We start from the raw sequence: 51298 nt of genomic DNA on the forward strand, positions 1-51298 counted from the left end.
CCCCCCCCAGCTGCAGGAATTCGTCGAACAGCGCGGCGAACTGCAACGGCGTGTATTTGTAGCGCCCCGGGTGCGCGATGACGGCGATGCCGCCCGCGCCGCGGATCCAGCCCACCGCCTCGGCCAGCGTGGCCCATTGCATCGGCACGTGGCCGGGCCGGTCGTCGCCCAGGTGCTTGGTGAAGACCGTCTGCACGTCGGGGCAGTAGCCGGCCTCGACCAGATAACGCGCGAAGTGCGTGCGGCTGATCAATTCCGGATTGCCGGCGAACGGCAGCGCGCCCTCATAGGCGCCGGGCATGCCCATCTCGGCCAGGCGTTCGCCGATGCGACGGGCGCGGTCGGCGCGGCCCGAGCGCGTCTTGCGCAGGCCTTCGACCAGCGCGGTGTTGGACGGGTCGAAACGCAGGCCGACGATGTGCACCGTCAGGCCGGCCCAGGTCACCGAGATCTCGACGCCGGTGGCAAAGCGCATGCCCAGTTCATCGGCCATGGCCGCGGCCTCGGCCAGACCGCCGACTTCGTCGTGGTCGGTCAGGGCCCAGACATCGACGCCGTTGGCGTGCGCGCGCTGCGCCACGTCGCGCGGCGCCAGGGCGCCGTCCGAGACCGTGGAATGGCAATGCAGATCGATGTTGAGCGCGGAAGGTTTCATGCAGCCTATTGTAGAGAAGCCCCGTCCCCCTGGGTAGCGGCGCCGGCCGGCGGCGTCCCCAATATGGCGGACGCGGAGGCGAACGGGCCGCCGCGAGCGGACGCCCGACAGGAACCACGCACGGCGCCCCGCGCGCCGCTTGCGGCCGTCAAGCCAGCAGGAAGTCCGCCACCGCCTTGATCTGGTCATCGGCCATCAGCGTCGGCGCATGGCCGACGCCGGCCACCTCGACCGCCTGGGCGCGCGGATTGCGCTGGCGCATTTCATCGACGGTCGCGCGCGTCAGCAGATCCGACTGCTCGCCGCGCACGATCAGGATCGGGCAGTCCACCGCGTCATACGAGCGCCACAGGATCTGCTCGCCGGCCGCCAGTTCGTCGCCGGTCTGCAGCGCCATCGGCTGCGCCAGCGCCAGGTCGTAGTGCTTGACCCATTGCCCGCCCTGCTCGGGATAGACGAAGCGCGCCAGGTGCTCCCACTGCGCGTCGGTATGCGGCCCGAAGGTCTCGGAATTGGCGCGCATGGCCGCCACCGCCTCGGCGAACGAACCGAACGCGCCCGGCTCGCCCACATACTGCCCGATGCGGCCCAGCGCGCCGGTCTCCAGGCGCGGGCCGACGTCGTTGAGCACCAGCTTCGACAGCCGGATGCCGTCCTGCGGCGGCAACATGCCGGCATGCGGGCGCAGCGGCAGCATGGCCCGCGCGAACGCGGCGGCGCCGGCCAGCCCCAGGCCGATCAACCCGCCCATCGAGGTGCCGACCCACGCCAGCGTGGCGGGCCGCAGCCGCGCCACCAGGGTGGCCATGTCGGACACGTACTGCGGCACGGTATAGAACGCCGGGTTGACCAGCCAGTCCGAGCGGCCGCGGCCGACCACGTCGGGGCACATCACCCGGAACTGCCCCGCCAGGCGCCGGGCCAGCGTATCGAAATCGCGCCCGCTGCGGGTCAGGCCGTGGACGCAGACCAGCACCCGGTCATTGGCCGGATCGCCCCATTCCCAGTAAGCCATGCGGTGCAGGCCCGCCGGGCTGGCGCAGGTGACGAATTCCAAACGGGGTTCCAGGCTCGCATCCAACATCGTTGTGCTCCGAAAAACCGGCGCGCGGCCGCGATGGCGGCGCCGTGCATGGCCGGTATCTTATCGGAAGCGCGCGCCGGCGCCAGGACGCAAGCGCGCCGCGACGCCGGGACGCAAGCGTGCACCGAGCCAGGACGCAGTCACTGGCCTGCGCCGCCGGCAGGCGGCGCCGCTAGGGATGCCGCCGCGCTGCCGGCGCGTCCGCGGGCAGCGCGGCCAGCACCTGGTCCGCCAGGTCCGCCACGCTGGCGCGGGTGTCCAGCGTCAGCACCGGACAGTGCAATTCTCGGATCCATTGCCGGTGCCGCTCGGGCGTGCGGGTGCCTTCGGCGCCGCTGTCGTAGCCGGCCGCCCATTCCAGGAACCGCCGGCTCTTCTCCCGGGCCGCAAGGTCGGTGTCGAGCGCCGCGCCGTAGCGTTCGGCCTCGCGCCGCCGCAGCCGGGCCATGCGCTCGGCCGCCGGCAGCCGCAGGAACACCACCAGCGTGAATTCGGGCACCAGCCCTTCGCCCCAGTTGTAGACCGAGCCGCCGCTGAGCACCCAGTCGTCATGCCCCCGCAGCCGTTCGCGGATGCGGCGCCAGCGTTCCTCCTTGGGATGCTTGTCGGTGAAGGGAGGATCGGTCGGCACCCAGTAGTAGTCGTCCGCTTCCAGGTGGGGCACGTCCAGGCGCTCGCCCAGGACCGCGCCCAGCGTGGTGGCGCCGCAGCCGGATGCGCCGAAAAGATGAATGCGCGTGGCCATGGGGCTCCCCTTGAAACGGACGCGACACGGCGGACCGCGGCCCGCCGACAACAGGCAACCAGTGTAGCGGCGTTCCCGCCGCCCGCGACGCGCCCGCAACGCCTTTCGATGGCGGCTGACTGGCCTAGAATGGCGCGTCGCCTCACGGCTTCGGGAACCCCACGCGCCATGCCCGGTGGATACATGCTCAATGGCGGCTACGTCGCCGCCGCCCTGCTCTTCATCGCCGCCCTGTTCGGCGTGCTGATCATCGGCCTGGCCGTCGGCGCGCGGGCCGGCCGCGGCAGCCGCCCGCAACTGGTGCTGGCCTGGCTGCTGGCGCTGCTGCTGGTGCCGCCCTGGCTGCTGACGCTGACCGCCAGCGGCGACATCTTCGGAGTGGTCCTGATTTCCCGCTACGCGCTGGCCCTGCCGGCGCTCGCCGCGCTATGGTGGCTGCGGCGCAGCATCCGCGCCTTCACCGGCCAGCGGCCGGGGCTGGAACGGCTGCCGCGCACACCCTGGCTACTGCTGCTGGCCGCGGTGCTGCTGTACAGCCTCCTGGGTTATTGGTCAGGTCATCGTTACGATTATTCGTTCGATATCAACGACACCATTACTTCCATGGTCTTTATCGTCGCCACGGGCCTGTTGGTGGCAGGATGCACCTGGGCCTTGCGCAGCAGCATACGTTGGTTAAGATTGGCGGGTCCCGGTTCAGTGGCCGAGGTATCCCGGCGCTGACGGCCCGCTGAAATTAGATTGCCTATCGGCCCGATTCAATCATTAAATTGGATTCCATCCGCCGGTCCGGGCGAGAGTTATGCGCTTCGAGCATTGCCAGATCAGTCAGTCCAGAATTGATATGGAGCCACTATGCACCAAAGCAGTCCGACTACTCAGCTAACGCCCTCCCGCCCGGAGGCCGCCCCGCCGCCCGAACCGCCCAAGGTCCTGCAGGACGTACTGGCGCGCGCCGACGTCCAGATCAACGGTTCGCGCCCCTGGGACATCCAGGTTCATGACAAGCACATGTACGAACGCGTCTTCGCCAGCTGGTCGCTGGGGTTGGGCGAGTCCTACATGGACGGCGAATGGGATTGCGAGCAGCTCGACGAACTCTTCACCCGCCTGCTGCGCGCCGACATGGGCTCGGCCGCCCTGGGCTTGGCGCGCGTCAAGCTGATCGCCGAACACCTGCGCCACAAGCTGTTCAACCTGCAATCGCGCAGCCGCGCCTTCGAGGTCGGCGAACAGCACTACGACGCCGGCAACGACGTGTTCGAGGCCATGCTCGACAGCCGCATGATCTACTCCTGCGCCTTCTGGGAACAGGCCGACACGCTGGAAGCCGCGCAGGAAGCCAAGCTCGACATGATCTGCCGCAAGCTGCAGCTCAAGCCCGGCGAGACCCTGCTGGACATCGGCTGCGGCTGGGGCGGACTGGCCAAGTTCGCCGCCGAACGCTACGGCGCCAGGGTCACCGGCGTCACCGTCTCCAAGGAACAGCTGGCGCTGGCCCAGGAACGCGTGCGCGGCCTGCCGGTGGAACTGCTGCTGCAGGACTACCGCGACCTGCAGGGCAGCTTCGACAAGGTGGTGTCGGTCGGCATGTTCGAACACGTCGGCCCCAAGAACTACGACACTTACTTCACCAACGTGCAGCGCCTGATGGCGCCTGGCGGCATCTTCCTGCTGCACACCATCGGCATCGCCTCGACCAGCCAGAGCACCGATCCCTGGATCGACCGCTACGTCTTCCCCAACGGCAAGCTGCCCTCGGCGCGCGAGATCAGCACCGCGGTCGAAGGCCGCTTCATCATCGAGGACTGGCACAACTTCGGCGCCGACTACGACCGCACGCTGATGGCCTGGTGGGACAACTTCCAGCGCGCCTGGCCACGGCTGCAGGAACGCTACGGCACGCGCTTCTACCGCATGTGGCAGTACTACCTGATGTGTTGCGCCGGCTTCTTCCGCTCGCGCGAAGGGCAGCTGTGGCAGGTGATCCTGACGCATCCGCAGCGCCAGGAGATGTACCGCTCGCTGCGTTGACGAGGATATCGGCCGCTGCGCCTCCAACTGGAGCAGCGGCCGATAGCGGGTCAGCAGGGTGAATGAGTCGCGCGCAGTCTTGCCCGCCTCATCGCGGGCGCCCCCATCACGCTCCCATCACGCCACCAGCTCGGCCGCCCGCGCCTCGGCGCCGACGCCCGCCGCATCCTCCAGGATCATCTGCGCCGCCCGCTCCGCGATCATGATGGTCGGTGAATTGGTGTTGCCCGACGTGATCGTCGGCATGATCGACGCATCGGCCACGCGCAGGCCTTGCAGGCCATGCACGCGCAGCCGCGCATCGACCACCGCGCCGTCATCGGCGCGGCGGCCCATGGCGCAGGTGCCGACCGGGTGGAAGATGGTGGTGCCGATCTTGCCGGCCGCCTCGCGCAGCTCGGCCTCGCTCTGGTAGGCCGGGCCCGGCAGCCATTCCTCGGGCTGGTAGCGCTGCAGCGCCGGCGCCGCGCTGATGCGCCGCACCAGCCGGATCGCGTCCGCCGCCACCTTCAGGTCCTGTTCCTCGCGCAGATAGTTCGGCGTGATGACCGGCGGCAACGAGCCGTCCACGCCCTGCGCGTGCACGCTGCCGCGCGATGCCGGCCGCAGGTTGCAGACGCTGGCGGTGAACGCGTCAAAGCCATGCAGCGGCTCGCCGAACGCGCCCAGCGACAAGGGCTGCACATGGAATTCCAGGTTGGCGCGCGCCTGGCCCGGATCGGACTTGGCGAAGGCGCCCAGTTGCGACGGCGCCATGCTCATCGGCCCGCTGCGGTTGAGCAGGTATTCCAGCCCGATGCCGGCCTTGCCCCACCAGGTCGAGGCGATGCGATTCAGCGTCTTCACGCCGCGCACCTTCAGGATGACGCGCAGTTGCAGATGGTCCTGCAGGTTCTCGCCCACGCCCGGCAAGGCATGGCGCAGCGCAATGCCGCTTTCGCGCAGGCGCGCCGGCTCGCCGATCCCCGACAGTTCCAGCAATTGCGGCGTGTTGACGGCGCCGGCCGCCAGCACCACTTCGCGCGCGGCGCGGACGCCGACGGACTGGCCTTCGCGCCGCACCTGCACGCCGACGCAGCGCGTGCCCTCGAACAGCAGGCGCTCGGCGTGCGAGCCCGTCATCACGTGCAGGTTGCTGCGCTCGCGCACCGGCCGCAGGAACGCCTTGGCGGTATTCCAGCGCCAGCCGCGGCGCTGGTTCACGTCGAAATAGCCGACCCCGAAGTTGTCGCCCCGGTTGAAATCCTGCACCCGCGGAATGCCTTCCTGCGCGGCCGCATCGGCGAAGGCGTCGAGGATGTCCCAGCGCAGCCGCTGCGCCTCGACCCGCCATTCGCCGCCGGCGCCGTGGAATTCGTCGCCCCCCGCGGTAATGGTCCTCGCTGCGCTTGAACACCGGCAGCACCTGGTCCCAGCTCCACGCCGGATCGCCGGCGATCCCGGCCCATTCGTCATAGTCCTGGCGCTGGCCGCGCATGTAGATCATGCCGTTGATCGATGAGCAGCCGCCCAGCACGCGACCGCGCGGATAGATCAGCGAGCGTCCGCCCAGGCCCGGCTCGGCGCCGGTGCGGTACATCCAGTCGGTGCGGGGATTGCCGATGCAATACAGGTAGCCGACCGGGATGTGGATCCAGTGGTAGTTGTCGCGCCCGCCCGCCTCCAGCAGCAGCACGCGCACCGCGGGATCGCGGCTCAGGCGGTTGGCCAGCACGCAGCCCGCCGACCCCGCGCCCACGATGATGTAGTCGTATGTCTCCATTTGCGCTTCTTCTTTTAAGTCTCAAGTGGCCGTGCCACTGTCGCGCAGCCGGCCGGCCCTGTCCAATGAATTGTTGAAAAGCGCTTTATAAGTCTCTTTAATAATGGGTATCGCCCTTTACGCGGGAAACGAGCCATGGACCTCAAGCACATCCGCACCTTTGCCGCCGTCGCGCGCGTCGGCAACCTGACGCGCGCGGCCGAGCACCTGCACCTGACGCAGCCGGCGCTCAGCCTGCAGCTCAAGAGCTTCCAGGAGGCCCTGGACCTGCCGCTGTTCACCCGCACCGCCCAGGGCCTGGCGCCCAATGCCGACGGCCGCGCCCTGCTGCCCTCGGCCCAGCGCGTGCTGGACGCGCTGGAAGACTTCGAGCGCGCCATCGGCGCGCTGCGCGTCACGGTGCAGGGGGAACTGCGCCTGGGCACCATCCTCGACCCCGAATTCCTGCGGCTGGGCGCCACCCTGCAATACCTGGTGCAGCACTACCCCAAGATCCGCCCCACCCTGCGCCACGGCATGTCCGGCTCGGTCGCCCGCCTGGTGCGCAACGGCGAGCTGGATGTCGGCTTCTCGCTCGGCCCGCGCGGCCCGGGGCACGGCCAGCCGGCGCTGCACGCCCTGCCGCTGGCGGCGTTCTCGTACTACGTGGTGGCGCCCAAGGGCTGGGGGCCACAACTGGCCGGCCGCGGCTGGCACGAAATCGCCGGCCTGCCCTGGATCTGGACGCCGCCCGACTCGGTCCATCACCGCCTGCTCGCGGCGAAATTCAGCGAACTGGGCGTCGCCCCCAACGCGGTCGCCGAGGTCGACCAGGAGGCCTCGATGCTGGACCTGGTGCGCTCCGGCGTCGGCCTGACCCTGGCGCGCGACTCCATCGCCCTGCGCGAATCGCAGGCGCACGGGCTGGCGCTGGCGCCGGGGCTGTCGATCGAGGCGGAACTGGCCTTCATCACGCTGGCCTCGCGGCGCGAGGAACCCATGATCGCGGCCGCCTTCGACGCGGTGCGCGCCGCCTTCGGCTGACCAGGAGAGACTCCCCCATGCGCTCACGCTTGCTCGCTATCGGCCTGGCCCTTGCCCTGGCCTGCGCCGCCGTCCCCGTCATGGCCGCCGCCCCCGGCAACGAAGCCGAATGGACCCGGGCCGTGCAACGCCGCCTGATCAGCCGCCTGGATTATCCGAAAGAGGCGCACCGCCTCAGCGGTCCGATCAGCCTGTCCCTGAAGATCACGGCGCTGCGCAACGGCGCCATCTACGACGTCGTGGTGAGCCGGTCCTCCGGCGACGCCGCCGTCGACCAGGCCGCCGTCGCCATGGTGCGGCGCGCCGGCCCGCTGCCGGCCTTTCCGGACGCCATGACCCAGGAAAAGACCGAGCTCATGCTGCCGCTGCGCTTCCAGCAGGAAGACGACACGGCGCCCGCCACCGACCGGGGTCCGCCCGCCGACATTCCGCCGCGCCGCTACGTCGATGCCGCCACCGGCTTCGGCGTCACCGTGCCCTCGCCGATGCGCGTCGGCCCCGCCTCCGCCCGCGGCCGATACGATGCCTTGATCGAGGTGTCCAGCCCCGACGGCTTTCCGCCTCCGGCGCCGGACGCCAAGTACCTCTGCCGCATCGGTTTCCTCGCCACGCCCGCGGGCGCCAAGCCGTCGGCCGCGCCCACGCTGCGCGCCCAGGTCGCCGCGGCCGAACGCCGGCAACGCAACCTGCGCGGATCCATCGAGCTATACGACCGGTTCACCCTCGGCGGTGTGCAAGGCCTGGACTACATCGCGGCGCCGGGCCCCGGCCGCGCGGACACGCTGTACTACTACGCCGACGTCGTTCTGCCACAGGGCAGCGTCCACATGGCCTGCGCCACCCTGCGCGACGCCATGCCGGCCGCGATGACGATGTTCCGCCAGGTGCGCGACGGCATCGCCGCCAGGCCGCGCTGACCCGTGGGCCGGACCGCGCGCGTCAAAGCGGCGGCAGATTGCCGGGCACCAGCCGTTCGGCCATGGTGAAGCCGTCGATATAGTCGCGAAAGTGCTTGAGGAAGGCGGCCTCGGCCGGACTGCGTTGCACATCCCGATGCCACAACAGGTGCAGATCGACCGAGCACACGCCTTCGCCAGGCGGCAGCCGCCACAACCGGCCCTCGGCCAGGTCGCGCCGCACGCTGTGCTCGGGCAGGCAGCCGATGCCGAAACCGGCGATGAGCAGCCGCTTGACCTCGTCATGCTGCGTGGATGTCGCCACCACCCGCCCTGAAAAGCCGCGCTGGTCGCGAAAGATCGTCAACGGCGACAGGCTGTCGCCCAGGGCATCGCTGGCGAAAGAGACGAAGTTCTCGCCCATCAGGTCTTCGATGCGCAGATCCTGCCGCCCGAACAGCGCATGGTTGCGTCCACAGAACAGCGCGTAGCGCTGATGCAGGAAAACCTTGTTCTCGAGCCGCTTGGGCATCTGCCGGCACAACGCGATACCCGCCGTGCCCACGCGCTGCTGCATCAGCGTGACGATCTCGCTGCTGGGCAGCACATCCATCTGCACGTCGATACGCGGCCAGGCCTTGTGGAACGCCGCCCAGAAATCGTCGTAGACCTGTGAATGGATGCGGCTGGCGACCAGCAGATGGATGCGGCCGGTCGCCTCGACCTCCGTCTGCGAGACATCGGCCAGCAGCTGCGACACGTTGCCGTAGATCGCCTCGGCCGCGCGGCATACCTCTTCACCGGCATTGGTAACGGTGAACGCCTGGTTGTGCCGTTCGATCAGGCGCCGGTCCAGCTGTTCCTCCAGCCGCTTGAGCGCCTGGCTGACCGCCGATTGCGTCAGGTGCAGCTTGGCGGCCGCGCCGCTGATGCTGCGCTCCTGCACGATGACCAGGAAGGTGCGCAGCAGGTTCCAGTCGAGGCGATCGCCGCTGCGGGGGTCGGCGGGGTGAGCGCGCGTCATCGGGGGTCCTTGCGGGAAATCAGAAGACATCAATTTTACTTAAGTAAAAAATTAAAAATCATAAATTGACGTTATATCGGCGCGAGAGCGATAAACACGCCTTCGAACAACGACAAACTCCCAAGAGGAAAACCATGACCGCTCCCGCCCATGCGCCGGCGGCGCGCCAGCCCGTCCGGGCCGCAACCGCCGCATTCGTCGGCACCACCATCGAGTGGTACGACTTTTATATCTATGCCACCGCCGCCGCGCTGGTTTTCGGCAAAGTCTTCTTCCCCACGGCCGATCCATTCGTCAGCACCATGGCGTCATTCGGCACCTTCGCCGCCGGCTTCCTGGCGCGGCCGCTCGGCGGCGTCATCTTCGGCCATCTCGGCGACCGCGTCGGCCGCAAGAACGCGCTGATGGCGACCCTGGTCATCATGGGCCTGGCCACGGTCGGCATCGGCCTGCTGCCGAGCTACGCCAGCGCCGGCTTGTGGGCGCCCGCGCTGTTGCTGCTGCTGCGCCTGGCGCAGGGCCTGGCCGTCGGCGGCGAATGGGGCGGCGCCGTGTTGATGGCCGGCGAACATGCCTCGCAACGCCGCCGCACCTTCGCCGCCTCGTTCGCCCAATTGGGCAGCCCGGCCGGCCTGATCCTCTCGCTGCTCGCCTTCCGCTTGCTGACGACCCTGGACGAAGCCGATTTCGTCAGCTGGGGCTGGCGCGTGCCCTTCCTGATCAGCGCGGTGCTGTTGCTGGTCGGCTACTTCATCCGGGTCGGCGTCAATGAATCGCCCGACTTCGCCAAGGTGCTCGAACGCCAGGAGCGCGCCGAGATCCCGGCCAAGGAAGTGCTGCGCACCGCCTGGCGCACCGTGCTGCTGTGCATGGGCGTGTGCACCGTGGCGATCGGCGGCATCTACTTCACCAACACCTTCATGCTGTCGTACACCACCCAGACGATGGGCCTGAGCCGCACGTTGATCCTCGACTGCCTGTTCGTGGTCGCCATCATCCAGTTCTTCGTGCAGCCGCTGGCGGCCTGGCTGGCCGACGCCCTCGGTCCCACCCGGGTGCTCATCACGGCTGCCTTCTGCTCGGTGCTGGCGCCCTATCCCATGTTCATGCTCGTGTCGCAGGGCACGCCGTACAGCATCATCGGCGGCATCGCCATCGTGCTGGTCTTCATGGCCGCGATCTATTCCGCGATGGCCGGCTACATCAGCTCGGCGTTCCCCACCCACGTGCGCTACTCCGGCATCTCGCTGTCGTACCAGCTGTGCGGCGCGGTCGCCGGCGGCATGACGCCGCTGGTCGGCACCTGGTTGACCTATCACTACCCCGGACAGTGGCTGCCGCTCGCGTTCTTCTACTCGATGCTTTCAGCGATCACGCTGGTGTCGATCTGGGCGCTGGCCGGCCACAAGCGCCGCCTCGCGCTGGACGCGCCGGGCATCACCCCCGCCCCTGCCGCCTGACTCGCCGCTCTTCCCTTCTTTCAGGAACCCCCATGACACAGACCACCACCCCGCCCGCCCTCTCCGAGGAGCAGACCCGCCGGATCCTGCAGGCCGTCGACGCGCATTTCGACGCCCAGCTGGCCTTCACCCAGGATCTCGTGCGCTTTCCTTCGCTGCGGGAACAGGAACATACCGCGCAGGACTTCCTCTACGAGGCGATGCGCGCGCGCGGCTTCGCGATGGACCGCTGGAAGATCGACGTCAAGGACATCGAGGCCCACCCCGGCTTCGGCCCGGTGACCGTCTCGTACGAAAACGCCTTCAATGTCGTCGGCACCTATCGTCCCGCGCAGCAGCAGGGCCGTTCGCTCATCCTGAACGGGCATATCGACGTGGTGCCCACCGGCCCCGTGGACATGTGGACCCGCTCGCCGTGGGATCCGGCGATCATCGACGGCTGGATGTATGGCCGCGGCGCGGCCGACATGAAGGCGGGCCTGGCCGCCAACCTGTATGCCTACGACGCCGTGCGCGCCGCCGGCTATGAACCCGCCGCCCCGATCTACTTCCAGTCGGTGGTCGAAGAGGAATGCTCCGGCAACGGCGCCCTGGCCGCCTTGCTGCGCGGCTACCAGGCCGACGCCGTGATCATTCCGGAGCCGGAAGAAAACATGCTGGTCCGAGCCAACGTCGGCGTCCTGTGGTTCAAGGTCCGCGTGCAGGGTCATCCCACGCATACCCGCGAGATGGCCAACGGCTTCAACGCCATCGACGCCGCCTACGCCGCCATCGAAGCGCTGCGCGGGATCGAGGCGAAATGGAACGCGGAACACCACTGCCACCGTCATTTCGAACACCTCGACCATCCGATCAACTTCAATATCGGCAAGATCGAGGGCGGCGACTGGCCGTCGACGGTACCGCCCTGGTGTGAATTCGACGTGCGCGCGGCGATCTATCCGGGCACCACCGCGGATGAGGCCCGCGCGCAGATCGACGCCTGCCTGCGCGACGCCGTCGCCGACCCGCGGCTTGGCGGCACGCCGCCCCAGGTCACCTACACCGGCTTCTATGCCGAGGGCTACGTGCTCGAAGAAGGCAGCGATGCCGAAAACACGCTGCGCGAATGCCACCAGCAGGCCTTCAAGAGCGACCTCGAAAGCTTCACGACTCCGGGCTATCTCGACGCCCGCGTCTTCGTGATCTATGGCGACATGCCGACACTGGTCTATGGTCCGAAGTCGCTCGACATCCATGGCTTTGACGAACGCGTCCATCTCGAATCGCTGCGGCTGATCACCAAGACCATCGCGCTTTTCATTGCCCAATGGTGCGGCATCAGCGCAACGCAGGCCAAGGCCGGCTGAGTCAGGGGCCGGCCGGTTCAACGCCCCTGCCAGTAGCGCCGCTGCCGCACGCGCTGCGCCCACACCGACAGGCCGCCGGCGCGCGACTCGGCCAGCACCGCCCCATCGCGGTCGCTGCGCCAGAAGGCCGCGCCGGCGCGAAGCCAGCGCCGCTCCACCGCCGGCGCCGGATGTCCGAAACGGTTCAAGTAGCCGCACTGCGCAATCGCGTGGCCGGCGTGCGAGGCCGCCACCAGTTCCCGCCCGGATGACCACGCCGACCCGTGATGCGGCGCCAGCACGATATCGGTCGGCGGCAGGCCCAGCGCGGCCAGCTCGCGCTCCTGCGCCACGCCGATGTCGCCCGTCAGCAGCAGCGAATGGGCGCGGCCCTCGATGCGCAGCACGCAGCTGTTGGCATTGCGGTCGCCCCCGCGCACCTCGGCGCCCGGCGCGGGATGCAGAAAGGTGAAGGTCACGCCGTCGACGCGCCAGCTGTCGCCGCGCTCGCAGCGCAGCATCCGCGCAGGCGGGACATAGACCGTCCCCGCGTCCGGCGCACGATCCGCCGCCACGTCCGCCCCCCCGTCCGCGGGCCGTCCGGCGCCGGTCGCCACACCCGCGCGCGGCTCGGGCCACGACCGGGCATCGCGCCGCAGCCATTGCGCCACATCGAACGACGCATAGCTGCGCGCCACCGGCACCGCCGCCAGCACCGAGCGCGTGCCGCCCACGTGATCCAGGTCCGCGTGCGACAGCACCAGCACATCCAGCTTACCGATGCCGCGCGCCAGCAACTGCGGCGCGATCACCCGCTCGCCGGCATCGCCGCCGCCGAAGTGGCGCGGCCCCGCATCGAACAACAGGGTCTGGCTCGCGGTTTCCACCAGGATCGCGCTGCCCTGCCCGATATCCATCGCGCTCATGCGCCAGTCGCCCGGCTCGGGCCGCGCCGGCCGCCAGCACAACAGCGGCAGCATGCACAGCCAGCCCAGCCGCCGCGCCGGCCAGCCTTGCGCCTGCAAGGCCCACACCATGCCGGCCAGCGCCCACAGCAGCCATGGCCACGGCGCCGCCGCCACCGTGAAGCTAGCCCACTCCGCATTGCCCACCCAGGCCACCACCGTCATCGCCAGGTCGAACACCCACGCGCCCGCCTGCCCCGCCACCGCGGCCACGCCGGCCGTGGCCGGCGCCACGGAGAACATGGCGCACAGCAGCGCCAGCGGCGTGACCAGGAACGTCACCGCCGGAATCGCCACCGCGTTGGCCAGCGGCGACCCAAGCGACACCTGGTGCACCAGGAACGCCAGCAACGGCGTCAAGCCCAGCGTCACCGTCAGCTGCAAGCGCACGGCCTGCGACAGCGTCGCGCGCCAGCGCTGCCCCCATCCGGCATCCGCGTCGCGCGGCGCCTGCGCCACGCGCAGCAGGATCGCCGCCGCGCCGAACGACAGCCAGAAGCCCGCCGCCATCGGCGCCCACGGATCCAGCATCACCACTGCCGCGGCGGCAAACGCCAGCACCCGGCCCGCCGATACCCGCAGGCGCGACCAGCCTGCCGCCAACACCACCAGCAACATGAAGAACGTGCGCCGCGACGGCACGCCCCAACCCGCCAATAGGCAATACGCCAGCCCCACCGCCATCGCCGCGGCGCCGCCGACGATGCGCGCCGGCACCCGCTCGGCCAGCCCGCCGCCGCGCCAGCGCGCGCGCCGCCACATCGACGCCAGCAGCCAGCCCGCCAGGCCCGCGATCGACGTCACATGCATGCCGCTGATGGACACCAGATGCGTGATGCCGCTGCGATTGAACAGGCGCCAGTCGTCGCGCGCCACGCCAGCCTGGTCGCCGATCGCCAGCGCGATCAGCACCGGCGCGTAGCGATGTCCGCCCAGGGCGCGCCGCATGCCTGCGCGCACCCGATACCGGGCCCGCTCGATGGCGACACCGGCTGACGCCCAGGGCTGGTCTTCCAGCAAGCGGGGCTGCCCCCGCACCGTGCCCGTGGCGCGCAGGCCACGCGCGAACAGGCGCGCCTCGCCATCCGGCGCGTCGGGATTGAGCGGCGCATGCGGCCGGCGCAGCACCAGCGCCATGCGCCACACCTGGCCCGGCGCCACCGCCGGCAGCCCCGGCTGCGCGCCGGGCGGCGCCAACCACGACACCAGGATGCGCCGCGGAATGCCGGAACGCGGCGGCCCGACCTGCTCGCCGACGAAACGCACGCCGCCCGCCTCATCGTCGGGCAGCTCGGCCACACGCAACGCCAGCCGCGCGACGGCGTTCTGGTGCAGGTCGGCCAAGGCGTCGTCCAGCCGCCATTGCGCCTGTATCGCGGCGTTGACGGCGCCCGCCAGCAGTCCCGCGGCCAGGCAGGCCAGCATCCCCGCCAGCCGGCCGCGCCAACGCCGCACAGCCAGCGGCAACAGGGCGCAGGCCGCCCCGGCCGACAGATAGAACCCCGCCCCGGGCAGCGCCGCCAGTGTCTGCACCGCTCCCGCGCCCGCCACGATGGCCAGGCAGAATATGCGCCCCTTGATATCCGTCTCCCGAGAAACGGATCAGCGTAGGGCCGCAGGCGCTCGGACGGGTCGGGGTGTGAAGGGATTTGCCCACCTCGGGAAACCGCCGGTGTCCCATCCAGCCATCACCCCCCTCTTGCCGCCGCCCCCAACCCTCGCACTTCCGCCAGCGCCGCCGCCACCCCGCCCGCCGCCAGCACCTCGACCAGCCGGGTCCCCACCGCCACCAGATCCGCATGGCGCCCGACCGCCTTCAATTGTTCGGCGGTCCGCACGCCGAAGCCCGCGGCAATCGGCAGGGAGGTCTTCGCCCGGATCCGTTCCAGCGCACCGGCGATTACGGCGTCCGAAGGCAGCGCCGCGCCCGTCGTCCCCGCCAGCATCACGTGGTACACGAACCCGCTGGCGCCTTCCAGCACCCTGTCCAGGCGTTCCGCCGTGGTCGTTGGCGCGGTCATCTTGATGATGGCGATGCCGTGCCGCCGCGCCAGCCGTTCAATGCCGGCGGCATGCTCGGGCGACAGGTCCACCACGATGAGCCCGTCGACGCCGGCCCAGGCCGCGTCGGCCATGAAGCTGGCCGCTTCATAGCGCAGCAGCGGGTTCAGATAGCCCATCAGCACGACCGGCGTGCGCTCGTCCTCCTCGCGGAAGGCGGCGACCAGGTCGAGCGTGCGGCGCAAGGTCTGCCCCGCCTTCAGTGCGCGCGCATTGGCCTGTTGCAGCACGGGCCCGTCGGCGATCGGGTCGCTGAACGGCATGCCCAGTTCGATCAGGTCGGCCCCCGCTTCGGGCAGGCCTTTCAGCAAGGCGAGACAGTGATCGTAGGACGGGTCTCCCGCCGTGAAATAGGCGGCCAGGCCCGGCCGGCCGGCGGCGCGCAACGCCGCCAAAGTCTGTTCGATACGGCTCATGCGGCGTCTCCGGTGAATTGCAGGACCGAATTCAAGTCCTTGTCGCCGCGCCCGCTCAGGCAGACCACCAGCGCCTGCTCGCGGTCCATGCGCGGCGCGAGTTGCCTGGCGTAGGCCAGGGCATGGGCGCTTTCCAGCGCGGGGATGATGCCCTGCCGGCGCGTCAGCCACAGAAAGGCGTCGACCGCCTCGGCATCGGTGACCGATTCGTAGACGACCCGCCCGGTATCGTGCAGCAGCGCGTGTTCCGGGCCGACGCCCGGGTAGTCGAGACCGGCCGAGATCGAATGCGCGTTCTGGATCTGGCCGTCCGCGTCCTGCAGGAAGTAGCTGCGGCAGCCATGCAGAACGCCGGGGGATCCCTCGCCGATGCTGGCCGCGTGCTCGGCGGTCTGCGTGCCGCGCCCGGCCGCCTCGATGCCGAACAGCCGCACGCCGGCGTCGTTCAGGAACGGATAGAAGAAGCCGATGGCGTTGGAGCCGCCGCCCACGCAGGCGACCATCGCGTCCGGCAGCCGTCCGGTCTTCGCGAGGATCTGCGCGCGCGTTTCCTCGCCGATGACTTTCTGCAGTTCGCGCACCAGCCAGGGATAGGGATGCGGCCCGGCTCCGGTGCCCAGCAGGTAATAGGTGTCGTCCGGATGCGCGATCCAGTCGCGGATGGCGGCGTTCATCGCGTCCTTCAGCGTGGCGCTGCCGTCCGGCACCGGCCGGACCTGGGCGCCCAGCATCTCCATGCGCGCCACGTTGGAGGACTGCCGCGCCACGTCGACGGCGCCCATGTAGACGACGCATTCCAGGCCGAACAAGGCGCACACCGTGGCGGTGGCCACCCCGTGCTGCCCGGCGCCGGTCTCGGCGATGACGCGGCGCTTGCCCATGCGCCGCGCCAGCAACGCCTGGCCCAGGCAATTGTTGATCTTGTGGGCGCCGGTGTGATTCAGGTCCTCGCGCTTGAGGAAGATGCGCGCGCCGCCCAGCTCCTCGCTGAGCGCCTGGGCATGCAGCAGCGGGCTCGGGCGTCCCACGTAGTCGGCCAGCATGGCGCGGTATTCGGCCCAGAAGGCGGGGTCCTCGCGCACCGCGCGGAAGGTGTGTTCCAGCGCATCGAGCGCGGGCGCCAGCGTCTCGGGCATGTAGCGGCCGCCATAACGGCCGAACTGCCCGGCGGCATCGGGGTATTCAGGATGGGGGATAAAAGACATGGTTTCAGGCCTTCGGGAACATGACAACCATGGTATCCAGACAAAACATCCAGATAAATCATAGATTTCTTGCTCATCGGTATCAGATTTTCTAATATCAACGGCATGAGAAACCTGCCTCCCATGAACTCGCTGCGCGTCTTCGACAGCGCCGCCCGCCACCTGAACCTGTCGCTCGCGGCGCAAGAGCTGGGCGTGTCGCACAGCGCGGTCAGCCAGCAGGTCCGGCAGCTCGAGACCTGGCTCGGCGGCAAGCTGTTCGAGCGGCATTCGGAGGGCGTGCGGCTGACCGCGGCGGGCCAGGATCTGCACCGCGTCTGCCTGCCGGCGTTCGACATGCTCGAACAGCGCCTGGCCGAATTGCTCGGCCGCTCGGCATCGACCGAGGTGGTGATCGGCGCGCCGGCCAGCCTGTTGTCCAACTGGATCATTCCGCGGCTCGAGCACTTCGAGCGCGCCCATCCCGGCGTCCAGGTGCGCCTGCAGACGGCGGCCGACATCGCGTTGCTGGAGCGGCGCGTGGTCGATGTGCTGATCGTGGCCGACGAGCACCGTTCGCCGGACATCGAGGCGGTGCCGCTGTTCCAGGAAAGCATCGGGCCGGTCTGCGCGCCGGCGCTGGCCGGGCGGATCCGGCGGCCGGCCGACGTGCTGGGCTCGCCATTGCTGCATGCCGCGGCGCGCCCCGCCGCCTGGGAACACTGGGCGCAGGCCAGCGGCGTGACGCTCGGCGCGCAGCAGCCCAGGCGCCAGTTCGACCAGCTCGGTCACATGCTCGAAGCCGCCGTGGCGGGCCTGGGCATCGGCATCGCGCCCCGCGAACTGGCGCAGGCCGATATCCGGGCCGGCCGGCTGGCCGCCCCCCTCGGCTTCCAGGACACGGGCGGCCGGTTCAGCCTCTATGCGCGCACCGATGCCAGGGAAGTCGTGGACGATTTCAAGCGCTGGTTGAAGGCGCAGGCGCAGCCCGATGCCGCGCGGGTCGGATAGGGCATGGACCCGTCATCGTCCAGGCGCCGCGGACGCCAGGGGCCTGACTGGCGGCTGCGCATGTTGCAAGGCCTGTCACAGATCGTAATTCGCCTGCATCGCCACCCATGCCTGCGCGGTACCCGCCCCGGCTTGCTCCAGCCGGACAGCGAGGTCCGGGCTGATGCCCGCCTTGCCATTGAGCACCCGGGACAGGGCCACCCGTGACATCGCCAGCCGATCGGCGGCTTCCGTCACGGACAGCCCCAAGGCGGCGATGACATCTTCCCGAAGGACTTCGCCCGGATGCGGAGGGTTATGCATCATGATCCCCATTGCAGGACCCCATGCTCGGCATGGGCGGTAACGTCGTCAACAGAGACACACCGTTTATCGGCTTTGGGAGCGGTCTTGAGTCCCCAAAGCGGCTTATCGGGCGGCCGGTTCGGCCTCTATGCCCGGATCGACGCCACGGCGACGCGCCGACCAGACGCTCGCCGCGTCGGATGAATCCGGGATTCGAGCGCGCGGCGAGACGGCCGGCGGGGGATCGGCTTAGCATTTTTAGAATGATCTATCCCTCTTCGGATAAACAAAGCCGCGCCCGTTCGGCGCAAACCGGCCCACCCAGTGTGGGCCGCGTGCCATCATCGACCCCACATCGCTCGGCGCCCTGACTCGTCACGCACCACGCCGTCCACGACGGCTCGAATCAACCCGCGCCATTCCCGCAGCACGACAGCCCGGATACCGCTGACAGCCGCCACATTGGCCGGGCTGGCAACCTCGCATTGGAGAACCTCATGCCCTCGATCAGAAACCAGTCCCTGTCGTTACGGGCGCGCACCAACCTGGGCAAGTCGGAATCCGCGCAGGCCGTGGCCACGGAGCGGCTGTCGTCCGGCCTGCGCATCAACCATGCCGCGGACGATGCCGCCGGCGAATCCATCGCCAATCATTTCACCGCCCAGATCCGCGCGCAGCACCAGGCGGCGCGCAACGCCAATGACGGCATCTCGCTGGCGCAGACCATCGAGGGCGCGCTGGGCGAGATGGGCCACAGCCTGCAACGCATCCGCGAACTCGCCGTGCAGGCGCAGAATTCCACCAACTCGATCGGCGACCTGGAATCCATCCAGGCCGAGATCGACCAGCATCTCGGTGAAATCGAGCGGATTTCGCACCAGACCCGCTTCAACAGCCTCGACGTGCTGGCCCAGAACGCCGATCTGTCCATCCAGGTCGGCGCCCACGATGGCGACACGCTCAGCCTCAACACCAGGCTCGTCAACACGAAAACCCTGAACCTGGACCAGATCGACGTGGTGCATGATCCGCGCCTGGGCAGCGCCGTCGACAGGACGGTGATCGACACCCAGTCCGAGCCCGCGCCGATCGCCCCGCCACCGGCGGTCGCGCCGCCGCCCGCGATAGCGCCCCCCCCACCACCACCGCCGTCCTGAGCATCAGGAATGGCGCCACCGTCCTCACGATATTCGACGCCTATCTCCTGAGCTACCAGTTCAACGGCACGACGCAATACCTCGTCCAGGAGGTCCACGGCGGTCTCGCCCGCAACGAGTACCGCATTCCCACCTTGCCCGCGCCCGTGGGAGGCGTCGTGGACATCGACATCAGCGTCCTGCCGCGCCTGGACAGAACCACCCTGAGCGCCGCGGAAGCGGCGGCGATCACCCGCAGCGGCGTGCCCACGCTGGTCGGCCGCACCTTTCCGGTTCCGGTCGCCCCCCCCCTGCCGTGCCGGCCCCCACGCCCACGCCGCCCGTGGTCGCGCCTCCCCCCGGCCCCCCGCCTGCCGCCGACGCCGTCAAGAAAGACACGCCCATCCGACTGTTCGATTTTCTCCAGAGCCTCGCGCCGGTGCCCGCCGCCGACGATGGCCGGCCCCTGTTCGACCAGCACAGCAAGGTGCACTACCTGACCGACGCCACCGGCAACGCCAACGGCGAATACGTCATCAGCGGCAGCGATGGCAATTTCTACGACATCAGCATTTCGTCCACCGGCGAGGTGTCCTTCAAGCCGAAACACGCGCCGCCCACCGTGAACCTCAAGGTCGTGCCCATGAAGCGGGTGACCCACGCCCTGGGCCAGGTCGACAGCCTGCGCGGCGAGCTGGGCGCGATGCAGCACCGCCTGGGCTCGGTCATCACCAACCTCAACCACACCGCCGATATCCTCGGCCAGGCCCGCAGCCGCATCGAGGACGCGGACTACGCCGTCGAAACCTCCAACCTGACGCGCCAGCAGATCCTGCAGCAAGCCAGCAAGGTCGCCTTGACGCAGGCCAATCAGTTGGCGCAGAACGTGTTGGCGTTGTTGAAGGAGGATTGACGCGCCACGGGTCGTGACCAGAACGCGGCAGCGATCTGACGAGCGACTTCGGCGCCTCACATCCAGTTCTTGCACTTTGAAAGCTGCCCGACCCCTGGGTTGAACTGATTGCAAGGATCCAGGGCGCGGTAGAAATTCCGAAGCTCGGGGCCGGCGCGATACAGATGTCCAACGTTGTGTTCGGCCGGATACTGCGCGCCACGGGCGTCCAGCAGCTTCCACATGCGGTGCTCCAGCGCCAGGCAATCCACGCCCTTTCTCACGATGTAGTCCTGATGGAAGACATGGCAAAGAAAGTGTCCGTAATAGAGCTTGGCCACCATGTCGGTCTCCATGTCCTCGGGCAGAACCTCCAGCCAGTCCCGGTCATTGCGCTTCAGGGCGATATCCAGCGCGACGATATCCTCCACCGCATCCGGATGCATGGCGCGGTAGCGCACGGCGGCGCCGGCCGCCGCGAATCGCAGCAGGAAGGCGGATGCGCCTTCTTCCGGGGAGCACAGGAAATAGGCGCCCGTGGCCTGGTTGAAATAGGAATCCAGGAAAGCCTGAAGCGGCTCCTTCAGCTTTCTCGACACCTTGATCATCAGATAGTGTTCATACCGGGCGCGAAAGTCGCGCAGGCGAGCGGGCAGATGATCGCCACAGCGTTCGCTGAAGAACTGCAACAGCCGGTCGCTCATGTTCCTGGGGAAGAACGGGAATCTCGCGCAGAAATTGTCCACGCGCGCTTTCAACGCGAAAAAGGCGGGAAGCCTTGCGGTGCCCAGTCTGCGGATAGCCAGGAAAGTGTCCTTGCCGTAGACGTCGGCGATATCGAACGCATCCCTGTGCATGTACTCCCCCGCGATGGGCAGCGCCGGCAAGGCCGTCAGAAGGTATCGTCGAATATCCGTCAGTTCCGCCGGATCATTCGTCCCGATGTAGAAAACGTCGGTCTGCGTTTCCGCCGGAAACGTGTCCAGGCGCACGGCGAAGAGAATCAGCTTGCCGGCGCTCCCGGAAGCCTCGTACAGCCGTTTCGGGTCCGCGTTGAACCGCGCGGGCGAGTCCGCGTCGACGTCGCGGACGTGCCGCGCATAATCCTGATCCGACCCGCGTCCGCCATCGCCGATGTCGTCAGGACGGTAGGTGCCGTCATCCAGACGCCGCAGGATCTCCTCGGGGGATTCTCCCAATGAGATGCCCAGGTGGTTGACCAGGGATAGTTTGCCGTCCTGCCCCAATTGCGCAAACACGGCCATCTCGGTAAAGGCGGGGCCGCGCTGCACCAATGATCCACCGGAGTTATTGCAGATCCCTCCAAATACCGAAGCGCCAATGCATGAAGACCCGATGACGGAGTGCGGTTCACGTCCCAGCGGTTTGAGCGCTTTCTCCAGCTGGTCCAAGGTGGCGCCGGGAAAGCAGATCACCTGATGCCCGTCGCGGATCAGCTGTATTTTCTTCATGCGCAACGTGCTGATGATCACGATCTCCCGATCGTAGTCATCGCCGTCCGGCGTCGACCCCCCCGGTCAAGCCGGTATTGGCCGCCTGCATGATCACGATCTTGCCGTGCGCCACGCATGCCTGGACCAATCGCCATTGCTCCAGAAGGCTGCCCGGCCGCGCAACCGCGATCGCCGATCCGAAGCCGAAGCGGAATCCTGTACGGAACCGTTGGGTATGTTGCGGGTCGGTCAGGACATGGGCCGTGCCGACGATGCCGCGCAATTCGTCGAGCAGGCGCTGGTTATCAGGATTCATGCAGGTCCTTGGAAAGAAACTGTGGGAACGACTTGCGGACGAAACCGTCCTATATGCCCGAATCCGCACCCCGGCTGCGTTGCGCGCCGGATTCGACCTCTTCACGCTTCGCGCATCAGTCAGCCACCAGATACGCCTGCCCACCCGGTTTCAAATAGGGTTGCAGCGCCTTGAACGGCACGCTGCCGTGGGTGCCCAGGCAAGCGCCCGAGGCATGGCCCACGCCCGACACCGACAGGCTCAGCGCGCCCGGCGTCACGGCGCCCAGGGCCAGGTACTGCGGCCACAGATCGGCGCAGTCTTCCAGGTTGGGGCGCTGGTCGGCCTGGCTTTCGGGCGGGCCGGCCTTGACCACCTGGTCCACCAGCCCCAGCAATGCCGCGCTCGGTTCGCGGCCGACGCTGCGCTTGCCCGGCACGTAGGCGTCGAACACCCGGTTCCAGTCCAGGTACTCGCCGCGCAACAGGTCGAAGGTGTACGGCTCGAAATGATTGGCCGGATGGGCGCCGCCGCAATCCAGGCTGCCCGCCTCCGTCACGGTCATCAGCGCGCGCGACAGCCAGGTGACGTTGATGTTCTCGTCGTCGAACCCGCCCAGCGTGCCGCCGGCCTCGCTCTGGCTGGTGTAGGCAAACGCCATGCACTCCAGCGCGCCCAGGCTCTTGCGCCAGTGGCGTTGTTCCAGCAGATCGTTGACGCGCCGCATGACCTGCGGATCGGGATGGCGGCTCAACCGCGGATACGCGAACTGGGTGCGCGGGTCCACCCACATGCGGTAGGCCACCGCGCCCGCGCCGATTTCCTTGCCCACCGGCTTGGCGTGGCCCGCCAGCTTCAGCGTTTCATAGGGCGCGCGCTTGGCGTCGATGCCGGCCTTCAGGTCGACATCGCCCAGGTCGACCTGCTCGGCCCGCGCGCGGGCGCGGTCGCGTTCGAGCTGCTCGGTGTCGTAATGCGCAACCGGCCGCAGATCGAAGCGGCGCTGCTTGCCGGTGCGCGTGTCGGTCCATTGCCCGTGATAACCCTTGGCGTCACGCGTGCCTTGCCAGCTGGCCGCGCGGTCGGCCGCGTCGATCGTGGCCTTGTCCGAGGCGGGCGGCCGCGCCGGGTGCGGCTTGGGCTCGTACAGGACGTCGCCCGTGCCGCGCAGGGGAATGTCGACGCCGCTCCTGGGATAGAAGTAGCGCCCGCTCACGACCCCGTTGGCGCCGGCCGCGTCGTCCAGTTCCAGCACCACTTCACCGGCCCCTTGCAGGGTGCCCTGGTAGACGGTGCGCGGGGTGGCGCCGGCATTGAACGCGGCCAGCGACAGCATGGCGAGGATCAGCGCAGCCGGCGCGCAACGGAGATGGCGAGCGGGTGTCGAGGACATCGGGCAAGGCCTGCAAAAGTGGGCGTGGGGCTGACTATACCCGAGGCGGCATGGCGACCGCCGCCCGCCCCGGCCAAGCCGCTCAGCCCGCGGCGCGCAAGGCGTCGAGCACGGCATCCAGGTCCAATGCCGCCACGCTGGCCGAGCGCGGCATCGATTCGAGACCGCGCAGCAGCCATGCCGCCACATCGGGTTCTCGCTCCGCCTCGGCATCGCGCCGCGACACGTAAATGGCGACGGTCAGCTTTTCCGGCTTGCGCAGATAGCGCGCCTGCGCCGTGAAGCCCTGCGCCGCGGAATCGGTGATGCTGCCGCCCACGTGCAGCGTGATGTCCAGCACGGCCAGGCCGTCCACGGCCAGCGGCGCCAGCGCGGCCTTCAGCCGCGGGCGATACGCGACGATGGCGGGCAGGCATGCGATGCCGGCCTCGGGTCCCCCCATCCTGCCGCTCAAGGTCACTTCCATCGGGTCTCCTCTCTTTTGGTAAAGGCTTGCAAACGATGACGTCCGGGCGGCTCGGCTGCGGTATAAACAAGGCCCTGTCGATTGCACACAGAGGAACGACTTGTCGAACGCACGCGGAGCACTTTCATTCTTCAACGCGACGACGGGCGCCATCCGGCGCCATGGCCGCGCGATGCTGGCCACCGCGCCGTGGTCGCTGGCGGTGTTCCTATTATCGCTGCCGTTCGCCATCCTGGCCGCGTCGCTGTACTGGCTCAAGGGCGGGCTGTTCCTGCTGTTCGCGCTGGTCAACCTGATTGCGTTCTCGCGCATGACGTTCGCCTGGCACCGGGTCATCGCGCGCGCGGACGATACGCGGATCGAGGCCGGCGGCAGTACGGCGCAAGCCTGGCACCTGGTGATGCTGGGCCTGCTGGCGGTGGTCGTGACGGCGCTGGCGCGCGCCACCGGCGACCTGCCCTACGTGTTGTTCGCGCTGATGAACGGCCCGGCGTCGGGCCTGTTCTTCGCGGTGCTGGTGCCCGTGGTGCTGGCGCTCTGGCTGCCGATCCTGTACGGGCTGGCGCTGCTGGCGCCCGCCCTGCCGCGCGCCGCCGTGACCGGCGCAACCGGCTTGCGCGGCGTGCGCGCCGCCATGCCCTACCCGCGCTGGCCGCTGATGCTGACCCTGGGCATCCTGGTGAGCGCGGGCGGCCTGGCCCACAGCGCGCTGTACGAGTACCTGGGCTACGCCGTGGACGGCGGACCGTATTGGATCGTGGCCTATCTGACGCTCTTCATCGTGATGACGTTCGTCGTGGGCGCCATGGTCTCGGTGGCCTACCGGGACGGCGCGCCGGCGCGTCCCGCGCCCGACAAGGGCGGCGACAGCGACAGCATCAAGGATGCAGCGACAGCCCCTTGACCGCCTTGTCCACCGCCTTCTTCGGACCGCGCAGGGCGATGCCGACCAGGTCCAGATCGTCGGCCGGCTCGGCGCGGAACACCGCGCGGTTGGCCTCGTCGTGGCCGGTGGCGAACATGACATGGACGAACGGCGCCAGCGTCAGCTCGCGGTCGCGCGCGATCCGGTGCGCCGCCTGCAGGCCGGCCCGGTCCCCCTCGAACACCAGGATCGGCTGCACCGACATGCCGGCATAGCGATGCCCCGCCGCGTCGACATAGGGTTCCCCCAGCATTTCGGGCGCGGCGCTGGCCAGGCCGGTGGACAGGAAAGCGACCACATTCAGGCGCTGCCAGGTCGCCAGATCATTGCGCACGATGATCGCCACTTTGGTATCAAACACGTCGAAACTCCCATTCAGGACAAAACGCCCATCCTGGCCCGACGGCGCGCGCGGATCTAGAACGTTTGTGCGCTGCGCAGGTACTTCGCGGGGGTGATGCGATAGGCGCGCTTGAACCAGCGCCCCAGGTGGCTCTGGTCGGCGAACCCGACCTGCGCGGCCACGTCCGCCGGCGAAATGCCGCGCGCCAGCAACTCGCGCGCGCGCCGCAGGCGCAGGCTCACCAGGTAGGCGTGCGGCGCCAGGCCCAGTTCGCGGCGGAACTGGCGCGCCAGGGCATAGCGGTCCATGCCCGAGTCGTGGGCGACCTGGTCCATGCTGATGTCGGCGGCCATGTGCGCCTCGATGAACGCCTGCGCCCGCCGCAGCTTCACCGGCGCGGGCCGCGGGGCCGGCATGAGCAGGCGCTCGCCGTCGGCGGCCAGCTGCGCAATGAGCCGGTCCAGCGCCTCGTCGCGCGCCAATTGCAGGCCGCCCGGCGCGAAGCTGTGCAGCGTCCCGACGATGGCGTGGATCAGCGCCGGATCGCGCGACAACGAGGTCCGGAACATCGAGAACGCCTGGCGCGCGGGCTTGCCCTCGCGCCGCGCCAGGGCGCCGTCGACCCAGGACAACGGCAGATAGAGCATCGAATAGGTGAACCCCTGCTCGGTGCCGGCATGGCCGTCATGCACGGCGCCGGGTTCGATCAGCATGGCGTGACCCACCGTGCTGGTGACGGTGCGCCGCGCGCACTGGAACTGCTGCACGCCTTGCAGCGTGACGCCGACCAGCATCTCGTCGTGGTCATGCGGGTCGTAGGCATGCCCGCGAAAATGCGCATGCACCACCTCGATGCCCGTCGCGGGGTCGCGCCTGACCTGGATCCAGTCGTCTGATGTCATGGAGATGGGATGGCGGCGACCGGCCGGCGGCCGCCCTCAGTTGGCATACTGGGCCAGGCCATTGCCGAAGGACCAGTTTTCCTTCTTGACCTCGACCAGGCTGATGAAGACGTCTTCGCGGCGGATCGCCAGCTCGGCGTGCAGCCCGTCGGCGATGGCCAGGTACGAGGGATCGTAGACGAAATGGCCGCCGTCATGTTCGTTGAGGATCTGGAAATTGTCCTTGTCGGGCACGCCGATGGTGGTCCGCATGGCGCGGTAGACCACCTCGCCGATCTTCCTGGCGAACAGGGGGTCGGCGTGCTTGCGGATATCGATGCGGACCAAAGGCATGGCGTCATTCCTTGCGTGGCGTGGGACGGGGACGGCAGCCGCGTCGGGTCCGGCAATGGCCGGGCGCGGCTTGCGCGCCAATTAGATTACATCAATAATCTATTTTGCAGCACCCCCGTCCCTTTGCCCGCAGGAGATTGCCCATGGCGCCCGCCTCATCCCCCGACCGACTGTATCTGGACGACCTCGCGGTTGGCGACACCTACACCAGCGCCACGCATCGGCTCGACCTCGACCAGGTGCGCCGCTTCGCCACCGAGTTCGACCCCCAGCCCTTCCACCTGGACGAGACCGCGGCGCGCGACTCGCTGTTCCAGGGACTGGCGGCGAGCGGCTGGCACACCGCCGCCATCACGATGCGCCTGCTGGTCGACAGCATGCCGCTGGCCGACGGCGTCATCGGCGCGGGCGCCGAACTGGCCTGGGCGCGCCCGACGCGGCCGGGCGACACGCTGCAGGTGAAAAGCACGATCCTCGCCATCACGCCCTCGCGCAGCAAGCCGGACCGCGGCATCGTCGTGGTCGAGAGCATCACCTACAACCAGCACGGCGAGGAAGTGCAGAAGCTGACCAGCAAGGTGGTCAGCTTCCGCCGCCGCTGAGCGCCATGGGACGCGTATCGCGGGAACAGGCGGACGAAAACCGGGCGCGCATCCTGGCCAGCGCCGCGCGGCTGTTCCGCGCGCAAGGCATCGACGGCGTGTCGGTTGCCGACATCATGCGCGACTGCGGCATGACCGTCGGCGGCTTCTACCGGCATTTCACGTCCAAGGAAGACCTGGCGGCGCAGGCCGTCTCGGCCGTCTTCGCGCAGGCGTCGGCCGCTTGGGACAAGGCCTTCGAGGCCGCCGGCAAGCGCAACGAGAACGCCGTGGCCGCGCTGGTGCCGCGCTATCTCGGCAACCGGCGCGCGGCGCATCGCTGCCCCTTGCTGGCCTTCGCGCCGCATGCGGACGGGGACGAGACCGCCGCCGCCGTGGCGCAGGCCTACGCCGCGGGCGCGGGCAGGCTGTATGAACAGTTCATCGGCCAGGCGCCCGGCGCGCAGGGCGACGACACCGACGCCATGGTGCTGTTCGCCGCGATGATCGGCTACCGCGTGCTCGAACAGGGCGCCGGCCGCACGGACTGGGTGCGGGCACTGGAGGCCGCGATCAACCAGAAAAGCGCCGCGCTCGATGCGGCGTCGACCGACGCGTAACCGGCGCTATGCCAGCGCAATCCCCGTCGCCTGGCGCAATGCGGCGAGCAACCGCGCCTGGAAGGACTCATCGCGCACCGCCGGATGGGGGTCGAGGCGCGCCTGGTGATGCCAGTATCCGCCGCTCTGGCCGATGGCGGAATCGTCGCCCGTCGCCAGCCAGGCCTGCGTGACGTGTCCCAGGCTGAGATCGCCCGGCGCATCCGGCCCGCCCATCTTGGTGGGCACCCAGCCGGGGTCCACCGCGTGGCTGGCCACGTCCGGCCACAACCGCGCCACCGCCGCCGCCAGCGCCGTCACGAACAGCTTGCTGTCCGAATACGAGCCGCTCTCGCGGCTGCCGTCCCACGCCATGCCCGTCAGGTCGGGCCGGCCGTCGTCGTGCATTTCGCTGCTCAGGTAGACCAGGCGCCGCGGGCGCTGCATCAACGCGGTCAGCACATACGGCGCGATGACATTGACCGGCAGGATGGCGGGGCCGGTGAAGACCCCGGCATTGTGGATGACCGCGTCCATCCGGCCCAGGGCGTTGAGCTGGTCCGCCAGGTCCCGCGTCTGCGCCAGGTCGGCCAGATCGCCCACCACCGCCAACGCCCCCTTGCGACAGCAATTCCCGCGCGGCGCCCAGGCGCTCGCGATTGCGGCCATGCACGACCACCATGTGGCCGTCGGCCAACAGTGCGCGCGCGGCCGCCAGGCCCAGGCCGTCGACTGAACCGGTAATGAAGATGCGTGCCATGAATCCACTCCTAGAAAACCGGGCGCGGGCGGCGCGCGTCGCGCGCGACCGCCGCCGATAACGCGCCATGCAGAGGCGTTGGCAGTGTATCGGCATCGCAAGCGCCGCGTCGCCTTGACCCGCCAGCGCGTCCGGGAATTCCGGCGCCGGCCGGCGTGGCAGCGGCCCCACGCGCAGTATAGTGAGCCACGCGGCGCAGGCGCGCCCGACTTCCCCGATCACGAACTTCGCAGCAGGAGCCCCCCCCATGTCCACCGAATCCCAGGCCCCCGTCATCCTGATCACCGGCGGCAGCCGCGGCGTCGGCGCCGCGACCGCGCGGCTGGCGGCGGCGCAGGGCTATGACGTGGCGATCAGCTACGTCTCGAACGAGGCGGCGGCCCAGGCCGTGGCGGCCGATGTGCGGGCCCAGGGGCGCCGCGCCCTGGCCGTATGCGCCGACAGCGCGGATCCCAACCAGGTGGTCCGGCTGTTCGCTGCCATCGACGGCGAATTCGGCCGCCTCGACGTGCTGGTCAACAACGCCGCGATCATTGCGCGGCAATCGCGCGTGGAGGACCTGACGTTCGAGCGCATGCAGCGGATCTTCGCGGTCAACGCCATCGGCCCCATGCTCTGCGCCCAGCAGGCGGCCCGGCGCATGTCCCGACTCCACAACGGCCGGGGCGGCGCCATCATCAACGTGTCATCGGGCGCGGCGCGGCTCGGCAGTCCCAATGAATACGTGGACTACGCCGCCTCCAAGGGCGCGCTGGAGAGCTTCACGATCGGCTTTTCCAAGGAAGTGGCGCGCGAGGGCATCCGCGTGAACGGCGTGCGCCCGGGCCACATCTACACCGAGATGCACGCCAGCGGCGGCGAACCGGGACGGGTGGACCGCATCAAGGACACCGTGCCCATGGGCCGCGGCGGCCAGCCCGAGGAAGTGGCGCGCGCCATCCTGTGGCTGGCGGGCGCCGAGGCCTCGTACGTCACCGGGACGTTCGTCGACGTCACCGGCGGCAAGTAGGTCGCTGGCGGGGATCCCGCGCGGCGGGCGGGACGCTAGCGCAACGCGGCGACGTCCACCACCGCCGCCCCGCAGGCCTGCACCAGCTCGGGATCGTGGCTGGCGAACAGCACCACCCGGTCCCTGCCCCAGGCCTTGAACAACTCGGCCAACGCACGCCGCGCCGGCGTGTCGAGCCCATTGCTGGGACCGTCGGCGATGACCACCGCCGGGTCGCCCAGGGCCGCCGCGGTCAGGTAGACCTTGCGGCGCGTGCCGGTGGACATCTGCTCGAAGCGCTTGTCCAGGTGCGGCTCCAGCCCCAACCGGGCGGCCAGGTCGAGGATCGCGTCGTCGACCACCACCCGCTTTTCCGCCGCGACCTGTTCGAGCAGCCCGCGCCCGGTCTGCTCCGGCAACGCCAGGCAGTTGTCGGGCACATAAGCCAGCCGGCCCTTGGCCTGCTGCGGCGACCGGGCCAGCGAATGACCGTCGATCCAGACCTCGCCGCCATCCGGCGCGAGCACGCCCGCGATGATGCCGAGCAGGCTGGACTTGCCGGTGCTTTCCTCTTCGCACAGCGCCACGCAGCCGGGCGTGAACGTGTGCGTCAGGCCTTCGAAGACGGCGTAGTCGCCGTAGCGTTTGGTGAGATGGTCGATACGTAGCATGGCGCCAGTGTACGCAGGAACGCCGGGCACGGCCAGAACCCTGAAACGCTGGCGACGAGGCGCGATCCGCCCGCCCCGCCCATCGGTCCGTCAGCCCATCCCCCTGCCTGCCCGTCAGCGCGCGTCGGCCGGCTGCGGCGGTTCCTCCAGGTACTGCTGCGCCACGCCCTCCTGCTGCATCTGGCGCCACTGCGCCACCGACGGCGTGGCCATCTGGAACGCGCGGCTCACCTCGCAATACCAGCCCGGATTGTGCAGCCGGCCGATCAGCTGCATCGGCAAGGGGTCGATGAACATGCGCTCGGCATCGGTCACCGCCGCATCGATCAGGTGCATGCCGACAATGTCGCCGATGACCAGCGTGCGGCGCGCATCGATGTCGACCAACTGGCGCACGCGGCACTCCATCGAGGCGGGACTGTCCTGGATCCGCGGCACCTCGACATTGCGGCCGGGCGCCAGCAGCAACCCGGCCTCCATCGCCTCGTCGATGCTGGCATCGAAGTCGATGGCGGTCACGTTCATGCGCCGCGCCTGCGCCGCCGACACCAGGTTGACCACGAATTCGCCGCGCGCGGCGATATTGCGCGCGGTGTCCTTGAGGCGGCCGTCGCGCGAACCGACACAGAAGCACAGAATGGGCGGATCGCCGGACATCACATTGAAAAAGGAAAACGGCGCGACATTGAGCGCGCCGCGCGCATCGCGCGAACTGACCCAGGCGATGGGCCGGGGCAGCACGGTGGAATGCATGAGTTTGCTGCGCTGCTCGCCGCTGAGCGCTTGCATGTCGAAGTACATGGGTAGGCGGATCCAGAAGGTTTATTCGTTGCCCGCGCGCGCCGGATCCTGCTCCGGCTTGTCGATGCCGGCCCGGCGGGCATTGGACTGGTGCAGCTCGACCAGATTGCCGGCCGGATCGTGCAGGAACAGTTGCTTGAGGCTGGGCGAGGCGACGTTGTCGAGCGTGAAGTAGGCGATGCCGCGGGCGATCAGTTCCTGTTCGGCGGCCAGCACGTCTTCGACCGCCAGCGCGATGTGGTTCGACACCGGGTCCTGGCCCGGCCCCTTGGCGTAGCGCGACGGACCTTCACTGCCGAGGATGTGCAATTGCGTGCCGTTGGGCAGGTTGATCCACGACCCGTAGATGCCGGGGATCTTCCAGCGCGCCGGATCCTGCGGCAGGCTCAGGACATCGCGATAGAAATCGAGCATGGCGTCGGCCTGGGCATGATTCACGCCGAATCCGACGTGGTGAAGTTCGAGCACTTTGACGGGCATGGCAGTCTCCTCTTGAAGATCAACGCGGCCTGCCGGGCAAGGCCCCGGGGTCGCGGAAATGGCGTGAACGCCGATGCGGCGAATATAGTACGTTAGACGTACTATATGCAAATCGTATTATTTGAGAAACGTATAATCCATGCCATCCACGCCGCCCTCGAACACGACCGCCCGCCGATTGCCCATGCCCGCCCGCAAGCCCGCCGCCCCGACCGCCAAGCCCCAACCCGCCCGAAAACCCGCCGGCGCCGCGCCCCGCGCCTCGGCCAAGGCTGGCGTCCCGTCCCCCCCGCAGGCCGCGCCCGACAGCGCGACGACACGCCAGGCCCAGGCCATGCGCGACGGCGCGGCCGCCGCCGCCCGCCCCCACCTGGCCTTGATGGCGCAGACCGCCGCGCGTGGCACCGACACCGGCGCCGCCGGCCTGGGCCTGTTGATGCTGTGGCTGGCCGACGACGTGGAGCACCGCGCCAACGCAGCGCTGGCGCCGTTCGGCGTATCGGAAAGCAAGCTGGACGTGCTGATGATCTTCGGCCTGGCCGAGCGCGGCCTGATCGACGGCCGCGCGGTGACGCCGTCGTACATCGCCGACTACTTCGGCGTCACGCGTTCGACGGTCACGGGCCTGTTGGACTGGCTGGAGAAACGCGAGCTGCTGACGCGGGCGCTCAACCACGACGACCGGCGCAGCATCTCGCTGACCCTGACCGACGCCGGCCGCGACCTGCTGGCCCGCGCGCTACCGGCGTTCTGGACGATGTGCGCGTCGCTGGTGGATTGCCTGGACGAAGCGGACCGGACGGCCTTGCAGGGCATCCTGGCGAAGGTCTGGAAGCATCTGAAGCGATAAGCCGCGTGACGGCGGGCCGTCACTTCCTCGGATATGACTTTTTTCCGCTATCGGTATAGCAGAAGGTGCCGCCTCGCGGCCCCGTGCAGTATTGGCCGTCGCGGCAGTGGCACGTACCGGCCGAACCGGTCGCGGGTGGCGGCGACACCAGGGATTGGGCGCCGCCGTCCGGCGCCGTGCAGACACGTTTCGATGCGCTGATCGAACCATCACGGCAGAGAAACCGCTCCCCGACGCAACGTTCCACGCCGCCTTTCTTGCCGGAACAGGGGTAGTTCGCCGCATGGACCGTCGTCGCAAACAATACGGCCAGCGCCAGGAACACGGCGCGCATCGTCAATTTCCTGCCGGTCGGTCGCCGACCCAGGCCGAAAAGCGCAGCAGATAGCCATCGGGGTCCTGCACCAGGAACTGGCGTACCCCCACTTCGATGGCATCGCTGCGATACCAGCGCGCTTCGGGTTCGCGGTACAACGGCCAGCGGGCGGCCGCCAACCGCTCCAGCAAAGGATCGATGCAAGCCACCTTGATCTCGAAATTGATGCCGCGTCCTCGCGGCGCCTCCAGCGCGCCCGTGATCCAGTTGTCATCGCCGCGCACTTCCTCCAGCATGAACTGGGCGCCGTCCAGGTCCAGGTATGCAAAGCCCTCCGCCTCGCGTCGATAGGCAATCTGGAAACCGCACAGGTCCATCCAGAAAGCCAGGCTTCGCGACAGGTCAGCCACCAACAACTCTGGAACCATTCGGGCTCGGCGCAATTCGGTCATGCGTGTCTCCGCTTTTTTTGAGTGTTCGACATGATGACAGAATCGACGGCGGCCGCATTCCATCCCAGTAATGTCATCCCCCTCCCGCCCACACCAACGCCGCCAGCAGCCCCAAACGAATTGCCCAGCTGACGGCGCAGCCAACCGTGCAACCAGCTGTGGTGATCCACATAAAGCGATTCGATTCGATCCTGCGTCGTGGGGGGCATGGCCGCGCGCCCTCGCGGGCAAATGAATGATAACCATTCTCTATTGTAATAACGAGACACAGCCATCGGCAAGCGCGAGTCCCGGCGCGGCTGCGCGCCCCGCGGCGACGCGTCCGGTTCAGGCCTTGGGGCCGTCCGAGGCAAGCCTGTCCGCGACAGCGGCTGGCGCCCCGCTTTCGCGGTGAAAGAACAGCGGCGCCAAGCCGCCCTTGCCCCGGTCCAGGTACTCGAACGCCACCCGCTCCCCGGGATGCGCCGGGCCGCCGCCGTGGCTGAGGTGATATAGCTCACCGCCCAGTCGATAGACGTACAGCGGGGTCCACGACGCCTCCTCCGGCATCTGCACCTGATAGGTCAGGACCTCGTCCACCCGGCCGCGCACCCCGTACTTGACGGTGGCGCGCCGCAGGGCCCGGCCCGGCCGCCCCGACCACCATGCCGCCGCCAGGCACAACGCGACGGCGCCATACAGCGGCCACGCGAACCACCCCGCGGCCAGTAACGCCAGCGCCACGCCCAGCAATACATTGCGCAACAAGGTCGCATCCCGCCGCAGCCACGCCCGGTCGGCATCGCTGAGGGTCTCGTAGGCCTTCTGCACGTCGCCCGGCCCGTCGTATTCCGCGCGCAGCAGCACCGGCGCCCGCCCCGGCCACAACGCCAGCAGGTGCAGCCGCACCGGCGCCTCCAGCCTGGCGGCGCAGCGTTCGGGGTTCTTGCCGCCATCCCCGGGCATGGTGAAGCCGTTCATGAACGGCAACGCCACCTCCAGCTTGCGCCCATCGATGCCGTACCGCACACTGCCCGCCGCGCCTGGCTCGAAGCCGGTGAGCACGCCGCGGACCACCTGCTTCGGGACGCCGCCGCGCAGCACCTGGCGCCAGCGCCGGCGCACCGCCGGGCCGCGCAGCAGGCGGAGGCCGAAATGCAGCGTGAAGCCGGCCAGCAGCAGGATCATCACGCCCAGCACCGGATCGCGCGCCGTGGTCGAAGGCCCCCACCACCAGAGCCCGGCCAGGGACGCCGTGATGGCCAGGAACACCGTGAAGAACACCGCCGTCAGGGCCGTGTCCGCGCCGTGATGGCGCGTATGCCGGCGCAACCAGGCCAGATCCTGCTCGGTCAACGCCTCATCGTGGGTCTGCATGCCGCGCGCCTCCTCGTCTCGATCCGATTGCCCGCCATGATGACAGAAGCGCCGGCCCGCCCGGCTTGACAAGCCCCCCTTGCGCCTCCGAACATAGGGCCATCCACCCGGGGAGCTTCGGCAAGAAGCTGAGATTCCGATGGCGGCCGCGCCTGTCGCGCGGCACGCGGCGCGCGAGACCCGTCGAACCTGATCCAGACAATGCTGGCGTAGGGAAGGTGCGCATCCCGCCGGCCCCCGCTGCCGCGCCACGCCGCCCTGCCCCGCCGCTTGTCCCCTTGCAAGGACCCCTCGGCATGGCTTCTTCCGCCCTCTCCCCCTCCCCGTCCGCGCTGGCGCTGGCCTCGCGCGACCTGTACGCCGCCGTGCGCCGCGACGCGCCGCTGGTGCAGTGCCTGACCAATTTCGTGTCCATGAACACCGCCGCCAATACGCTGCTGGCGATCGGCGCCTCACCCGCGATGGTGCATGCGGTGGAGGAAGCGCCCGAATTCGCCGCCCTCAGCGGCGCGGTGGTGATCAACATCGGCACGCTCTCGGCGCCGTGGCTGGACAGCATGCTGCTGACGGCCGCCGCAGCGGGCAAGGCCGGCACCCCCTGGGTGCTGGACCCGGTGGCGCACCACGCCACGGCGTTCCGGCGCGACGCGGTGCGGCGCCTGCTGGACCTGCGGCCCGCGGTGATCCGCGGCAACGCGTCGGAGATCATCGCGCTGGCCGGTGGCCAGAGCGCGGGCAAGGGCGTGGATGCGCGCGACCCGGTGCAACAGGCCGAGCAGGCGGCGCGCGACCTGGCGCGGGCGCACGCCACGGTGGTGGCCGTGACCGGCGAAGTGGATTATGTGACGGACGGCCGGCGCGACGTGCGCGTGACCGGCGGGTCGCCGCTGATGCCGCAGGTCACCGCCACGGGCTGCGCGCTGACGGCGGTGGTGGGCGCCTTCGCGGCGGTGGCGCGCGATGACGCCTACACGGCGGCGGTGGCGGCGTTGTCCTGCTTCGGCATCGCCGGCCAGCGCGCCGGCGCGCTGGCGGACGGCCCCGGCTCTTTCGCCTGGCGCTTCCTCGACGCGCTGGCGGCGCTGGAAACGGACAGCCTGGCGGCGGAATCACCGCTGCGCTGACCCGGCGGCCGCGCGCCAGCCCCGCGCGCGGCGCCCTGATGCCTTACATGCGGTACTGCAGGCTCAGCATCGCGTTGCGCGGCGCGCCCGGCATGTTCAGGTTGGGGCTGGTGCCGTGGGCCGAGACGATATAGCCGGCGTTGAACAGGTTGTACACGTTCAGCTGCACCGAGTACGGCCCCTGGCGCCACCACGCCGCCGCGTCCGCCGTCAGGTAGCCCGGCAGCGTGACCGTGTTGCCCGGGTTGGCGAAGCGCGCGCCCACCAGGTTCAGGCCGGCGCCGGCGCCGAAACCGTCGCCCAGATCCTTGGTGATCCAGACGTTGCCGGCATGGCGCGGCGTCAAGGTCGCGCGCTTGCCTTCCACGCTCTTGCCGGCGTCCACCGCGACCGACTGCGTCACGCGCGCATCCAGGTAGGCGTAGCCCAGCATCGCGCGCCAGCCGTTGGACAGGTCGCCCGACAGCGTCCATTCGGCGCCGTCGGTGCGCTGCGTGCCCACCGGCACCAGCGTGTTGGTCACCGGATTGGTGACCTTGATGTCGGTACGCTCCAGGCGGAACACGGACACGGTGGTCGACAGCTTGCCGTCCAGGAAGTCGTACTTGGCGCCGACTTCGTAGTTGGTGGTCTTCTCCGGCGCCAGGTCGACGTTGTTGGCGGCCAGCGCGAAGGCCTCGCCCGAGGGCTGGTACGAACGGCTCCACGACACGTAGTACGACTGCACGCTGTCCGGCTGGAACACCAGGCCCAGGCGCGGGCTCAGGTTGGAGTCGGTGCGCTGCAGGTTCTGGCCGCTGCGGCGGTCCTCGGTCTTCTGCTCGAAGCGGTCATGGCGCACGCCGCCCAGCACCTTCCAGTGCTCGCCCAGCGACACCATGTCCTGCACATACAGGCCGAGCGTGCTGAAGCGGCCCAGGCTGTCGGAGCCGGGCGCGCCCACGGCCTGGCGCTGCAGCGTCGGCAGTTGCGGATCGAACAGGTTGACCACCGCCACGTTGGCGTTGGAATAGCTCACCAGGTCCTTGTTCTGCTGCCCCACTTCGACGCCGTACAGGATGTCGTGGCGCACCGAGCCCCACTGCACGCGCTGCATCAGCTCGGTCTGGTTGGTCCAGCCGTGTTCGTCGCGCAGCACGTTGCCGTGCGTCAGCGAAACGGTTTGCGCCGCTTCGTTGACCGAGCCCGGCAGCGTGTTGTTGCGGTTCAGCGTGTAGTGGTAGTAGCGCGTGGCGTTGCGCAGCGACCAGTTCTCGTTGAAGCGGTGCGTCAGCGTGCCGGCATAGGACTGCACGCGGGTCTGCGTGTAATCGGTGTCGCGCGCGTTCTCGGCGCCGTAGTAGGTGGACGGGTCCACGTCCACCGGCCGGCCGTGATAGGCCGGAATGCCGAAGTCGGTCAGGCGGCGGTCTTCCAGGAACTCGGTCTGCAGCAGGAAGGTGGTGTTCTCGCCCAGCTTGAACTGGGCCGACGGCGCAATCGCCTTGCGGTCGATGAACTGCTTGTCGCGGTAGCTGTCGCCCTTCTCCACCGCGCCGGTCAGGCGCCACGACATGGAGCCGCTCTCGTTGGCGCGGCCCAGGTCCAGGTCGAGCCGGCGGTCATTCCACGAGCCGTAGCTCAGGCCGACCTGCGAGATGTCCTCGCCCGGCTTCTTGGTGACGCGGTTGATCAGGCCGCCCGACGAGCCGCGGCCGTACAGCACCGCGGCCGGCCCCTTGATGACGTCGATGCGCTCGACATTGGAGAGGTCGCGGTAGTACAACGCGTCGTCGCGGAAGCCGTCGACGAACTGATCGGCGATGGCGGTGAAGCCGCGGATCGACACCTGGTCGCGCTGGCCGTCGCCGGTCGAGAAGCTGACGCCCGGCACGTTCTTGAGCGCGTCCTGCACCGACATGGCGTGCTGGTCGCGCAGCACCTGCGCCGGCACCACGTTCACCGTCTGCGGAATGTCGCGCAGCGGCGCATCGATCTTGGTGGCGCTGGTGGAGGCGGGCGGGTTGTAGCTCTGCGCGCTGTCGTCGGTGCCGACGACGCTGACGGCGGGCAAGGTGGCGGTGGGCGCGGCGGCCTGGCCGTGCGCGGCCAGGGGCGCCACGACGAACAGGGCGGCGGTGAGGGGGCGAAGGACGTGCATGGCCAGCGGGTCTTGTCGAAGTCGTTTGAAATGGAAGGATTCGCCATTCTCTTGACAACGAGAATCAATCGCAATGCTTTTATCATTACGTTGCCTTGCGACCACGATAAATGAGACACGCGTCCAATTCAGATGCTTTTCAGCCGCCTTGTGCCACGCGTGCGCGCTGATCGCGCCCCCCGTGATCGCCCCCTTTTTTCGCGGCAACCCTTAGCGGTAGTACACGCAGATACGCTTGCCGCCGATTTCGTGCACGTCGATCGGCAGCTCGTACAGCGCGCCCAGGATTTCCGGGCGGATCAACTCGCCCGGGGCGCCATGGTGCGCCACCCTGCCCGCCTTCATCGCCACGATGCGGTCGGCGTAGGCCGAGGCGAAGTTGATGTCGTGCAGCACCAGCACCACGGTCTTGCCCAGTTCGTCGGCCGCGCGCCGCAGGGTGCCCATCATGGCCACGGCGTGCTTCATGTCGAGACTGTTGAGCGGCTCGTCCAGCAGCACATAGCGCGTGTCCTGGCACAGCACCATCGCCACGAAGGCGCGCTGGCGCTGGCCGCCGGACATCTCGTCCAGGTAGCGGTCGGCCAGCGGCTCCAGCTCCAGATAGGCGATGGCGCGGTCGATATGGGCCTTGTCGTCCAGCGTCAGCCGTCCGCCGGTGTGCGGATAGCGGCCGAACGCCACCAGGTCGCGCACCGTCAGGCGCAGCGGCAGGTGGTTGTCCTGCCGCAGGATGGCCAGGCGGCGCGCCAGCTCGCGGCTGTCGCTGCGCGCCACGTCCAGGCCGTCGACCAGGATGTGGCCGGCCGACGGCGGCAACAGGCGGCTGATCATCGACAGCAGGGTCGACTTGCCGGCGCCGTTGGGGCCGATGATGGCGGTCACGCCACCCGCGGGCAGCGCCAGCGACACCTGGTCCACGACCACGCTGTCGCCATACTGCTTGCTGACTTGTTGGATATCGATCATTGGCGTCCCCTGCGCAAGATCAGGGCCAGGAACATCACTCCGCCCACGAATTCGATGACCACGCTGACCGTGGTGCTCAGCTGCAATACCCGTTCCAGCAGCGTCTGGCCGCCCACCAGGAAGATGACGCTGAGCAGCACCGCGGCCGGCACGGTGTGGCGATGCCGGTCCGACCCCATCGCCTGGTAAGCCAGGTTGCTGACCAGGAGGCCGAAGAAGGTCACCGGCCCCACCAGCGCGGTGGACACCGACACCAGCACGGCAATGGCGGCCAGCGTCAGCAGCAAGGTGCGGCGGTAGTCCACGCCCAGGTTCAGCGCGATCTCGCGCCCCAGCGCCAGCACGTCGTAGCGGCGCCGCATGCGCCAGATCAGCAGCGTGGCCACGGCCACCGCCGTCAGCGCGATCGGCAGGAGGCCGGTGCGCACCGAATTGAAATTGGCGAACATCCGGTCCTGCAGCACCAGGAACTCGTTCGGGTCGATTAGGCGCACGACAAAACTGGACAGGCTGCGGAACAACAGGCCGAAGATGATGCCGACCAGCATCATCAGATGCAGGCTGCGCACCGCGTCGGTGAACAGCCAACGGAACAGCAGGCAGGCGAACGCCGTCATCGCGCACACCTCCAGCACGAAAGCCGCCACCGGATGGCTGACCGCGCCCGCCGCCTGGCCGAAGCCGAACACCACCACCGACTGGATCAGCAGATAGAGCGCGTCGAAGCCCATGATGGCCGGCGTCAGGATGCGGTTGTGGGTGATGGTCTGGAACAGCACCGACGACACCGCCACCGCGTACGCCACCAGCAGCATCGCCGCCAGCTTGCCGCCACGGAACGGCAGCACGAAGTCCCACTGGCCGTTGGCGCCGAGCATCATGAAGCCGGCCACGCACAACAGCGCCAGCGCGGCCAGCACGGCCAGACGCCAGGCCTGCGGCGAACGCGCCGCGGCGGCGCGCGATACGGCGGAATCAGCCACGGCGGTTCCTCCGGCCGTGCAACAGGCACAGGAACAGGATGCTGCCCACCACGCCCACCACCGTGCCGAGCGGCACCTCGTACGGATGGATCACCAGGCGGCCGATGATGTCACAGGCCAGCACGAAGACGCCCCCCAGCGCCGCCACCCATGGAATCGAGCGGCGCATGTTGTCGCCCAGCACCAGGCTGACGGCGTTCGGCACGATCAGGCCCAGGAACGGAATGCCGCCGGCCGTCACCACCACCACCGCGGAGATCGCCGACACGATCAACAGCCCCGTCAACGTCAGGCGCGCGTGGTTCAGGCCGAGATTGGCGGCGAACTCGCGCCCCATGCCGGCCACGGTGTAGCGGTCCGCCGCCAGATAGGCCGCGGCCGCCAGCGCGAAGCCGATCCACAGCAGTTCGTAGCGGCCGCGCAGCACGCCGGAAAAATCGCCCGTGGTCCAGGCATGCAGCGACTGCAGCAGGTCGTAGCGATAGGCGACGAAGGTGGTGACGGCGTGGATCACGCCGCCCAGGATCAGGCCAATCAGCGGCACGATGAAAGGCGTGCGCAGCGGCACGCGCCGCAGCAGCGCCAGGAACAGCAGCGTGCCCGCCAGCGCGAAACCGGTGGCCGTCAGCATCTTGCCGATCACCGGCGTGTCCGGCGCCAGCAGCGTCACCACCAGGACGCCGAGCGTGGCCGACTCGACGGTGCCGGCCGTGGTCGGCTCGACGTAGCGGTTGCGCACCAGCATCTGCATGATGAGCCCGGCCACCGCCAGCGCCATGCCGGCCAGCAGCAGGGCCAGCGTGCGCGGCACGCGGCTGACCAGCAGCAGGCGCCAGGCGCGCTCGGCGTCCGGCCCGCCGGCCAGGGCGCTGAACGAGAACGTCCCCGCGCCCAGGCTGACGCTGGCCACGCACAGCAACAGCAACAACAGCAGCAACGCCGCCAGTCCGGCCCAGCCGGTGATCATGCCACCCTGCTTCACCCGGCCGACTCCGGTTCCATCCGATGAGCCATGCGCCTACTTCGTGCCCGACAGCGCGCGCGCCAGGTCATCCACGTTCTGCTGCATGGCGGTCAGGCCCGCGCTGCCCAGCAGGTACCAGTTGTAGCCGTTCAGGTAGACCACGCGCTGCTGCTTCCAGGCCTTGGTCGGACGGATCAGTTCGTTGTCCAGCATGCGCTGGGCCGACGTGCCCTCGCGGCCGATGGCCGCGTCGCGGTCGATCACGAACAGCCAGTCCGGATCGGTCTGGGCGATGAACTCGAACGAGATCGCCTGGCCGTGGTTCGACACGTTCAGGTCCTTGGCGGCCGGCGCGATGCCGAACGCGTCATGGATGACGCCAAAGCGCGAGCCCGGGCCGTAGGCGCTCATCTTGCCGCCGGTGGTCAGCACGATCAGGCCGGTGCCGGCGCCGGCGGCCTTGCCGTGCAGCGCGGCGATCGAGGCGCGCAGGGCGTCCAGCTTCTGCTTGGCCTGCGCCTGTTTGCCGTAGATGGCGGCCAGCGTTTCGGTACTGCGCACCACGCTGCCCACCAGATCCTTGGCGTCGGCGGTCAGGTCCACCGTGGGCGCCAACTTGGCCAGCTCGTCGTACTTGGGCGCCGAGCGGCCTGCCACGAAAATCACCTGCGGCTGCGCCGCGTGGATCACTTCGTAGTTGGGCTCGAACATGCTGCCCACCTTCAGGTAGCGCTTGTCGGCATATTGGGCCAGCTGCGGCGGCAGCTTGGCGGCCGTCGGCACGCCGGTGACGTCCACGCCCAGCGCATGCAGGGTGTCCAGCACCGCCAGGTCCAGCACCACGGTCTTGGTCGGGTTGGACGGCACGGCGGCTTCGCCGCGCGCGTGCTTGACCGGCACGGTCTGGGCCGCGCTCAGCGCGCTGGCGGCGCCCAGGACCAGGGCCGCGGTGGCACACGCCAGCCAGCGGCCGGCGCGTCGCGCTTGGGATTGTTTCATCGTCATGCTCATCTCTCCAGGTTGCGGGAACGCCGCCTGGCGGCGGCGGTCCCCGGGTGTTGCACGCGGGCTCAGAACTTCACGCCCACGCCCAGCCAATAACGGCGGCCGTCCTCGACATAGCCGTAGTCGTCGTAGCCGACCTTTTTGTCGAACAGGTTGTAGATGCCGGCGTACACCGACACCTTCTTGTTGACGGCGTAGGAGCCGCCCAGGTCGACGAAGGTGTAGGACGGCGCCACCAGCGACGACGAAGACGGGCCGGTGATCGGCTGGCTTTCCTTGCCGCGGTAGTTGACGCGGGCCCACGCTTCCAGCGCGTCGGAGGCCTGCCAGTTGACCGTGGTGGTGAACAGGTGCTTGGGCAACTGGTTCAGCGGCTGGCCCTGGTACTGGCCGGTCTTCTGTTCCGACTTGGTGAAGGTGTAGCTGCTGGTCAGCGACCAGTCGCGGCCCAGCGGCAGCTTCAGGTTGGCCTCGACGCCGCGCGACACCGCCTTGTCCACGTTCATGTACGTGGTGGGGTTGGCGCCGAACTGGTTGGGGCCCTCGGTGCACTGCGACAGCGGGCACGCGACGCGGGTGATCTTGTCCTTGAAGTCGTTGTTGAAGACCGTCAGGCCGGCGTTGAAGCCTTCGCCGTCGTCATACAGCAGGCCGATTTCCTCGGTCACCGACTTCTCGGGCGTCAGGTTGGGGTTGCTGTACATGTTGCCGCCGCGGCTGACCTGGCCCCAGCCCGCGACCGTCTGACGCAGGTCGGGCGCGCGGAACCCGGTGGAGACGCCGCCCTTCAGGGTCCAGCGCTCGGCCATGTGCCACACGCCGTACAGGCGCGGGCTGAAATGGCTGCCGAAGTTCTCGTCCTGGTCCATGCGCAGGCCGCCGGTGAGCGCGAAGCTCTCGGCCAGGCGCCATTCGTCCTCGGCGAACAGCGCCCACTGGTAGCGCTCCACCTTGCTGGGGCCGCCGGCCAGCTGGTTGCCGGTCTGGTCGGTCAGGCGCTGCGTCAGATAGCTGCCGCCCAGCGTCAGCATGTGCGAACCCAGCGGCAGCGACCAGCTGGTCTGCAGGTCCAGGTTCTTGATCTTCATCTGGCGCGAGCGGTTGTCGAATTCTTCCTGCTGCACGTAGCTGTCGGACACGCCCCAGCCCCAGCGGCCGGTGTGCGACAAGGCCCACTTGTTGCTGCGGTAGTCGGTTTCCGACGAGGCCGGGCAACCGGTGCGCGGGCACGCCACGCCCGGCGCCAGCGGCGCGACGGTCTTGCCCAGCGTGTTCTCGTATTTCTGGCGGCTGGAGGTGGCCTCCAGCACGATGTCGTGGTCGCGGTTGGGCGTGAGCGCCAGCTTGGCGGTGATGTTGGTGGCGTTGCGCTTGCGGTAGCCGTCGAAGATCTTGTCTTCGTCGCGCTGGGTCGCCTGGCCGTAGATCTGCAGGCCAAGCAGGTCGTTCTTGATCGGGCCGGCCAGGTAGAAGTTGCCCTGGTAGATGTCGCCGGACTTGCTGCTTTCCTGGATGGTGGTGTCCATGCGGATCTCGCCGCCCCACTCGCTGGGCACCTTGCGGGTGATGATGTTGATCACCCCGCCCATGGCGTCGGACCCATACAGCGACGACATCGGCCCGCGCACCACTTCGATGCGCTCGATGGCCGAGATCGGCGGCGTCCAGCCGCCTTCCACGCCGCTCGAATCGGAGTTGGTGCGGGTTTCACGCGAGTTCTGGCGCTTGCCGTCGATCAGGATCAGCGTGTACTTCGGGCCCATGCCGCGCAGGCTGATGTCCTGGCGGTCGCCGCCGCCGGTGACCACCACGCCCGGCACCTCGACCAGCGCGTCGGTGACGTCGCGGTAGAACTTCTTTTCGAGGTCCTGGCGCGTAATCACGCTGATCGACGCCGGCGCATCCTGGATCTGCTGCTCATAGCCGCTGGCCGTGACGACCACGGTGTCCAGCGTCCTGGTGTCGGCCGCCTGCCCCCAGGCCGGCTGGCCCATGGCGAGGCCCGCGCCGCACAAAGCGACGGCCAGGCGGGTGCGCGGGCCCAGTGCGCGACGCACGGCCAGATCGTTACTGCTCATGATTTCAACCTCTCCCGTCCCGGGTGACTACCGCGCCCCGTGCGCGGCGCCGCCCGCTCTCAATTTTTAATGAAAACCATTCTCATATTAGAATTGAGCCGGTCCGGGGGCTGCAACACGCTTTCCGCAACTTTTACTTTCTTCGCACTTCTTGACACTTCGGCCGCTGGCGACCCGCTATGCTGCCTCAGCAACAGAACCCAAGCGCATGTCCATCCCACCCTCTTTGACAACGCGCCGCATCCTGTTGATCGACGACGACGTCGACCTGGCATTGATGCTGCGTGAATACCTCGAACCCGGCCAGATCGAGCTGACCCTGGCGCACAACAGCGCCCAAGGTCTGCCTCTTGCAATGCAAGGTTGCTTCGACCTTGTCCTGCTCGACCTGATGCTGCCCGACGGCAACGGCCTCGACCTGTTACGGCGGCTGCGCCAGCATTCGCGCCGTCCGGTCATCATGTTCACCGCCCATGGCGGCGAAACCGACCGGGTGCTGGGGCTCGAGCTGGGCGCCGACGACTACCTGGCCAAGCCCTTCAGCCCGCGCGAGCTCAAGGCCCGCATCGGCGCGGTGCTGCGCCGCTTCGAGGAGACGCCGCAACCGCCGTCGCCCGAACTGAACGTGGGCGCGCTGTCGCTCGACGCCGCCAGCGGCCGCGCCCGCCTTGGCGCGCAAGAGGTGCTGCTGACCGGCGCCGAACAGCGCATCCTGGAAATCCTGATGCGCGCGCCGGGCCAGGTGGTGGCGCGCGACCAGATCAGCCTGTACGCGCTGGGCCGCAGCGCCGACCGCTACGACCGCAGCATCGACACCCACATCAGCAGCCTGCGCAGGAAACTGCAGCTGGACCAGGCCGGCGACGCCCCCGCCATCCGCAACCTGCGGGGGCTGGGCTACGTGCTGGCGGGCGCGGCCTGATGGCCTGGCTGCCGATACGCTCGCTGTTCTGGCGCGCCTTCCTGACCTTCTGGGGCGCGATGGCCATCATCACGGTCTGCGGCATGATGCTGACCGCGGCGGTGGCCTGGTATCGCGTCGATTCGCTGGACGGCCTGAATCCCGGCAACCTCACCCGCGATGCGACGCAGATCGCGCGCACCGACGGCGCCGACGGCCTGCGCCGGTGGCTCGCCGCCATGGATGCGCGCTATTCAGCGCTGAAGATCTATATCGTCGACACGCAGGACCGCGAGATCCTGGGGCGCCGCCTGCCGACCCGGCTGGGCGACTGGCTGGCGGCCTTCCGCGCCTCGCCCGATGCCAGCATGCTCACCGCCATCGACGTGGCCGCCGATCCCGACGCGCTGCGGGTGTCCTGGTGGGACCCGCAGCTGCTGATCCTGCCGGACCGCAGCCAGCTGCTGATGCTGTTCCTGCCATTCGATTCCTCGCACTGGGAGATGCTGGGCCTGACGCCGGTGGCGCTGGGGCTGCTGCTGTTCGCCCTGGCCATCACCGCGCCGTTCTGCTGGGCGCTGACGCGCCACGTGGCGGCGCCGCTGGATCACCTGCGCCGGGCGGCCCGCGCGCTGGCCGCCGGCCGGCTGGAAACGCGCAGCCCCGACGCCCTGGCGCTGCGCCAGGACGAAGTGGGCCTGCTGGCGCGCGACTTCGACGCCATGGCCGGCCGCCTGCAGGCGCTGGTGGACACCCGCGAACAGCTGCTGCGCAACATCGCCCACGAGCTGCGCTCGCCGCTGGCGCGGCTGCGCCTGGGGGTCGAGCTGGCGCGCCGCAAGGACGAACGCCAGGACCTGCAACTGGACCGCATCGAGCGCGAATGCGAGCGCCTGGACGCCCTGGTCGGCAGCACCTTGCGGCTGGCCCGCATGGGCGCCCTGCCCTCGCCGACCGAAACGCTGGACCTGGCCGAGGTGGTCGATGACGTGGTGCAGGATGCGCGCTTCGAAGCCGGCGACCGCGACATCACGATCGGCTGGCGCCGCCCCGCGCCGCTGCGCGTGGCCGCCGACCGCGACAGCCTGGCCAGCGCCATCGAGAACGTGCTGCGCAACGCGCTGCGATTCACGCCGGCGGGCGGCGCCATCCAGGTGCGCCTGCTGGCGGACGCCGGCGAGGCCAGCCTGGAAATCGAGGACAGCGGCCCCGGCGCGCCGGAAAAGGAACTGGCCTATCTGTTCGAGCCGTTCTACCAGAGCGCGGCGAACGCCGACGTCCCGCAAGGCGGCGCCGGCCTGGGCCTGAGCATCGCCCGCGCCGCCGTCGCGGCGCACAAGGGCCGGATCTCGGCGCGCAACGTCGCGCCGAACGGCCTGAGCGTGCGCATCGAGCTGCCGCGCGCGACGGCCTGAGCGCTGACGGAAAACGCCTGGCCGGCCCGCGGCGCGTGCGCCCGCGTCAGTCGTCGTCGGCCAGGATGGCGGCGGACAGCCGCGGCAACACCCGCAGGGCATTGGCCGTGGTGGCCTGCGCCACCTGCGCCACGGCAATGCCGCGCAGGTCGGCCAGCACCTGGGCGATGCGGCGCAGCTCGCCGGGCCGGTTGCGCCGTTGCGGCGGATGCAGCCAGGCCGGGGGGATATCGGGCGCGTCGGTTTCCAGCACCAGGTGCTGCAGGCCGACATCGGTGGCATGGCGGCGGATCTGCAACGCCCGCTCGTAGGTCATGGCGCCGCCCAGCCCCAGCGCGAAGCCCTGCTCGACAAAGGCCTGGGCCTGCTGCGCGCTGCCGTTGAAGGCATGCGCGATGCCGCCGATGCGGCCGTGGCGCCGCAGGTATTTCAACAGAATGTCCTGCGATTTGCGCACATGCAGCAGCACCGGCAGCTTGAATTCCGCCGCCATGGCCAGCTGGGCCGCATAGAAATGTTCCTGCCGCGCGCGCGGCTCGCCCGAGGCGATCTCGGGCACGAAGAAATCCAGGCCGATCTCGCCGATGGCGACGAAGCGCGGGTCGCCCAGCGATTGCCGGATGGCCTCGCGCAGGGCGTCCAGGTCGGCATCGACCGCGCGCTGCACATAGAGGGGATGGATGCCGAGCGCGTAGGCGCCGCCGGCCACCTGCGCCGCCAGGTCGCGCACCACGCCGAAGTTGGCGCGCTCGACGGCGGGAATGACGATGGCCTGCACGCCGGCGTCGAGCGCGTGCTCGGCCACCTCGCGGCGGTCGGCATCGAACTCGGCGGCATCCAGGTGGCAGTGGGTGTCGATCAGCATGGGCGCGGTCTCCTTGCCCGGGTCTCTTGCTCGATTATCGCGCCGCCGGCGGGGCAGCGTCAGCCCGAGACCAGCTTGCCGTTTTCCATCAGCAACTGGCGATCGGCGCGCGCCGCCAGCTCGGGATCGTGGGTGACGATGGCAAAGGCCGTGCCCGACTCGCGGTTGACCCGCGTCAGCAGCTCGAACATGTTGTGCGCGGTGTGGCGGTCGAGGTTGCCGGTGGGCTCGTCGGCCAGCACGCAGACCGGCCGCGTCACCAGCGCGCGCGCCAGCGCCACGCGCTGGCGTTCGCCGCCCGACAGCTGGCCCGGGTAATGGCCTTCGCGCGCCGCCAGGCCGACCAGGCCCAGCACCTCGCGCGCTGCCTCGCGGGCCTTGTCGCGGTTCTCGCGGCGCACGATCAGCGGCATGGCCACGTTGTCCAGCGCCGAGAATTCCGGCAGCAGGTGGTGGAACTGGTAGACGAAGCCCAGGCTGCGGTTGCGCACCTGGCTCTTCTTCGCTTCGCTCAGCCCCACGGCCAGCTGGCCGTCGACCGAGACCGAACCGCTGCTGGGCACGTCCAGCAGGCCCAGGATGTGCAGCAGCGTGCTCTTGCCGGAGCCGGACGCGCCGACGATGGCGACCATCTCGCCGCGCGCCACGGTCAGGCTGACGTTGCTCAACACCTCGATGCGGGCCGGGCCCTCGTCGTAGATCTTGACCAGCTTGTCGGCCTGCAGCGCCGGAGTCAGGGTATCAGTCATGGCGCAGCACCTGTGCGGGTTGCAGGCGCGAAGCGCGCCAGCTGGGGTACAAGGTCGCCAGCAACGACAGCACCAGGGAGGTCACGCCGATGGTCACGATGTCGCCCACCTGCGGGTCGGACGGCAAGGCGCTGATGAAATAGATCTCGCGCGGCAGGAAGTGCACGCCCAGCAGGCGCTCGATGAACGGCACGATCACGTCGACGTTGTAGGCGATGACGATACCGCCGGCCACGCCCAGCAGCGTGCCGATGACGCCGATCAGCGCGCCCTGCACCAGGAAGATGCGGGCCACTTCGCCCGGCCCGGCGCCCAGCGTGCGCAGGATGGCGATGTCCGACTGCTTGTCCTTGACCGCCATCACCAGCGACGACAGCAGGTTGAACGCGGCCACCGCGACGATCAGCGCCAGGATCAGGAACATCATGCGCTTTTCGGTCTGCACGGCGGCGAACCAGGTGCGGTTGTTGCGCGACCAGTCGCTCGCCATGACATACGGCGGCAGCACGTTGCGCAGCTCGGCCGCGACTTCGGGCGCCTTCTGCATGTCGGCCACGCGCAGGCGCACGCCGGCGGTGCCGCTGTCGCGGAAGACCTTGGCGGCGTCGTCGTTGTCGACGAAGGCCAGCGAGGAATCGTATTCGTAGTGGCCCGACGAGAACACGCCGACCACGGTGAACTGGCGCATGCGCGGCGCGAAGCCGGCCGGGCTGATGGAACCCTGCGGCGCCAGCATCAGCAGCGTGTCGCCCACCTTCACGCCCATGCCGTCGGCCAGCTCGTTGCCCAGCACCACGCCGAAGCCGCCCGGCTTCAGGTCGGTCAGCTTGCCCGCGACCATCTGCCGCGGCAGGTCCGAGACGTTGCCCTCGGTGGCCGGGTCGATGCCGCGCACCTGCACGCCGCGCAAGGCCTGGCCCCGCACCAGCATGCCCTGCGCCGCCACGAACGGCGCGCCGGCCTTGACCTCGGGGTTGCGCTTGGCGGCGTCGGCGAACTGCTGCCACTGTTCGAGCACCCGCTCGGGCGCGGCGCCCGGGATGTAAAGCTCGATGTGCGGCAGCACCGACAGCATGCGGTCACGGACCTCTTTCTGGAAACCGTTCATGACCGACAGCACCACGATCAGGGCGGCGACGCCCAGCGCGATGCCTGCCATCGAACTGGCGGCGATGAAAGAGATGAAGCGATCGCGGCGGCCGCGTCGCTGGCGGATCCGGGCCAACCCGGCATAGCGGGCGCCGATCCAGAGTTCGTAGGGTATTTTCAGCACGAGCGCATTATGGCATTAACCGGCCGGAAAACCGTCCCCGGATTGCGGGAATGGAAGACAAGCCATGACAAGCTATGGCAAGCGGGGCCGGGCTTAGTTCCCGCGCTGGGTCGGCATCCCGCCAGCGACTACAATCGCGGCCATGTTGATCGTCATTCCGGGCGCCTTGCCCGCCCTTCCCGTCGCCGCAGAACTGGCCAAGCTGCTGCCCGAGCGCGCGCCCACGCTACACCGCTGGCTGCAGGCCGGCAGCGCCCGGGTCCAGGCCCACGACATCCGTACCCAGGGCTGTACCGCGTTCGAAGCCTGGCAGTTGCGTCAGGCGGGCTACACGCCCGAGGCCGGCCTGCTGCCGGGCGCCGGACTGGGCCCGCTGCTGGCCGGCGGCCAGGCCGGAGACGGCCCCGTCTGGCTGGCCGAACTGGTGCACCTGGCCCTGGGCACCGACCAGGCCACGCTGCTCGACCCCGCCCTGATGGAACTGCGCGACGAGGAAACCGCCGCGCTGTTCGAGACCGCCCGCCCCCTGTTCGACGGCACCGGCTTCGCGGTCGAAGCGCTGTCGGCCAACCGCTGGCGCCTGCGCCTGCCGGACGGCCTGCGGCCCCAGACCGCCAGTCCGCTGGCGGTGGCCGGCCAGCGCCTGAACGACTGGTGGCGCCAGGATGCCGAGACCCGGCCATGGCGCCGCCTGCTCAATGAAATCCAGATGTCGTGGCATGAGCACCCCGCCAACGAGGCCCGCGCCGCGCGCGGCCTGCCGCCGGTCAACGCCCTGTGGCTGTATGGCGGCGGCACCCCGTGGGTCCCGCGGCCGGCCGGTCAGGAACAGATCATGACCGACCTGGACGGACCGCAACGCGCCGGCGACTGGGCCGCCTGGCTCGACGCCCTGGCCGCGCTCGACCAGCGCCTGCGGCCGCTGGCCGGTCCCAAGGGCCTGCCGGACGCGCCCGCCGAACTGCTGCTGCTGGGCGACGACCGCAGCGCCACTCTCACCCTGAAACCGCGCGGGGGCCTGCTCGGCTTGCTGCCCGCGCCCAAGAAAAACTGGAGCGCCTGGTGGTCTCACCCCGCTTAACCGTCCGCCGCGCCGACCTCGCCGCCTGCCATGCCCTGGAAGCCTCGGGCATCCACCCGCTGCTGGCGCGCCTGTGGGCGGCCCGCGGCGTCACCCATCCCGACCAGACCAAGCTGGCCTGGCCGGCGCTGCTGCCGCCGGCCGGCCTGACGCATTCGGCGCACGCCGCCGGCGTGCTGGCCGACGCCATCCAGGCCGGCAGGAAGCTGCTGATCGTGGCCGACTATGACTGCGACGGCGCCACCGCCTGCGCCGTCGGCCTGCGCGCCCTGTCGGCCATGGGCGCCGATGTCGACTTCCTGGTGCCGAACCGCTTCGAGACCGGCTACGGCCTGTCGCCCGCCGTGGTCGAACTGGCCTGCCGCCACCGCGCCGGCAAGCCCGACATCATCATCACCGTGGACAACGGCATCGCCAGCGTCGACGGCGTGGCCGCGGCCAATGCCGCCGGCATCGGCGTGGTGATCACCGACCACCACCTGCCCGGCGACACGCTGCCGGACGCGCTGGCCATCGTCAACCCGAACCAGCCGGGCTGCGGCTTCCCGTCCAAGAACCTGGCGGGCGTCGGCGTCATCTTCTACATGATGCTGGCGCTGCGCGCCGAGCTGCGCCGCCGCGGCGTCTACGCCCCCGATGGCGGGCCGCGCCTGGACGCGCTGTCCGACCTGGTGGCGCTGGGCACCGTGGCCGACGTGGTCAAGCTCGACGCCAACAACCGTCTGCTGGTGACCCAGGGCCTGCAGCGCATGCGCAGCGGCCGCCTGCAACCCGGCCTGCGCGCCCTGTTCGCCGTGGCCGGCCGCGAGCCGCGCGCCGCCAACGGCTTCGACCTGGGCTTCGCGCTGGGCCCGCGCATCAACGCCGCCGGCCGCCTGGCCGACATGAGCCTGGGGATCGCCTGCCTGACCACCGACGACGAGGCCCAGGCGCTGGAGATGGCGCGCGAGCTGGACAACATCAACCGCGAGCGCCGCACCATCGAGGCCGAGATGCGCGAACAGGCCATGGCCGCCATGGAGGCGCCCGACGCCGCGCCCGGCGCCACGGTCTGCGTGTTCGACCCGGGCTGGCACCAGGGCGTGGTCGGCCTGGTGGCCTCGCGCCTGAAAGAGAAATTCTGGCGCCCCACCCTGGCCTTCGCGCCGGCCGGCGACGACGAGATCCGCGGCTCGGGCCGTTCGATTCCCGACGTGCACCTGCGCGACGTGCTGGACCTGGTGTCCAAGCGCCACCCCAACCTGATCCGCAAGTTCGGCGGCCACGCCATGGCGGCCGGCCTGACGCTGGGCCGCAACGACTTTCCGGCCTTCGCCCCGGCCTTCGACGCCGCCGTGCGCGAACTGACCGGCCGCGACACCTTCGAGCCCGTGATCGAGACCGACGGGTCGCTGGAATCCGGCTACGCCAACGCCGAGGTCGCCGGCCTGCTGCAGCAGCAGGTCTGGGGCGCGGGATTCGCCGCGCCGCTGTTCCTGGACGAATTCGTGGTGCGCAACCAGCGCCTGGTCGGCGAGAAGCACCTGAAGCTGTCGCTCGAACGCGGCCAGCAGCGCTTCGACGCCATCTGGTTCGGCCACGACCAGTCGCTGCCCGAGCACATCCAGGCGGCCTACCGGCTGGAGCAGAATGTGTGGAACGGGATGGTGTCGGTCCAGCTGGTGATCGAACACGCCGCATGATGTTGCCCCCACGCCGCGCCCGCTACGCGGGCTAGCTGCCCCCCGAGGGGGCGCTTTTGCCTTGGGGCGGCCCGGCGGCAAAGTAGGCCCCCCACGCCGCGCCCGCTACGCGGGCTAGCTGCCCCCCCCCCCCGAGGGGGCGC

The 51298-nt window shown here is 69.2% G+C and carries 49 protein-coding genes, 2 pseudogenes and 1 riboswitch; of the genes and pseudogenes, 19 read left to right on the forward strand and 32 right to left on the reverse strand.

From position 1 onward, the window contains the following. The 3 genes from AOZ49_RS26415 to AOZ49_RS26425 all read right to left on the reverse strand — a co-directional run. Window positions 1-655: PHP domain-containing protein (locus tag AOZ49_RS26415; protein WP_054478667.1), on the reverse strand; the 655-nt coding region annotated here is incomplete at its 3' end. Between the two features lie 148 nt (window positions 656-803). Beyond that, window positions 804-1739 carry an alpha/beta fold hydrolase gene (locus AOZ49_RS26420; protein WP_054478669.1) on the reverse strand — a complete coding sequence of 312 codons (936 nt, stop codon included), beginning with the start codon at window positions 1737-1739 and terminating at the stop codon, window positions 804-806. Between the two features lie 172 nt (window positions 1740-1911). Then, on the reverse strand, window positions 1912-2484 hold the full coding sequence (locus AOZ49_RS26425; protein ID WP_054429823.1) for an AAA family ATPase: 573 nt from the start codon (window positions 2482-2484) through the stop codon (window positions 1912-1914). A gap of 108 nt (window positions 2485-2592) precedes the next feature. On the opposite strand from AOZ49_RS26425, the gene AOZ49_RS26430 reads away from it, so the two are divergent. Both AOZ49_RS26430 and cfa read left to right on the forward strand, forming a co-directional pair. Continuing rightward, on the forward strand, window positions 2593-3207 hold the full coding sequence (locus tag AOZ49_RS26430; RefSeq protein WP_197286784.1) for a hypothetical protein: 615 nt from the start codon (window positions 2593-2595) through the stop codon (window positions 3205-3207). Window positions 3208-3339: 132 nt separating this feature from the next. Further along, window positions 3340-4518, forward strand: a complete 1179-nt coding sequence (cfa, locus tag AOZ49_RS26435; RefSeq protein WP_054429825.1) for a cyclopropane fatty acyl phospholipid synthase — start codon at window positions 3340-3342, stop codon at window positions 4516-4518. A 117-nt stretch (window positions 4519-4635) separates the two neighbouring features. Here cfa and AOZ49_RS26440 read toward each other — a convergent pair whose 3' ends face one another. Further along, window positions 4636-5769, reverse strand: a complete 1134-nt coding sequence (locus AOZ49_RS26440) for a GMC family oxidoreductase (RefSeq protein WP_369815879.1) — start codon at window positions 5767-5769, stop codon at window positions 4636-4638. A gap of 103 nt (window positions 5770-5872) precedes the next feature. Continuing rightward, window positions 5873-6280: pseudogene (locus AOZ49_RS34040) on the reverse strand (GMC family oxidoreductase); the annotation flags it as partial. A 135-nt stretch (window positions 6281-6415) separates the two neighbouring features. Here AOZ49_RS34040 and AOZ49_RS26445 point away from each other — a divergent pair. After that, window positions 6416-7303: a LysR family transcriptional regulator gene (locus tag AOZ49_RS26445; protein WP_054478671.1), complete on the forward strand. Its 888-nt coding sequence runs from the start codon at window positions 6416-6418 to the stop codon at window positions 7301-7303. Between the two features lie 17 nt (window positions 7304-7320). Next, window positions 7321-8220 carry a TonB family protein gene (locus AOZ49_RS26450; protein ID WP_082380591.1) on the forward strand — a complete coding sequence of 300 codons (900 nt, stop codon included), beginning with the start codon at window positions 7321-7323 and terminating at the stop codon, window positions 8218-8220. Window positions 8221-8242: 22 nt separating this feature from the next. Here the strand turns inward: AOZ49_RS26450 and AOZ49_RS26455 are convergent, their stop codons facing one another. Next, window positions 8243-9223, reverse strand: a complete 981-nt coding sequence (locus AOZ49_RS26455; protein ID WP_054429829.1) for a LysR family transcriptional regulator — start codon at window positions 9221-9223, stop codon at window positions 8243-8245. A 134-nt stretch (window positions 9224-9357) separates the two neighbouring features. Between AOZ49_RS26455 and AOZ49_RS26460 the strand changes: the two genes are divergently transcribed. Both AOZ49_RS26460 and AOZ49_RS26465 read left to right on the forward strand, forming a co-directional pair. Continuing rightward, window positions 9358-10683: an MFS transporter gene (locus AOZ49_RS26460; RefSeq protein WP_054478675.1), complete on the forward strand. Its 1326-nt coding sequence runs from the start codon at window positions 9358-9360 to the stop codon at window positions 10681-10683. A gap of 32 nt (window positions 10684-10715) precedes the next feature. Beyond that, entirely contained in the window at window positions 10716-12032 is a 1317-nt protein-coding gene (locus AOZ49_RS26465) for an ArgE/DapE family deacylase (protein WP_054478678.1), read from the forward strand. Window positions 12033-12049: 17 nt separating this feature from the next. Here the strand turns inward: AOZ49_RS26465 and AOZ49_RS26470 are convergent, their stop codons facing one another. The 3 genes from AOZ49_RS26470 to trpB form a co-directional block, all read right to left on the reverse strand. After that, entirely contained in the window at window positions 12050-14500 is a 2451-nt protein-coding gene (locus tag AOZ49_RS26470) for a DNA internalization-related competence protein ComEC/Rec2 (RefSeq protein ID WP_082380593.1), read from the reverse strand. A 164-nt stretch (window positions 14501-14664) separates the two neighbouring features. Beyond that, window positions 14665-15453 carry a tryptophan synthase subunit alpha gene (gene trpA, locus AOZ49_RS26475; protein WP_054478682.1) on the reverse strand — a complete coding sequence of 263 codons (789 nt, stop codon included), beginning with the start codon at window positions 15451-15453 and terminating at the stop codon, window positions 14665-14667. Further along, window positions 15450-16658 carry a tryptophan synthase subunit beta gene (gene trpB, locus AOZ49_RS26480; RefSeq protein WP_054429837.1) on the reverse strand — a complete coding sequence of 403 codons (1209 nt, stop codon included), beginning with the start codon at window positions 16656-16658 and terminating at the stop codon, window positions 15450-15452. The genes trpA and trpB overlap by 4 nt, the downstream gene beginning before the upstream one ends. Before the next feature lie 123 nt (window positions 16659-16781). Between trpB and AOZ49_RS26485 the strand changes: the two genes are divergently transcribed. After that, window positions 16782-17648: a LysR substrate-binding domain-containing protein gene (locus tag AOZ49_RS26485; RefSeq protein WP_054478685.1), complete on the forward strand. Its 867-nt coding sequence runs from the start codon at window positions 16782-16784 to the stop codon at window positions 17646-17648. 75 nt (window positions 17649-17723) lie between these two features. On the opposite strand, the gene AOZ49_RS26490 is transcribed toward AOZ49_RS26485, so the two are convergent. Further along, window positions 17724-17954, reverse strand: coding sequence for a HigA family addiction module antitoxin (locus AOZ49_RS26490; RefSeq protein WP_054478730.1), 231 nt, complete (start codon window positions 17952-17954; stop codon window positions 17724-17726). 476 nt (window positions 17955-18430) lie between these two features. Here AOZ49_RS26490 and AOZ49_RS26495 point away from each other — a divergent pair, with 476 nt between their 5' ends. Further along, window positions 18431-19090 (forward strand): flagellin N-terminal helical domain-containing protein, encoded by a 660-nt coding sequence (locus tag AOZ49_RS26495; RefSeq protein ID WP_054478687.1) that lies wholly within the window; start codon window positions 18431-18433, stop codon window positions 19088-19090. A gap of 322 nt (window positions 19091-19412) precedes the next feature. After that, window positions 19413-19982, forward strand: coding sequence for a flagellin (locus AOZ49_RS33110; protein ID WP_197286785.1), 570 nt, complete (start codon window positions 19413-19415; stop codon window positions 19980-19982). 56 nt (window positions 19983-20038) lie between these two features. On the opposite strand, the pseudogene dld reads toward AOZ49_RS33110, so the two are convergent. The 3 genes and pseudogenes from dld to AOZ49_RS26520 all read right to left on the reverse strand — a co-directional run bounded on the left by dld (window position 20039) and on the right by AOZ49_RS26520 (window position 23569). Next, a pseudogene (gene dld, locus AOZ49_RS26510) lies at window positions 20039-21731 on the reverse strand (D-lactate dehydrogenase). 115 nt (window positions 21732-21846) lie between these two features. Continuing rightward, complete coding sequence (locus AOZ49_RS26515) at window positions 21847-23103, reverse strand: hypothetical protein (protein WP_054478694.1); 1257 nt, start codon at window positions 23101-23103, stop codon at window positions 21847-21849. An 82-nt stretch (window positions 23104-23185) separates the two neighbouring features. Then, window positions 23186-23569: a hypothetical protein gene (locus tag AOZ49_RS26520; protein WP_054478696.1), complete on the reverse strand. Its 384-nt coding sequence runs from the start codon at window positions 23567-23569 to the stop codon at window positions 23186-23188. Between the two features lie 100 nt (window positions 23570-23669). On the opposite strand from AOZ49_RS26520, the gene AOZ49_RS26525 reads away from it, so the two are divergent. Then, window positions 23670-24473, forward strand: coding sequence for a hypothetical protein (locus AOZ49_RS26525; RefSeq protein WP_197286786.1), 804 nt, complete (start codon window positions 23670-23672; stop codon window positions 24471-24473). Here the strand turns inward: AOZ49_RS26525 and AOZ49_RS26530 are convergent. The 3 genes from AOZ49_RS26530 to AOZ49_RS26540 are packed head-to-tail and all read right to left on the reverse strand — an operon-like array spanning window position 24448 to window position 26072. Then, window positions 24448-24855 (reverse strand): DUF2000 domain-containing protein, encoded by a 408-nt coding sequence (locus AOZ49_RS26530; RefSeq protein ID WP_054478699.1) that lies wholly within the window; start codon window positions 24853-24855, stop codon window positions 24448-24450. The genes AOZ49_RS26525 and AOZ49_RS26530 overlap by 26 nt on opposite strands. A gap of 56 nt (window positions 24856-24911) precedes the next feature. Next, window positions 24912-25739, reverse strand: coding sequence for an AraC family transcriptional regulator (locus AOZ49_RS26535; protein ID WP_054429864.1), 828 nt, complete (start codon window positions 25737-25739; stop codon window positions 24912-24914). Between the two features lie 36 nt (window positions 25740-25775). After that, complete coding sequence (locus tag AOZ49_RS26540; RefSeq protein ID WP_054478701.1) at window positions 25776-26072, reverse strand: tautomerase family protein; 297 nt, start codon at window positions 26070-26072, stop codon at window positions 25776-25778. Between the two features lie 143 nt (window positions 26073-26215). Between AOZ49_RS26540 and AOZ49_RS26545 the strand changes: the two genes are divergently transcribed. Next, complete coding sequence (locus tag AOZ49_RS26545; RefSeq protein ID WP_054478703.1) at window positions 26216-26674, forward strand: MaoC family dehydratase; 459 nt, start codon at window positions 26216-26218, stop codon at window positions 26672-26674. Between the two features lie 5 nt (window positions 26675-26679). Beyond that, the gene (locus tag AOZ49_RS26550) at window positions 26680-27273 is read left to right on the forward strand and encodes a TetR/AcrR family transcriptional regulator (protein WP_054478705.1); all 594 of its coding nucleotides are present in this window, start codon (window positions 26680-26682) and stop codon (window positions 27271-27273) included. 6 nt (window positions 27274-27279) lie between these two features. Here AOZ49_RS26550 and AOZ49_RS26555 read toward each other — a convergent pair whose 3' ends face one another. Beyond that, entirely contained in the window at window positions 27280-27921 is a 642-nt protein-coding gene (locus AOZ49_RS26555) for a Rossmann-fold NAD(P)-binding domain-containing protein (protein ID WP_231690449.1), read from the reverse strand. Window positions 27922-28259: 338 nt separating this feature from the next. Here AOZ49_RS26555 and AOZ49_RS26560 point away from each other — a divergent pair, with 338 nt between their 5' ends. Continuing rightward, window positions 28260-29021, forward strand: coding sequence for an SDR family oxidoreductase (locus tag AOZ49_RS26560; RefSeq protein ID WP_054478707.1), 762 nt, complete (start codon window positions 28260-28262; stop codon window positions 29019-29021). A gap of 35 nt (window positions 29022-29056) precedes the next feature. Here the strand turns inward: AOZ49_RS26560 and AOZ49_RS26565 are convergent, their stop codons facing one another. The 3 genes from AOZ49_RS26565 to AOZ49_RS26575 all read right to left on the reverse strand — a co-directional run bounded on the left by AOZ49_RS26565 (window position 29057) and on the right by AOZ49_RS26575 (window position 30952). Continuing rightward, entirely contained in the window at window positions 29057-29671 is a 615-nt protein-coding gene (locus AOZ49_RS26565) for an ATP-binding cassette domain-containing protein (RefSeq protein ID WP_054478709.1), read from the reverse strand. Between the two features lie 114 nt (window positions 29672-29785). After that, window positions 29786-30472, reverse strand: coding sequence for a flavin reductase family protein (locus AOZ49_RS26570; RefSeq protein WP_054478711.1), 687 nt, complete (start codon window positions 30470-30472; stop codon window positions 29786-29788). A 21-nt stretch (window positions 30473-30493) separates the two neighbouring features. Then, window positions 30494-30952, reverse strand: a complete 459-nt coding sequence (locus AOZ49_RS26575) for a VOC family protein (protein ID WP_054429877.1) — start codon at window positions 30950-30952, stop codon at window positions 30494-30496. 334 nt (window positions 30953-31286) lie between these two features. Here AOZ49_RS26575 and AOZ49_RS26585 point away from each other — a divergent pair, with 334 nt between their 5' ends. Then, window positions 31287-31802: a MarR family winged helix-turn-helix transcriptional regulator gene (locus AOZ49_RS26585; protein WP_054429881.1), complete on the forward strand. Its 516-nt coding sequence runs from the start codon at window positions 31287-31289 to the stop codon at window positions 31800-31802. Between the two features lie 19 nt (window positions 31803-31821). On the opposite strand, the gene AOZ49_RS31985 is transcribed toward AOZ49_RS26585, so the two are convergent. From AOZ49_RS31985 to AOZ49_RS26595, 3 genes are all read right to left on the reverse strand, one after another. Then, window positions 31822-32136, reverse strand: coding sequence for a YdcA family protein (locus AOZ49_RS31985; RefSeq protein WP_082380592.1), 315 nt, complete (start codon window positions 32134-32136; stop codon window positions 31822-31824). 2 nt (window positions 32137-32138) lie between these two features. Further along, window positions 32139-32570: a bleomycin resistance protein gene (locus tag AOZ49_RS26590; RefSeq protein ID WP_054429883.1), complete on the reverse strand. Its 432-nt coding sequence runs from the start codon at window positions 32568-32570 to the stop codon at window positions 32139-32141. Window positions 32571-32897: 327 nt separating this feature from the next. Then, on the reverse strand, window positions 32898-33926 hold the full coding sequence (locus tag AOZ49_RS26595; protein ID WP_054478715.1) for a hypothetical protein: 1029 nt from the start codon (window positions 33924-33926) through the stop codon (window positions 32898-32900). A 98-nt stretch (window positions 33927-34024) separates the two neighbouring features. Further along, window positions 34025-34160, forward strand: a riboswitch (TPP riboswitch). A 62-nt stretch (window positions 34161-34222) separates the two neighbouring features. Here AOZ49_RS26595 and thiM point away from each other — a divergent pair. Further along, window positions 34223-35050 carry a hydroxyethylthiazole kinase gene (gene thiM / locus AOZ49_RS26600; RefSeq protein ID WP_197286787.1) on the forward strand — a complete coding sequence of 276 codons (828 nt, stop codon included), beginning with the start codon at window positions 34223-34225 and terminating at the stop codon, window positions 35048-35050. Between the two features lie 43 nt (window positions 35051-35093). Here the strand turns inward: thiM and AOZ49_RS26605 are convergent, their stop codons facing one another. The 6 genes from AOZ49_RS26605 to AOZ49_RS26630 all read right to left on the reverse strand — a co-directional run bounded on the left by AOZ49_RS26605 (window position 35094) and on the right by AOZ49_RS26630 (window position 43189). Beyond that, complete coding sequence (locus AOZ49_RS26605; protein WP_054478717.1) at window positions 35094-37190, reverse strand: TonB-dependent receptor; 2097 nt, start codon at window positions 37188-37190, stop codon at window positions 35094-35096. Between the two features lie 210 nt (window positions 37191-37400). Next, the gene (locus AOZ49_RS26610) at window positions 37401-38159 is read right to left on the reverse strand and encodes an iron ABC transporter ATP-binding protein (protein ID WP_054478719.1); all 759 of its coding nucleotides are present in this window, start codon (window positions 38157-38159) and stop codon (window positions 37401-37403) included. Further along, window positions 38156-39142: an iron chelate uptake ABC transporter family permease subunit gene (locus AOZ49_RS26615; RefSeq protein WP_197286788.1), complete on the reverse strand. Its 987-nt coding sequence runs from the start codon at window positions 39140-39142 to the stop codon at window positions 38156-38158. Before AOZ49_RS26615 ends, AOZ49_RS26610 begins: the two co-directional genes overlap by 4 nt. Next, entirely contained in the window at window positions 39135-40109 is a 975-nt protein-coding gene (locus tag AOZ49_RS26620; protein ID WP_054478722.1) for an ABC transporter permease, read from the reverse strand. The genes AOZ49_RS26615 and AOZ49_RS26620 overlap by 8 nt, the downstream gene beginning before the upstream one ends. A gap of 51 nt (window positions 40110-40160) precedes the next feature. Continuing rightward, entirely contained in the window at window positions 40161-41111 is a 951-nt protein-coding gene (locus tag AOZ49_RS26625; RefSeq protein ID WP_054478724.1) for a siderophore ABC transporter substrate-binding protein, read from the reverse strand. 65 nt (window positions 41112-41176) lie between these two features. Further along, on the reverse strand, window positions 41177-43189 hold the full coding sequence (locus AOZ49_RS26630; protein ID WP_054478726.1) for a ligand-gated channel protein: 2013 nt from the start codon (window positions 43187-43189) through the stop codon (window positions 41177-41179). A gap of 208 nt (window positions 43190-43397) precedes the next feature. On the opposite strand from AOZ49_RS26630, the gene AOZ49_RS26635 reads away from it, so the two are divergent. Then, complete coding sequence (locus AOZ49_RS26635; protein WP_054429900.1) at window positions 43398-44111, forward strand: response regulator transcription factor; 714 nt, start codon at window positions 43398-43400, stop codon at window positions 44109-44111. Beyond that, window positions 44111-45505, forward strand: a complete 1395-nt coding sequence (locus tag AOZ49_RS26640) for a sensor histidine kinase (protein ID WP_054429902.1) — start codon at window positions 44111-44113, stop codon at window positions 45503-45505. The genes AOZ49_RS26635 and AOZ49_RS26640 overlap by 1 nt, the downstream gene beginning before the upstream one ends. 46 nt (window positions 45506-45551) lie before the next feature. Here the strand turns inward: AOZ49_RS26640 and AOZ49_RS26645 are convergent, their stop codons facing one another. The 3 genes from AOZ49_RS26645 to AOZ49_RS26655 are packed head-to-tail and all read right to left on the reverse strand — an operon-like array spanning window position 45552 to window position 48344. Beyond that, a complete protein-coding gene (locus AOZ49_RS26645) occupies window positions 45552-46370 on the reverse strand; it encodes a TatD family hydrolase (RefSeq protein WP_054429903.1) in 819 nt (272 codons plus the stop codon). A gap of 59 nt (window positions 46371-46429) precedes the next feature. Beyond that, window positions 46430-47119: an ABC transporter ATP-binding protein gene (locus AOZ49_RS26650; protein WP_054429906.1), complete on the reverse strand. Its 690-nt coding sequence runs from the start codon at window positions 47117-47119 to the stop codon at window positions 46430-46432. After that, complete coding sequence (locus AOZ49_RS26655; RefSeq protein ID WP_231689767.1) at window positions 47112-48344, reverse strand: lipoprotein-releasing ABC transporter permease subunit; 1233 nt, start codon at window positions 48342-48344, stop codon at window positions 47112-47114. The genes AOZ49_RS26650 and AOZ49_RS26655 overlap by 8 nt, the downstream gene beginning before the upstream one ends. Before the next feature lie 190 nt (window positions 48345-48534). On the opposite strand from AOZ49_RS26655, the gene AOZ49_RS26660 reads away from it, so the two are divergent. Together AOZ49_RS26660 and recJ are read left to right on the forward strand one after the other, a co-directional pair. Further along, complete coding sequence (locus AOZ49_RS26660) at window positions 48535-49473, forward strand: hypothetical protein (protein WP_054478728.1); 939 nt, start codon at window positions 48535-48537, stop codon at window positions 49471-49473. Further along, window positions 49455-51155 (forward strand): single-stranded-DNA-specific exonuclease RecJ, encoded by a 1701-nt coding sequence (gene recJ, locus AOZ49_RS26665; RefSeq protein WP_054429911.1) that lies wholly within the window; start codon window positions 49455-49457, stop codon window positions 51153-51155. Before AOZ49_RS26660 ends, recJ begins: the two co-directional genes overlap by 19 nt. Window positions 51156-51298: the final 143 nt, after the last annotated feature.

It is taken from the genome of Achromobacter sp. 2789STDY5608615 (assembly GCF_001298995.1).
GTDB classification, from domain to species: Bacteria; Pseudomonadota; Gammaproteobacteria; order Burkholderiales; family Burkholderiaceae_B; genus Achromobacter; species Achromobacter insuavis.

Bases quoted from the DNA above. Each gene is read 5' to 3' on its own strand.
- AOZ49_RS26420 (WP_054478669.1), bottom strand. From the start codon at position 1,739: ATGTTGGATGCGAGCCTGGAACCCCGTTTGGAATTCGTCACCTGCGCC.
- AOZ49_RS26425 (WP_054429823.1), bottom strand. From the start codon at position 2,484: ATGGCCACGCGCATTCATCTTTTCGGCGCATCCGGCTGCGGCGCCACC.
- AOZ49_RS26430 (WP_197286784.1), top strand. From the start codon at position 2,593: ATGGCGGCTGACTGGCCTAGAATGGCGCGTCGCCTCACGGCTTCGGGA.
- cfa (WP_054429825.1), top strand. From the start codon at position 3,340: ATGCACCAAAGCAGTCCGACTACTCAGCTAACGCCCTCCCGCCCGGAG.
- AOZ49_RS26445 (WP_054478671.1), top strand. From the start codon at position 6,416: ATGGACCTCAAGCACATCCGCACCTTTGCCGCCGTCGCGCGCGTCGGC.
- AOZ49_RS26450 (WP_082380591.1), top strand. From the start codon at position 7,321: ATGCGCTCACGCTTGCTCGCTATCGGCCTGGCCCTTGCCCTGGCCTGC.
- AOZ49_RS26455 (WP_054429829.1), bottom strand. From the start codon at position 9,223: ATGACGCGCGCTCACCCCGCCGACCCCCGCAGCGGCGATCGCCTCGAC.
- AOZ49_RS26460 (WP_054478675.1), top strand. From the start codon at position 9,358: ATGACCGCTCCCGCCCATGCGCCGGCGGCGCGCCAGCCCGTCCGGGCC.
- AOZ49_RS26465 (WP_054478678.1), top strand. From the start codon at position 10,716: ATGACACAGACCACCACCCCGCCCGCCCTCTCCGAGGAGCAGACCCGC.
- trpA (WP_054478682.1), bottom strand. From the start codon at position 15,453: ATGAGCCGTATCGAACAGACTTTGGCGGCGTTGCGCGCCGCCGGCCGG.
- trpB (WP_054429837.1), bottom strand. From the start codon at position 16,658: ATGTCTTTTATCCCCCATCCTGAATACCCCGATGCCGCCGGGCAGTTC.
- AOZ49_RS26485 (WP_054478685.1), top strand. From the start codon at position 16,782: ATGAACTCGCTGCGCGTCTTCGACAGCGCCGCCCGCCACCTGAACCTG.
- AOZ49_RS26490 (WP_054478730.1), bottom strand. From the start codon at position 17,954: ATGATGCATAACCCTCCGCATCCGGGCGAAGTCCTTCGGGAAGATGTC.
- AOZ49_RS26495 (WP_054478687.1), top strand. From the start codon at position 18,431: ATGCCCTCGATCAGAAACCAGTCCCTGTCGTTACGGGCGCGCACCAAC.
- AOZ49_RS26515 (WP_054478694.1), bottom strand. From the start codon at position 23,103: ATGTCCTCGACACCCGCTCGCCATCTCCGTTGCGCGCCGGCTGCGCTG.
- AOZ49_RS26520 (WP_054478696.1), bottom strand. From the start codon at position 23,569: ATGGAAGTGACCTTGAGCGGCAGGATGGGGGGACCCGAGGCCGGCATC.
- AOZ49_RS26535 (WP_054429864.1), bottom strand. From the start codon at position 25,739: ATGACATCAGACGACTGGATCCAGGTCAGGCGCGACCCCGCGACGGGC.
- AOZ49_RS26540 (WP_054478701.1), bottom strand. From the start codon at position 26,072: ATGCCTTTGGTCCGCATCGATATCCGCAAGCACGCCGACCCCCTGTTC.
- AOZ49_RS26545 (WP_054478703.1), top strand. From the start codon at position 26,216: ATGGCGCCCGCCTCATCCCCCGACCGACTGTATCTGGACGACCTCGCG.
- AOZ49_RS26550 (WP_054478705.1), top strand. From the start codon at position 26,680: ATGGGACGCGTATCGCGGGAACAGGCGGACGAAAACCGGGCGCGCATC.
- AOZ49_RS26555 (WP_231690449.1), bottom strand. From the start codon at position 27,921: ATGGCCGCAATCGCGAGCGCCTGGGCGCCGCGCGGGAATTGCTGTCGC.
- AOZ49_RS26560 (WP_054478707.1), top strand. From the start codon at position 28,260: ATGTCCACCGAATCCCAGGCCCCCGTCATCCTGATCACCGGCGGCAGC.
- AOZ49_RS26565 (WP_054478709.1), bottom strand. From the start codon at position 29,671: ATGCTACGTATCGACCATCTCACCAAACGCTACGGCGACTACGCCGTC.
- AOZ49_RS26570 (WP_054478711.1), bottom strand. From the start codon at position 30,472: ATGTACTTCGACATGCAAGCGCTCAGCGGCGAGCAGCGCAGCAAACTC.
- AOZ49_RS26575 (WP_054429877.1), bottom strand. From the start codon at position 30,952: ATGCCCGTCAAAGTGCTCGAACTTCACCACGTCGGATTCGGCGTGAAT.
- AOZ49_RS26585 (WP_054429881.1), top strand. From the start codon at position 31,287: ATGCGCGACGGCGCGGCCGCCGCCGCCCGCCCCCACCTGGCCTTGATG.
- AOZ49_RS31985 (WP_082380592.1), bottom strand. From the start codon at position 32,136: ATGCGCGCCGTGTTCCTGGCGCTGGCCGTATTGTTTGCGACGACGGTC.
- AOZ49_RS26590 (WP_054429883.1), bottom strand. From the start codon at position 32,570: ATGACCGAATTGCGCCGAGCCCGAATGGTTCCAGAGTTGTTGGTGGCT.
- AOZ49_RS26595 (WP_054478715.1), bottom strand. From the start codon at position 33,926: ATGCAGACCCACGATGAGGCGTTGACCGAGCAGGATCTGGCCTGGTTG.
- thiM (WP_197286787.1), top strand. From the start codon at position 34,223: ATGGCTTCTTCCGCCCTCTCCCCCTCCCCGTCCGCGCTGGCGCTGGCC.
- AOZ49_RS26605 (WP_054478717.1), bottom strand. From the start codon at position 37,190: ATGCACGTCCTTCGCCCCCTCACCGCCGCCCTGTTCGTCGTGGCGCCC.
- AOZ49_RS26610 (WP_054478719.1), bottom strand. From the start codon at position 38,159: ATGATCGATATCCAACAAGTCAGCAAGCAGTATGGCGACAGCGTGGTC.
- AOZ49_RS26620 (WP_054478722.1), bottom strand. From the start codon at position 40,109: ATGATCACCGGCTGGGCCGGACTGGCGGCGTTGCTGCTGTTGTTGCTG.
- AOZ49_RS26625 (WP_054478724.1), bottom strand. From the start codon at position 41,111: ATGACGATGAAACAATCCCAAGCGCGACGCGCCGGCCGCTGGCTGGCG.
- AOZ49_RS26630 (WP_054478726.1), bottom strand. From the start codon at position 43,189: ATGAGCAGTAACGATCTGGCCGTGCGTCGCGCACTGGGCCCGCGCACC.
- AOZ49_RS26635 (WP_054429900.1), top strand. From the start codon at position 43,398: ATGTCCATCCCACCCTCTTTGACAACGCGCCGCATCCTGTTGATCGAC.
- AOZ49_RS26640 (WP_054429902.1), top strand. From the start codon at position 44,111: ATGGCCTGGCTGCCGATACGCTCGCTGTTCTGGCGCGCCTTCCTGACC.
- AOZ49_RS26645 (WP_054429903.1), bottom strand. From the start codon at position 46,370: ATGCTGATCGACACCCACTGCCACCTGGATGCCGCCGAGTTCGATGCC.
- AOZ49_RS26650 (WP_054429906.1), bottom strand. From the start codon at position 47,119: ATGACTGATACCCTGACTCCGGCGCTGCAGGCCGACAAGCTGGTCAAG.
- AOZ49_RS26660 (WP_054478728.1), top strand. From the start codon at position 48,535: ATGTTGATCGTCATTCCGGGCGCCTTGCCCGCCCTTCCCGTCGCCGCA.